We start from the raw sequence: 55,842 nt of genomic DNA on the forward strand, positions 1-55,842 counted from the left end.
GTGTCTTCTACGCGCAGGCCGGCAACCAGGTTAAGCTTACCCATAGTATTGGTGTAGTTAACATAGCCCGAATTAATATTCTCGGTATAAATAAATGAGCTGCTCAGCTTAGGATCGACGGTGTAATTATTCCCTACTTTGGGGCCAAAAACCAGTGTGTTATCACTTTTAGCCCGGCTGTATTTTAGCCCTGCTTCTAACTGCGCTGTTTTTGATAACGGCTTTACGTAATCTACCTTGGCAGCCCATATACGGATATCCGAAGGCGATAGGTTTTGCTGGTATAAATTAGGGCGATAGGCTGCCCAGTTTGAGGTATAAAAGTGGTTGCTGATGTATTCGTCAGATCGCCTGTCGTAGTTATTAAAACTCACATCGGCCGATAGCATTTGCCCAAGCGTATCCAGCTTGCCGGCGTAATTGACATCGTAATTAAAATTTCTCAGATCGCGCTCAAGTTTTGATTTAGTTGCGATGGTAGAATCAAGAACGCCCTGATTGGCTATGCGCAGGGAGTTATCCTTCATAAAATCATTATTATTTACGGTACCGCTCACTAAAAAGCCAATGGTGTGCCTGGGGTTCAGAAAAAAATCGGTGCCTAAGCGGAACGAATGATTCAGGTTTTCGCGCGTGGTATAGTATTCCACGTTATAGTCGCTGCTCAGGCCCTTGTAAAATATGTGCCTATCTGTAGTAAACGTATGGAAGGTTTTGTTGGCCGAGTAATTATAGTTACCAAAAATATTCATCATCCCGGTACGGTTATTAAAGGTAATACCCGCATTAGCTTTATAATATTTGCCGTAACCGACACCCGCAGTTAAAGTACCGTTAGTACCCACGTTGGTTCCTTTTTTTGAGATGATATTAATAACCCCTGCACCGCCGGCCTCATACTTAGCCGAAGGATTGGTAAGCAGCTCAACCCGTTGAACGCCCGATGCCTGCATACCCTGTAAAAACATGGCCAGGTTATCGCCCGCTACATTTACGGGTTTGCCATCAACCATTACCATGGCGTTTTGCCGGCCTATTAGGCTTACGTTGCCTTGGTTGCTAACGTGTACACCCGGCGCCTGCCGCAAAATTTCGTAAACCGAATTACCTTCGGCAACAATGCTGTTTTGTACGTTTAAAACTACTTTGCCGGGCTGCACCTCGATGTACGATTTACGGCCTTTAATGGATACTTCCTTTAACTCGGGTAGTATTTTGATCAGGCTGATATTGCGGGTTTCAACATCGGTAGTACCATCAACTTCGTAGGGGTTTGAAAAATGTTGCTCGTAGCCAATGCGCGTAGCCAGCACCACATAGTTGCCCGGCATAACATTAAAAGAGTAAAAGCCTTCGGTATTAGCTATGGTTGATTTTAGGATGGCCGAATCGGCAGCGGCCACCAGTATTACGGTAGCGGCTTCGGCAGGAACGCCCTCTTCCAGTAAAATTTTACCATAAATAGTTACCTGGCGCGATTGCGCCAAAGCACAGGTGCCTATTCCTGCCAGAAATATAAAAAGCAGACACCTTACCAGTACCTTCATTAAGCTATACAGTAGTTTTATTAATCAGTTAATAACAATGTGTAACAATACTAAATTTCCAGTTAACATAAAGCTCAATACGGAATTTTAAATACAAAAGTTATTAAATACACCTGTTACGCAAACAAATATGACAATTATAGTACAGAATAAACGCATCCGGCAGGATGATTTAATTTGAAACTCTTTTACATTTTTTTGCTAATTTTCGACGGTCGAATTCAATCAATAGTGAACACGGATGATGAAGGTTAAATTTATAATACTTGCCATTTTTACAACTACCCTGTTGTTTGTACAGATAGCATCTGCTAATAATGATATTACGGAATCATCTGTAGTATTGAAAACATTAAGTGGCAATATATATGGCACTTTAGCTATGCCTGCTGGCACTAACGGTAAAATACCTGTAGTACTGATAGTGCCCGATTCTGGACCAATTGACCGCGACGGAAATAGCGCAAAAACCAATATCAGCGCCGCTACCTACAAAAAGCTTGCTCAAGATCTGGCCGCAAATGGCATTGCCAGTTTACGTTATGACAAGCGCCTGGTGGGCCAAAGCATTGGTACCACCAAAGAAAACGACATGCAATTGGATGATATGACCGATGATGCCTTAGGTTTTATCAATATTTTAAAGGCCGATGAGCGTTTTGCTAAAGTGATCATTTTTGGCCATGGCGAGGGCGCGTTGGTAGGTACGCTGGCCACAACTGCAAGCGAAGGCGGCGTAAACGCGCTGATATCTGCCGAAGGCGCAGGGCTGCAAGGCGACCAAATCATAAAAGAACAAATGAAATTACAACCGGGCTATATTGCCGACGGGGTTCAAAGAGTGATGGACTCACTGAAGTTTGCTAAGTTTACCCCAAAGGTTGATTTGGCACTATATCCGTTTGTGCGGCCAAGCATACAGGTATACGTGATGACCTGGTGCCGCTTTTTACCGGATAAGGAGTTTAAAAAGCTGAAGATCCCTACCTTAATAGTACACGGGACTACCGATCTGCAAATAAAGGTTGATAATGCTAACCTATTAAAAAAAGCCAAGTCAAACTCAACCCTGACCATAATACCGGGGATGAACCATATATTCAGGGAGGGGCTCACGGACAGGGCGCAAAACGCTGATACCTTTACCAAACCCGACCTTCCGCTAAAACCAGAATTTATAACCGCGGTAACCGATTTTATAAAAGGGCTGAAGTAGGCTTACTTTTTCCAGTTACCCTGCAAGCGCCTTATAACTACTATTTCGCTGATGTGATAGGCCGTATGGTCGGCTATTTGCAGTGCTTCGCGCAACAGGCTTTGGCCCTCGCCATGCGGAAGTTTGGTGTAAATATCTTTCTCGCGCAATAATTTAATAAACGTTTCGCGGTCGGTTTCAATTTGCTTAATGGCACTTTCCCAGGCGGCATCATCATGCGGCGCAGCTTCTTTGGGCCAGTAATCATCGGGCCAATTAGGTGATTGGTGATCCTGATCGATACTAAACTGCAGCATATCCAGTTGCGCTATACGTATATGTTCTACCAGTTGCCAAATACTGTAGGGCAAACCTTCGGGTGTTTCGCCGCGCGCATTGGCGGGTAAGTTTTCAAGCGCATCTGTAAGGCTGATGTGGGCACTCCCGCCACGCATCAGTTTGATCAGTTCGTCGATCAGCATAGTATGGTTATCGCTCATAAATCAAATACTTTCGCTAAATGTTAGTCGGTTACCAAAAGGGTCTATCACCGTCACCATGACAGATTTGGTGTCCCATTCGGGCGTCTCCAATCCGGGACGGTTATACTTGTAATTTTTATCCAGTAATACCTGGTGATACTGGCGCAGATCTGTAAACTCATCAATACCCGCATGGCTACCCGGACAGGCATCGCCATGATGCTCGGAAAGATTGATTCTGATATCCCGCAAGGACAACTGTAGATAAAAAGGCGCATTATCCGGGCGATGCTCCCAGTCTATTTTAAAGCCCAGCCATTCTACATAAAAAGCGATGGCCTTATCATAATCAAACACCCTGAATATTGGTTTTACCTGCGACATATGTTGTTATTTTAAAATCAAAGGCAATTTACAAGCCAAAAAATTAAATGCTTTATTTTTTTGATACTCAACAAGTCATAAAATAATACATTTACAGCCAGTATATATTATAAACCTATGATCATTGTAATACAATGCCCCGACCAGGTGGGCCTGGTGGGTACCATCGCTTCGGCAGTTGCCCGGCAGGGGCTTAACATCATATCGCTACGCGAACACGTGGATAAAACAGAGGAACTGTTTTTTATGCGTTTGGAGATAGATGAAACGCATGATGTACCCGCGCTGGAAGTAGAGTTAAAGAACGCGCTCCCGGCAGATGCGGCAATTACTATTAACCCCCAGCCCGATAAAAAGGTGGTGATAATGGTTACCAAAGAATACCATTGCCTGGCGGATATACTGGTGCGCAATTATTTTAATACCCTTGGCGCCACCGTGCAATGCGTTATAGGTAACTATGAGCAGTTAGGCGATATATGCCGGCGGTTTGATATTCCTTTCTATTTCGTATCGCACGAGGCAAAAAGCAAGGACCAGTTTGAACAGGAAATAAGCACCATTATTGAGCCCTACCAGCCCGATTACCTGGTGCTGGCCAAATTTATGCGTATCCTGTCGCCGCAGTTTGTGGCTCATTACCCTATGCGGGTTATCAATATACACCACTCGTTTTTACCGGCTTTTGTGGGTGCTAACCCCTACCGCCAGGCCTTTGAGCGGGGTGTGAAACTGATAGGCGCTACGGCACATTTTGTATCTAACGAACTGGACGAGGGCCCCATCATCGCGCAGCAAATTATACCCGCTAATCACTCGTTTACCGTGCCCGATATGGTGAAGGCCGGCAAAGAGATCGAGACAGCCGTACTAGCCAAAGCACTTAAACTGGTGTTTGAGGACAGGGTGTTTGTTTATAATAATAAGACGGTGGTGTTTGATTAAATTTTAGTATTGAGTAGCTAGTATCAAGTAGCTAGATTTTGGATGGTTAACCTATTGGGTGCGCCACTTTAAAAGTGGCGCACTTGGCGCACCTGATTTTTACAACTATTTGATTATTAGATTTTTATCAAAAAAAGCGGCGCAATGCGGCGCACTCTCTTTATTTTTTAAATGACTGATTATTAATTATTTATAATATTTTATAATTTACACTTTCAAAAAGTGGCGCACCTTTTTTCAAAATACCCCGTCATTAGTGATGTACAAGTGTATGATCCGATTACGTAAAGTCGTGCAGTATTTGTCACAATGGGATCGTCACGCTACACTCACGATGACATCCTTATTGATAGTTACAGCCCGATATTTTTCTTAACCTTAGCAGGCAGCTTTTCCGCTATCAACCGGTATGACTGTTTGATGTAATGCTCCCACTCCGTTTGCGATAAGGTGCTGATATCCTTAGCCAACACCCATTTATACCGCGCCACATATGGTTGTGGTTCCAAGCCGTCTTTAGCAATGATCTCTTCAAAATCTTCGGCAGGCACTTTAAACGAGGCCGATGGCGGAACTCCATCCGGGTAAGTAAATAAAAATGTTTTATCGCCCACATTAAAACACAGGTGATCACCCAGTTTAATATCCTGCGTTACGCCGGGTAATTGGTTGCAGATGTGTTGGAGGGTTTCGATGGTCATAGAGTAAAGATACGCATTAGACTTACGAAGTTTAATTCGGTGTTGTTTGTTTTTTAAAGGCCTCATTGAGGGCTTCGCCGTTTTAAAACTTCGTAAGTCTAAACTTGCCCGTAAGTCTGTCACCCACCAGTAATTTGCACATCTGCATATTCGCACATCCGCACATTATCACTACCTTTACCGTACATTACTGATTTTACTATGCTCAAAGGATTTTTCAATGTTCCTGCGCCGCAAAACGAGCCCGTGTTAAACTACGCTCCGGGCAGTGCAGAACGTGCAGCCCTTAAGGCTGCTTTACACGATGGCCGCTCAAAAGTTATTGATATACCTATGTATATTGGCGGTAAGGAAGTAACAACCGGCAAAAAGCTGGAGATACGTCCACCACATGATCATCAACACCTGCTGGCTACCTTTTCTGAGGGTGATAAAACGCATGTAGAAGCTGCAATTAACGCTGCCTTAGCTGCCAAAGCCAATTGGGAACAACTGCCCTGGGAACAACGCGCCGCCATATTTTTAAAAGCTGCCGACCTGTTGGCAGGTCCGTACCGTGCCCGTGTTAACGCGGCCACCATGCTGGGCCAATCTAAAAACGCTTACCAGGCCGAGATCGATTCGGCTTGCGAGTTGATAGATTTTCTGCGTTTCAATGTAAGCTACATGGCCGAGATCTACCAGCAGCAACCACCTATATCGCCAAAAGGTATCTGGAACCGCGTGGAGCAACGCCCGCTGGAAGGTTTCATCTTCGCGCTTACGCCGTTTAACTTTACGGCTATTGCGGGTAACCTGCCTGCATCTGCAGCCATGATGGGTAACGTAGTGGTTTGGAAACCTGCCTACACCCAAATATTTGCCGCCAATGTGTTAATGCAATTATTCCGCGAAGCGGGACTGCCAGACGGTGTGATCAACTTAATTTATGTTGACGGACCGGAAGCCGGCGAGGTTATTTTTAATCACCCTGATTTTGCAGGCATTCACTTTACAGGCTCTACCGCTGTTTTCCAAAACATATGGCAAACTATTGGTACCAACATACACAAATACAAAACCTACCCGCGCATTGTGGGCGAAACCGGTGGTAAAGACTTTGTGCTAGCCCACCCAAGCGCCGATGCCGATGTAGTAAGCACCGCCTTAGTGCGTGGCGCTTTTGAATACCAGGGACAAAAATGTTCGGCTGCATCTCGTGCTTATATCCCTGCCTCATTATGGCCTGCGGTTAAAGCCAACATGCAACGCGACCTGGCCACCATTAAAGTTGGCCCGACCGAAGATTTTGAAAACTTTGTGAACGCCGTTATCACCGAAGCATCGTTTGATAAACTGGCCAAATATATTGACGACGCCAAAGCTAACGACAAGGTAGAAGTTGTTGCCGGCGGAACGTACGATAAAAGCAAAGGCTGGTTCATCGATCCAACCGTGCTACGTGTTGACGACCCTTACTACGTTACCATGTGTACCGAGCTGTTCGGCCCGGTATTGACCATATACGTTTACGAGGATGCCAAATTTGACGAAGTGCTGAACATTGTTGATAAAACATCGATATACGCCCTAACCGGCAGCATCATATCTCAGGATCGTTATGCTATCGCGAAAGCGACTTACGAACTACGCAACGCCGCGGGTAACTTCTATATTAATGATAAGCCTACCGGCGCGGTAGTTGGTCAGCAGCCATTTGGCGGGGCGAGAGGATCGGGTACTAACGACAAAGCTGGATCAATGATCAATCTGCTGCGTTGGGTATCACCAAGAACTATTAAGGAAACTTTTGATCCGCCGAAGGATTATAGATACCCGTTCTTAGCAAAGGACTAATTTATTAGAGTCAAGAAACAAGAGCCAGGAATCAAGAATCCTGGCTTTTTTGTTTTATAGTTTGGTAGGTTGGGCTAAAGCCCTATCTGTTCGCTTTATTATTCCGTTGGCTAAAGCCAACGGCAATGAAGTAGTTATCGCAAACAAAAACGCCGCCTCGTAATGAGGCGGCGTTTATTATCAGCCAAACAAAGCAATCTTGATTCTTGGCTCTTGGTTCTCCCTACAAGAACTTAAACACATCCTGCATCGCGTCGTTGCTTTGCGTGCTTACCTGCATATCTTTAATAACACCGGTTTCAATACTGTAAACCCAGCCGTGTACAGATACGTCCTGGCCTTTTGCCCATGCATTTTGAATGATGGTGGTTTTGCAAAGGTTGTTTACGTTCTCAACCACGTTTAACTCAACTAAACGGCTGGCGCGATCTTTCTCGTCAGCAATAGCGTCTAATTCTGCCGCGTGTAAACGGTAAACGTCTTTAATGTGGCGTAACCAGTTATCAATTAAACCAAATTGCTTATTGGTCATTGATGCTATTACACCACCGCAACCGTAGTGACCGGTTACTATAACGTGTTTTACTTTCAATACGTTTACGGCGTAGTCAAGCACGCTCAGCATATTCATATCGGTATGCACCACCATGTTGGCAATATTACGATGAACGAAGATCTCGCCCGGCGCGGTATTGGTTATCTGGTTGGCTGGTACACGGCTATCGGCACAACCTATCCATAATATTGGTGGCGCTTGTCCTTGTGCCAGGTCGGCAAAAAAGTTAGGGTCGCTGGCTAAAGCTTTTTCAACAAAAGTTTTGTTGCCTTCTAATAATGATTCGTAAGTGATGTGACTAGTGTCGTGAATTTGTGCGCACATAGTATTTATAATTTGTTAGTTAGATTTAAATTTAATTGTTTCTTCAATTACGCATAAACAAACGGCCTATGCGATGTAAAATTAGTGATGCAACATCGTAATACAGTATGGTGAGCAATAAAAACGGTACAAAGTAAAATATTTTAAACTCGTACAAGTCAAATAAATACCCGCCTATTATCCCTCCTATCAAATAAAACCCTAACACGGTAAAACGGATATAGATCCGGTTCTTCACCGCCTCGGTAGCTTTACTTTTAGGATGCAGCCATTCTGAAATATCGCCCCCCAAATCGGTAAACAAACCTGTTAAATGCGAGGTTTTGATCAGTCCTCCCGATATGGTTGATACCAGGCTGTTTTGCAAACCCATGCAAAATAACAGGCAGGCTATTACCAATTCGCGCTCGCCCTGGGTTTCCTGGTAAAAATTATTACCGTATACGGCTATAAAAAACAGCACAGCTATTTCTATAATAATGGGTACCGAGTGTGCCCGATAAAAACTTCGCTCCTGTAATGACCGTACAATAAAACTCGACAAAAAAGCTCCCGCGAAAAACATGAACAACCATAATACAAATACGGTTATTTCGCCCAGGTTTTGTTCAACAATATGTTTGGATAGGTTGGCCACATGCCCTGTAACATTTGCTGTAAATGCCAGGAAGGCTACCATACCTACCACATTGGTGATACCTGATACCGCTGCTGTTGATGAAGCCAGCATCAGGTTCGCGCTCAGGGAGCGATCGGCTTTTGATTGTCGGAGCATATGTAGTTAAACGTAAGTCCGGCCAATTCAGTTTTACTGTTGTATCATCTCTACCCTTAAAAGCAGCCCCGGCCGCATCGCGCGACCGGATCTGGCTCCTTTTACACTTATTAAACTGTATTTTTATTTTTTGTAGATCAGCTCTTTCAGCTTCGGTATCTCGTAATGCTCTTTAATATTTTTTAAAGTAACGATGATGCCTTTAGTGAAAGCGTTATGCTTATAGTTGTGGATGATCTCCAGCACATCCTGATCAATAAAACGGGAGTTGGTACCATCAATGATCACCTCTGTTTCCTTAGGCAGCCCGGTAAGCGTAACCTGTATGGCGGCTTTATTCAGGAATGAAACCTCTTCGGCCAGCTTCAGGGTAATGATCTTTTTATTATCGCTGTCCTCGATCTGGTAGAAGTAGGGGTTGCGCATATTGGTACGTAATATATAAAATACGCCTACGGCCATACCTATACCTACGCCCATCAACAGATCGGTAAATACTACCGCTATAATGGTTACCACAAACGGAATGAACTGGGTAAGGCCATTATGCCACATGTGCTTAAACAAGCTAATGCGGGCCAGTTTATAACCCGTCATTAACAATATGGCGGCAAGGCATGATAGTGGTATTAAATTGATCAACCTTGGTATAAACAAAAACGATAACAGCAACAGGAAGCCATGTACAATGGCACTCACTTTGGTACGTGCACCCGCATTAACGTTGGCCGATGAACGTACAATTACCGCCGTCATAGGTAATCCACCAAGCAAACCGCTCACTATGTTTCCCGCACCCTGGGCTACCAGCTCGCGGTTTGTCGGGGATATTCTTTTTATAGGGTCAAGCTTGTCAACAGCTTCTATACTCAGTAAAGTTTCTAAACTGGCTACAATGGCAAAAGTTGCCGCGGTTATCCAAACCTGTTTGTTGCCAATTTCACCAAAATCAGCCATGCGGAACAAGCCAAAAAACTCTTTGGCATCATTTACCACCGGCAGGCTTACCAGTTGTTTTCCGCGCAGCGCGAAATCTGTACCGGTAAATACCAGGCTTAAAATAACGCCTGTTACTACAACCAGCAGCGGCGCAGGCACTACAGCTAATTTTTTAAACTTCGGCCAATAGATCAAAATGGCCAATGATACCACGCTGATAATAACCGCTCCATAATTTATTTTGCTTAAAGCACCTAAAATACCCGAAAAGGTATTGTGCTGATCTGCCTGGGCAAAGCCTTCGTCACCTTCAAAATCGGCATCGTAACCCACCGCGTGCGGGAATTGCTTCATGATGAGGATGATACCTATCGCGGCCAGCATCCCCTCAATAACTGCCGAAGGAAAGTAGTTGGCGATGGTACCTGCCTTAATAACGCCTAGTATTATTTGTAGTACCCCTGCCAGGAATATACTTAACAAAAATGTTTCGTAATTGCCAAGGCCGTTAATGGCGTTCAATACAATAACGGTAAGACCGGCAGCCGGACCCGCAACACTCAATTGCGAACCGCTTACCATACCTACAACCACACCACCTATAATACCGGTTAATAAACCGGCAAACAAAGGCGCGCCCGATGCCAGGGCTATACCTAAACACAGCGGCAATGCCACCAGGAATACAACAATACTTGAAGGAAGATCTTTTTTAAGGTTTTTTGCCAAAAAATATTTCTGGAGATTAAGACCGCCCATAGCAGCCCCATCTTGCTTAATTTGCATATAATAAATATGAAAGAATAAAAAATTTAACTGATTAGAATACCCGGCCTGACGACAGATCAGACCCCGAAATACAGTTAAACGTTGGGAGGCGGTGTGGGAACCACGCGGTGATACAACTGCACGGGCAGCGCATCCTCCTGGTTATGTAAGCAAGTGTTTTCCATTACCAGTACGTGGTAATGAAACGAGGTTAGCAGGTGTTCGTCAATAGATTTTTTCTCTTTGAACGAGTCCTTTTCAGGGCTTTCTTTCTCGCCCTTGGTTTCCTGCTCTAACTGCATAATTACAGAAATAGCAACCTTGCTATCCAAAAATGAAAATATAGGAATAACAGAAATAACCATCTTCGCGGCGAAGACGATCATAAACAGCAGCGCTGCAGATTTTCTGAGATTCTTGAAATTCATCGTAGCAAATATATAAATAATCGTTTCGGTTTAATCAAACTGCAATTGTATTTTTATCATTACTTTTATCATCCTTACATAAAATAAACAAACTAAAATTTTGGAGAATAAGATAAAAACCTTAAAAAATAAGCGTGAGCAGGCCCTGGCCGGGGGCGGACAATCGCGTATCGAAAGTCAGCATAGCAAGGGCAAATTAACCGCCCGCGAACGTTTACATTTTTTAATGGATGAAGGCTCCTTCCAGGAAATTGGCATGCTGGTGGCCCACCGCTCAACTGATTTTGGCATGGAAACAGAGAAATATCCCGGCGACGGCGTAGTTACCGGTTACGGTACTATCAACGGTCGGTTGGTTTATGTTTATTCGCAGGATTTTACCGTTTTTGGCGGCTCGCTGTCAGAAACCCATGCCGAGAAGATCTGTAAGATGATGGATATGGCCATTAAAAATGGCGCGCCTTTGATAGGTCTGAATGATTCCGGTGGCGCGCGGATCCAGGAAGGCGTGGTATCGCTGGCCGGTTATGCCGACATTTTTTACCGCAATACCATGGCATCGGGCGTGGTGCCGCAGCTATCGGCCATTATGGGCCCCTGCGCGGGCGGCGCGGTGTACTCCCCTGCCCTTACCGATTTTATTTTGATGGTGGAGCATACCTCTTATATGTTTGTAACCGGGCCTAACGTGGTAAAAACCGTAACGCACGAGATCGTCACTTCCGAAGAACTGGGCGGGGCCAATACCCATGCCAGTAAATCGGGCGTTACCCATTTTGCCTGCGCTAACGAGATTGCGGCCATCAACCATATTAAACAACTGCTAAGCTACATGCCGCAAAACTGTGAGGACAAGCCGCCCATGCTACCTTACACCTCGCAAAATGAATTGCGCCCGGAATTGAACAACATCCTCCCCGAGGCAGCGCTCCAACCGTATGACGTTCGCGAGATCATCACCCAGGTAATTGACGCCGAGTCGTTTTTGGAAGTGCATAAAGATTACGCGGAGAATATTGTGGTGGGCTTCGCCCGCCTGGCGGGACGCAGCATTGGCATTGTAGCCAATCAGCCGGCTTTTTTGGCGGGTGTGCTGGATAGAAACTCATCTGTAAAAGCGGCGCGTTTTGTTCGTTTTTGCGATAGCTTTAATATACCGCTGCTGGTAATAGAAGATGTGCCGGGTTTCCTGCCGGGAACGGATCAGGAGTGGAATGCCATTATCACCAACGGTGCCAAGCTGCTTTACGCTTTCTGCGAAGCTACGGTACCGCGCGTTACCGTCATCACCCGCAAAGCCTATGGCGGAGCCTACGATGTAATGAACTCAAAACATATCGGCGCCGATATGAACTATGCCTGGCCAAGTGCCGAAATTGCCGTAATGGGTGCCAAAGGCGCTGCCGAGATCATCTTCAAACGCGAGATCAGTTCCGCAGAAGACAAGGAAGCCAAATGGAAGGAAAAAGAACAGCTATACAGCGAAACCTTCGCCAACCCCTACCGCGCCGCCGAGCGTGGTTTTGTTGATGAAGTGATTGAACCGGCTGAGACCCGCCTGAAACTAATCCATGCTTTTAAGATGCTGGAGAATAAGGTGGCCAATAACCCGAGGAAGAAGCATGGGAATATACCGTTGTGATGCTTTTCTTTGTCATTCTGAGCATAGCGAAGAATCTTATACGCCGGACAGGCGATACGTAAACTTGTCAATTGTAGAAGATCCTTCGCTATGCTCAGGATGACAACGATATATTAAATATGCAAAACATCTCCATCGAACAGATCCGCCCCGAACTTACCTGGCGTTTGCGCCAACAGGTGTTATACCCTGCTTCCAAATTTTACGAGATGGAAATGGACGAAGACAACCACGGCTATCATTTCGGTGCATTTAAGGATAATGGGCTGGTAGCTGTAGTGTCTTTGTTTCATGAGGGCACAAATTGGCAGTTCCGTAAGTTTGCGGTGAGCGAAGAAGTGCAGGGCATGGGCATAGGAAAAGCCCTGTTACATTACATCACCGAATTTGCCATTGCCGAAGGCGCCACCCGTATATGGTGCAATGCCCGCGATACGGCTATTGGCTTTTATACTAAGTATGGCTTTGTAACTACGGGTGAGAAATTTGAACGCGGCGGCTTTAATTATGAGATCATGGAGAAGCTGACATAAGCTAAAACCCTGCTTTACAAAGCCCAAATACAAAACCTTTTACCTTTATCCTTTAACCTTTTACCTCAAAAAACTATATTTGTGCCCGATCATTAAAACGATCAGGAGTAATACCTATGGCTAAAAAGAAAGAAGAAAAGCAACCACATGTACCGGTTGTTACAGAAACCTCCCTCGCATTTTTCGAAAAATATATAAATAACGCTTCGCCAACCGGCTTTGAATGGAAAGGCCAGCAATTGTGGCTCGACTATATAAAACCATACATCGACGATTACTTTGTTGACAACTACGGCACCGCGGTAGGCGTTATCAACCCCGAAGCCGAGTACAAAGTTGTTATTGAAGCGCATGCCGATGAGATATCATGGTTTGTTAACTACATTACCAATGATGGTTTGATCTATGTTATCCGTAACGGTGGATCAGATCATCAGATAGCGCCTTCAAAACGTGTAAATATCCATACCGATAACGGCCCTGTTAAAGCAGTTTTTGGCTGGCCGGCTATCCACACCCGTTTAGGTGGCGAAAAGGAAGAATCCCCGTCATTAAAAAACATCTGTTTGGATTGCGGCTGTACTTCAAAAGATGAAGTAGAGAAGTTGGGCATCCATGTTGGTTGCGTAATTACTTACGAGGATGAGTTTATGATTTTGAATGACCGCTATTATGTTGGTCGTGCTTTAGATAACCGTGCCGGTGGCTTTATGATTGCCGAAGTTGCCCGTTTATTAAAAGAGAACAAAGTTAAATTGCCTTTCGGCTTATACATTGTTAATGCCGTGCAGGAAGAAATTGGGTTACGCGGTGCGGAGATGATAGCCAACCGGATTAAACCGAATGTTGCTATTGTTACTGACGTTACTCATGATACCCAAACGCCGATGATCAGCAAAATTGCTCAGGGCGATCTGGCTTGCGGTCGCGGCCCGGTGGTGTCATACGCTCCTGCTGTTCAAAACAACCTGAACAAGGTACTAATAGAAACGGCGCAAAAAAACAACATCCCTTTCCAGCGCCAGGCTTCGTCACGCTCAACCGGTACCGATACCGATGCCTTTGCTTACTCAAACGACGGTGTGCCATCAGCGTTAATATCATTGTGCTTGCGTTACATGCACACTACGGTTGAGATGGTGCATAAAGAAGATCTGGATAACGTGATTAGCCTTATCTATCATTCGTTACTGAATATTGAGGCGGGACAAGATTTCCGTTACATAAAATAAACAATATTAAAACTATACGGTTATGTATGCTTGGTATATTTAGCCGTTTTTTAATTGAAATACCACTATAGAAATTCACCCAATAAAACTATGAAACCTACTCTTTTAATTTTGGCCGCAGGTATGGCCAGCCGCTACGGCAGCATGAAGCAAATTGATGGCTTTGGCCCTAATGGCGAAACTATTATTGATTACTCGATACATGACGCTATTCGCGCGGGTTTCGGTAAGATCAGCTTCATCATCCGCGAGGAGTTTGCCGAGCCGTTTAAAGCTATTTTCGAGCCTAAATTAAAAGGCAGAGTTGAAACAGATTACGTTTACCAGGATTTTGATCTGACAAAATTTGGTATTGACAGAGTGGTTGAGCGCGCTAAACCATGGGGTACTGCCCACGCCGTACTTTGCGCCCGCGACCAGATACATGAGCCATTTTGCGTAATTAACGCCGATGACTACTACGGTTATGATTCTTTCGAGAAAATGGCCAAATTTTTAACTACCGAAGTTGCTGACGACCGTTACGCTTTAATAGGTTACCAGATAGACCGTACTTTGTCTGATCACGGTTCAGTATCGCGCGGTGTGTGCGAGGTTGATGCTGATGGCAACATGACCGAAGTTAACGAGCGTACCGAGGTTTTCTTTAAAGAAGATGGCAGCGTAGCTTACAAAGATGCCACCGGCGAATATCCGCTAAGCAACGATACCCGCGTATCGATGAATTTTTGGGGCTTTACTCCGGCTGTTTTCAAACAAAGCGAGCAAATGTTCCGCGATTTTGTTGAAGCTAACCATGAGAACCCTAAATCAGAGTTCTTTATTCCGTTGGTTGCCGATAAATTAATCAAGAGCGGCCAGGCTTCATTTAAAGTTATCCCAACCGGTTCGAAATGGTTTGGTGTTACTTACAAAGAAGATAAGCCTATTGTACAAAAATCAATTTCTGAATTAGTGGAGAACGGTACTTACCCTTCAAACCTTTGGGATTAATTTAGCAGACTTACGAAGTTGAATTGTTAGACTTACGAAGTTTTAAAAACTTCGTAAGTCTTAAGCATATAAAAATCCTGCCTTATGGGCGGGATTTTTTGTTTAATAACGTTCGCAGATAAACAAAGCCCAACACCCCGGCTGTAACCGAAGCCGCGAGCACGGCAAATTTAGCCTGTGTATTAAACCCGCCATTACCAAACGATAAGAAGGATATAAATATGGACATCGTAAAGCCTATGCCCGCCAAAAGCCCCATGCTGGCTACATGCTGCCAGCTTACGGAGTCGGGCAGTTCCCCAATCTTTAATTTTACGGTTAGCCAGCTAAATAGCATCACACCTATCGGTTTGCCTAATACCAGTCCGATGAGGATACCCATGCCCAATGCACCGGTTAAACCGCTAAGCATATTGCCCTCAAAATGTATGTTGGTATTCGCCAGCGCGAAAAGAGGCATAATGATATAGTTTACCGGCGTAACCAGGCTATGTGCCAATTTATCCAATACCGGGCCTTTTTTTGATGATACCGGGATGGTTAAAGCTGTAAGCACACCTGCAATGGTAGCGTGTATGCCCGAGTGGTGCACAAAATACCATAATACTATCCCCGGCAGGATATAAAACGCGAGGTGCTTTACGCCTAGCTTGTTCAGCAACAGTAATACTAAAAATATGCCGGCCGCCAACAGCAGGTAACTGGTATGTAAGGCTGTAGAATAAAACAGGGCGATGATAATGATGGCCAACAGGTCATCAACTACCGCCAATGTTGATAGCAGTACTTTTAACGCAGGTGGCACCAGTTTACCTAATAAAGCCAACACCCCCAAAGCAAAAGCGATATCGGTAGCCATAGGGATGGCCCAGCCGTTAGCTGTTTCGGTGCTATGGTTTAGGGAGAAGAATATCATTGCCGGCACTACCGCGCCACCTACGGCAGCCAAAATAGGCACGGCTGCAATTTTAAAGTTGGATAAGTGCCCGTCGATGATCTCTTTTTTGATCTCCAGTCCTATAAGGAAAAAAAAGATCGCCATCAGGCCATCGTCGATCCAGTTCAATACCGAATACCTTAACTCAATGGTATTGGAATGGTAGCCAAACTCAAATGCGAGTAATGATTTAAAGCCATCGTTCAAGGACGTATTAGCGATAACAAGGGAAACGATAACACAGACTATCAGTAAAACGCCGCTGCCTTGTTCAGATCGTATAAATTCCAAAAAACTGTTGCCTGCTGGTTTTGTCATCCTGGCTGTAAAAATACAAAACATACAATAGCGACGGGTTTAAAACCCATCGCTATTTGTATTATATTTACGCCGTGAAACTTTTGTGCATCATAACGGCTTTTATTGTTGTACTGCTTTCGGTACGCCCATGCTGTACTGATGATTGCGCATCGCAAAAACAGGAAACCACTAAAACAACCCCAACACCTGCAAATAAGGAATGCGCGGGTTGTTCGCCGTTTTTTTCGTGCGGCATTTGTGTGGGTTTTGTGGTAAATAAACCATGCGCACAAATGGTTAAACCCCAAGCCGAACCTGTAGAGCACAATAGCTTTTACTTCCCGCCCTATCTTGAAGAAATCGCCTCCGCTATCTGGCAGCCGCCACAGTTAAGTTAATACTCACTGCCCTATGGGCTTATCCAATTGTATTAACTATTTAACTTTTAATAATGAAAAAACTACTGGTGCTAAGTATAGCACTACTTTATACTTCTATAGCCTATTCGCAAAATACGTTTACGGCTATTGTAAAAGATAGCAAAACTAACGAACCTTTAATTGGCGCTACCGCGTTGCTAACTGGTACAATCAAAGGTGCCGCTACCGATACCGCTGGTAAAGTTATCCTAACGGACATTGCTAACGGAAAACAGGTTATTGAAACCCGGTTTATAGGATATGTAACCCGCTTAGATACTTTGAGTTTTCCGCTTGTGCGAAATGAGCCGCTTGTAATTCTGCTAAATGTGGAAGACGACGGAGAAGAACTGGACGAGATCAGGGTAACCGCTACACGTACCAGTCGCACCATCAACAATATTCCTACCCGTGTAGAAGTGATATCGGGTGAAGAATTGGACGAAAAAGGCAACATGAAGCCCGGCGATATCCGAATGCTACTGGCCGAAAGCACCGGCATACAAACCCAGCAAACATCTGCCACCAGCGGCAACTCAAGCATCCGCATACAGGGGCTTGATGGTAAGTATACGCAGATAATCCGGGATGGTTTCCCCTTATACTCCGGCTTTTCGGGTGGCTTAGGATTGCTGCAAATAGCCCCGTTGGATCTGAAACAGGTGGAGGTGATCAAGGGTTCATCCTCTACATTATACGGCGGTGGCGCTATTGCCGGGCTTGTTAACCTGGTATCAAAAACACCCACAGCTAAACGTCAGCTAAATTTTATGCTGAACGGTACCTCGGCATTGGGTTTGGATGCGAGTGGGTTTTACGCTGAAAAATTTAAAAAGATAGGCGCTACGGTTTATGCGGCTTATAATCACGGTTCAGCTTATGATCCGGCAGATATTGATCTGACGGCTATACCTAAGTTTAACCGCTATACCCTTAACCCGCGACTATTTTTTTACCTGAGCGATAAAACCACGCTAACCACCGGTATTAACGCCACGGTTGAGGACCGCATAGGCGGCGATCTGCATCATATTGAAGGTGACGGCGATGCACAGCACAGTTACTTTGAGCAAAACAAAACCGGGCGTTACAGTACACAGTTCACTTTAGAGCACCGTTTTGATAGCAACCAAAGCCTGGTGGTAAAAAACAGCGTGAGTTATTATGATCGCACTATCAACCTGCCTGCCTACACCTTTGCCGGTAAGCAGGTATCAACCTACAGCGAAGCTACCTACGCCCGTAACGGCGCAAGTGCCGACTGGGCGGCCGGCATTAACCTACTAACAGATAATTTCGCCGAGAATATAAACAAAGCAGCACAACTGCGCAACTACAATTACACCACCATCGGCGGCTTTATACAAAACACCTGGAACGCCACCCAAAAACTAACCCTCGAAACCGGCATACGTGGCGACTACCATAACGAATACGGCTTTTTTGTGCTGCCGCGATTATCAGCCTTGCTAAAACTGAATGACCATTTTAGCACCCGCCTTGGCGGTGGCATGGGCTACAAAGCACCAACCGTATTTACCGAAGATGCCGAGCGCATACAGTTCCGTAACGTATTACCAATTGACGTAGCCAACACCAAAGCCGAACGCAGCTACGGCGTTAATTATGATATTAACTATAAAACCGGTTTGTTTGATGATGCGGTTACCTTCAGCCTTAATCAGTTGTTTTTCTATACCAAAATTGAAAGCCCTATAATATTGACAGCTTTAACTAATGGCAACTTACAGTATCAACAACCCGCCGGGCATTTAGACACGCGCGGTACCGAAACCAATGTAAAACTTACTTACGCTGATTTTAAGCTATTTGTAGGTTATACGTTGGCCGATGTAAGTAACCATGCCGGTGGCAGCAAAATCGCCTATCCGTTGGTATCAAAGCACCGTTTGAATAACGTGTTGATGTACGAGATTGAGGATAAGCTGAAACTGGGTTTGGAGGCTTATTATTTTAGTCCGCAACGTTTGAATGACGGCACCACAGGCCGCGGTTACTGGACTACGGGCTTCATGGCCGAGAGGATATGGGAGCGCTTTTCGCTGTTTATCAACTTTGAAAATTTTACCGATACAAGGCAAACTAAGTTTGAAGCGATTTATACCGGGAGTGTGACTAATCCAACCTTCCGGGATATTTATGCGCCTTTAGATGGTTTTGTGGTTAACGGGGGGATTAAGTTGAGATTGTAGATGAAGGAAGAAGACTTACGAGGTTTTAAAAACTTCGTAAGTCTGGTTTAAGTCTGAGAAACTTCAAACCAAACCCACCTATCAGCGTTGCTTAAATATGCAAGCTGAAATACTAGGAAACACCATAACCGCCGAAGTTGAAGACGGCGTTTTACTCATACAAACTGCCAATGCATTAGCGCGGATAATGGTTTATAGCGAAACCGTTATGCGCGTTTGCATTACCCGGGGCGAGCAGGAAGCTGATGAATCTTTCGCGGTTATTGAAAAACCTTTGGAGGATTTCACCTACCAAAAACTGCATGATAGCATTGAAGTCACTACATCGGCTTTAAAACTGGTGATCAACCTGGCGCCACTACGCTTTAGCTTTTTTACGGCAGATGGCCGGCCACTCGGCGAGGATGACAGCCGTTTTGGCACGGTTTGGCAGGGCGAGCGGGTAACCAATTATCGCAAGCTATATGCCGATGAAAAATTTATTGGCTTAGGCGAAAAGCGCGGCAATCTGAATCGACGCGGCGACAACTATGTGAATTGGAATACCGACGCGGCTTTGCATACCATTACTTCCGATCCGCTTTATAAAACTTTTCCATTTTATATTGGCTTGCACAGCGGGGTGATGTATGGTTTATTTTTCGACAACACCCACAAAAGTTATTTCGATTTTGGGGCGAGTACCGATGAGCAGATGATGTGGTACGGTGCCGAGGGTGGTGATATGGATTATTACTTTTTCGGCGCGCAAAGTATCAGGGAAATTCTGCGTGACTATACCTGGCTTACAGGAAGGATGGAAATGCCGCCGCTATGGAGCCTCGGCTACCAGCAATGCCGCTGGAGCTACATGAGCGCTAATGAGGTGTTGGAAGTGGCCCGCAAATTCCGTGAACGTAATATACCGGCCGATGTGATGTATTGTGATATTGATTACATGGACGGCTACAAAATTTTCACCTGGAATAAGGAAACCTTTGCCGACCCTAAAGCCATGCTTGACGAACTAAAAAGCATGAACTTTAAACTGGTAACCATTGTTGACCCGGGTATAAAAATCGAGGAAGGCTATAAAGAATATGAAGAAGGTGTTGCTAAAAACTATTTTGCAACCTACCCCAACGGCGAAAAATACATCGGCAGCGTTTGGCCGGGCCGTTGCCATTTCCCCGACTTTTTTAACGAAGAGGTGCGCGACTGGTGGGGTGCCGCATTTAAGGCCCTAACCGAACCCGGTGTAGAAGGTTTTTGGAACGATATGAACGAACCTGCTGCCTGGGGCCAAAACATCCCCTACATTGTAAAATTTGGCGAACGTTATATGCCCGAGGTGCGCAACGTGTACGGCATGCAGATGTCGTGCGCTACATATAAGGGCACAAGGCGCATCTTAGGCAACAAGCGACCGTTCATACTAACTCGTGCGGCTTATGCCGGTACGCAGCGTTATTCGGCGGTTTGGACGGGTGATAACGCGGGGACGGATGAACATATGTTATTCGGTCAGCGTTTGGTGAATAGTTTGGGCCTGGTGGGCATGAGTATGATAGGTGTGGACATTGGCGGCTTTATGGGCGACCCAACGCCGGAGTTGATGGTGCGCTGGAACTCGCTGGGCGTGTACACACCAATGTTTCGCAACCACGCCGCGCTGGGTATGCGCAGCCGCGAGCCATGGACCTGGGGTGATGAGTATGAAGGTATCATCTGTAAAGATATTGAGCAACGTTATAAGCTGCTGCCATACATCTACTCGGGCTTTTATCAATCAGTACAAACCGGCTTGCCTTTGAGTCGTACGCTGGCAATTGATAACCCGTTTGATGAAAACGTTTATCATACCAATTATCATAACCAGTTTCTGTTTGGCGATAGCTTACTGGTAGCACCGGTCGAAAGTACCTGGGAACGGCTTGACGTTTACCTGCCCGCCGGCGATTGGTATCGCCTGAATACTGATGAACGCTTTGGCGGTAACCAGGTTGTGAATACTCATGCTCCGCTGACAGATCTGCCGGTATTTGTGAAGGCAGGTGCAATTATACCCATGCAAAACCTTATACAAAGCACTAGCGAAGCGGGCGATGGCGTTTTGATACTACATGTTTGGAATGGCAACGACATTACCGATTTCGTTTACTATGAAGACGATGGTAACACTTATGATAATGAGCAGGGCGTTTATTATAAGCGAGTGATCAGGTTTGATCCGGCGGCGCGAAGGATCACACTTGGCGAGGTTGAAGGTAGCTTTGTGTCAAAGTACACTAAAATAGAGTTTGTAATGCATGGCTTTGATGACGTTGGTGAGTTAAGGTTAATGGCGAATACGGATTCGGTGATTAATGTGCCTTATTAACCTAACCCCAGGGGTGTCATGCTGAGCCCCGTCGAAGCATGCGGGCAAAGGCCTCTGCGCTCACCCTTCGACGGAGCTCAGGGTGACACCCACTTTTGTGACTGATTTCGTGTTAGCGATGGCAGCGGATACCGGCCGCGTCGGGGCCTCAGCGCAGGCCGTGACTAAGGCCTTGTGCAGTATGAGCGTACAGCGCGGGCCGTAGGCAACACCCAAAATTGGATAAAGACTTACGAAGTTTTTGAAACTTCGTAAGTCTACTTCGAATTTCCTATCTTAATGCCATTGAAATACTATGGCCCACAAAGAACATTTTTTAGAACAGCATGATCCCGAGCGCAGGGATTTCCAGATTGACCGCCTTATTTTGTTTACAGATGCGGTTTTTGCCATTGCCATAACCTTATTGGTTATTGAACTGAAACCACCCGAAACACATTCGCATGTAGTTAAAGACCAAGTGATAGAATTATTGCACCTGTTCCCTAAGTTTACGGGTTTTATAATCAGCTTTTTTGTGATAGCTATTTATTGGCGCAGTCACCATAGGATATTTGGCTTTGTAACTAATTACACCGAAAAATTGATCTGGCTTAATATTACGTTTCTATTTACGATAGTATTGATGCCTTTTTCATCGGCATATTTTAGCGAAAATTACGGTAAGGTATTTCCGTTCCTATTCTACAATATGAACGTGGTAGTACTGGCCCTGTTAAACTATAGGCTGATCAATTATGTGTTTGATCCGGCAAATAAACTGATCAAACATCCGCCTACGGCTTTATTTTTACACCTATTTAAATCGCGGGCCATAGCTATACCTGCATTTTTCTTCAGTTGCATTTTAATGGTTGTAGCCGGTGTGCCCCCGTTCCCCATGATCTATATTTTAATATGGCCCATGTTGAGCATATTAAAATGGTATAACATGCGCCGGTTTAACAAAAAGGCTACAGCTGCCGAAAAAGCAGAAATGTAAAAGCTAAATAAACCTCATAAAAAAAGCCCCGATGTACTATCGGGGCTTTTCTATTATTCATCAGCGTGCTTATTTGTCGTCTTTTACTTCTTCAAAGTCAACATCAGTCACTGTGTCTGAATGATCTTGCGGACCTGCACCTTGAGCGCCTTCGGCACCCGGTTGGCCACCGGCTTCGGCAGATGCTTTGTACATCTCTTCTGAAGCGGCTGTCCAGGCAGTGTTCAGCTCGTTTTGAGCAACCTCAATGTCGGCAAGGTTTTTAGCAGCGTAAGCAGCTTTTAATTTAGTTAAACCTTCTTCAATCGGGCCTTTTTTATCAGCAGGCAATTTATCACCAAACTCTTTCAGTTGTTTTTCTGTCGAGAAGATCAGGGCATCAGCACCGTTCAGTTTTTCAACTTCTTCTTTTGCTGCTTTATCGGCATCAGCGTTAGCTTCTGCTTCGTCCTTCATCTTTTTGATCTCGGCATCAGTTAAGCCCGAAGAAGCTTCGATACGGATCTTTTGCTCTTTGCCGGTAGCTTTATCTTTTGCAGATACGTGTAATATACCGTTAGCATCGATATCAAAAGTTACCTCAACTTGTGGTACGCCACGAGGTGCAGGTGGGATACCATCCAGGTGGAAACGGCCGATTGTACGGTTACCTTGTGCCATTGGGCGCTCACCTTGTAAGATGTGGATCTCAACAGATGGCTGGTTATCAGACGCGGTAGAGAACACTTCCGATTTTTTGGTTGGGATAGTTGTGTTTGACTCAATTAATTTGGTCATTACACCACCCATGGTTTCAATACCTAATGATAGTGGAGTAACGTCTAACAGCAACACGTCTTTTACTTCGCCGGTTAATACACCACCCTGGATAGCAGCACCGATGGCTACCACCTCATCAGGGTTTACACCTTTTGAAGGTGCTTTACCGAAGAATTTTTGAACCGCGTCCTGAATAGCAGGGATACGGGTTGAACCACCTACCAGGATAACTTCGTCGATATCTGAAGTTGAGTAACCTGCATTTTTCAATGCTTTTTGGCAAGGCTCAATAGTGCGTTTTATCAGGCTATCTGCCAGTTGCTCAAATTTAGCTCGGGTTAAAGTTTTAACCAAGTGCTTAGGCATACCGTCAACAGCGGTTACGTATGGTAAGTTGATCTCGGTTTGAGTAGAGCTTGATAGTTCGATTTTAGCTTTTTCGGCAGATTCTTTTAAGCGTTGCAGAGCCATTGGGTCTTTACGCAGGTCGATGCCTTCGTCGCTTTTAAACTCGTCTGCCATCCAGTCAATAATAACCTGGTCAAAGTCATCACCACCTAAATGTGTATCACCGTCGGTTGATTTTACTTCGAAAACACCGTCACCTAACTCCAGAATAGATACGTCATGCGTACCACCACCGCAGTCAAATACAGCAATTTTCATGTCTTTATGCGCTTTGTCAAGGCCATAGGCCAGGGCAGCAGCAGTAGGTTCGTTAATGATACGACGAACTTTTAAGCCCGCGATCTCGCCGGCTTCTTTAGTAGCCTGGCGTTGCGCATCGTTAAAGTAAGCCGGAACGGTAATAACCGCTTCGGTAACTTCGGTACCTAAAAAGTCTTCAGCAGTTTTCTTCATTTTTTGAAGTACCATTGCTGATAGCTCTTGAGGCGTGTATTTACGATCGCCAATTTCAACACGCGGAGTGTTGTTGTCGCCTTTTACCACTTTATATGGTACGCGCTCAGCTTCTTTAGTAACCTCGTTAAACTGGTTACCCACGAAGCGTTTGATAGATGAAATAGTTTTAGTAGGATTTGTAATAGCCTGACGTTTTGCAGGATCACCTACTTTACGCTCGCCGTTGTCGATAAAAGCCACTACAGACGGCGTAGTACGTTTTCCCTCACTGTTAGCAATAACTACAGGCTCGTTACCTTCCATTACAGCTACGCAGGAGTTGGTTGTTCCTAAGTCGATTCCGATTATTTTAGACATATGTTTTGTTATTTCTTTATTGATTGATTGTTTTACCTAACAACGTGTATTAATCAATGTGTGTGCCAATTTGGTTTTGGCAGAGTTTTGGGCTGTGAATGGTGAATAGTGAGTGGTGAGTGGTATTATTTAGGCAGAAATGCGGGTGAAAGTGGTGACAGGTTGGCAGGGATGTAGTATAACTCGGTTATTTGTATATTAGTCCATTATAACCTGAATTTATCATGAATACAAATTTACTATCCAATAAGGAACTTGATAATTATGAAGTTGACGACAGCTTTGACTTTAAAGTAAAGGCCGATGCAATTAAACACTTTCTAGAATTCAACTCCACAGCTTTAGAAAAGAATAAGATGGTCGTCCTTTATGGAGATTGGGGAAGCGGGAAGACATCATTAATGCGCTATATCGAAAAAGAAATAGATAAAAACATATATTTTCCGATTTTCTTTCAGGCCTGGGAACACGAAAAAGATGAAAATTTACCGCTCTCACTTTGTGACGCGCTATTGAGTCATGTAGATAGTGATCTTAATATTGCGAGAAAATTCATTAAAGGCGCCTTCGCAACTCTGCGAAGCTTTACAAATGGCGTGACCTTAAAAACGTCAGGAGTTCTTTCAGGCCTAGGACTGGACGTTGAAATATCCGGCGAAAAGATTAACGAAGCACTTGACAACGCATTGAAAGATGATGCCCCGAAATCTTTCTATAAATCTAATAAGGAATTTAAGGAGAGTTTTACAGCAATAGAAGATTTAATTCTCAAAAAACATAATGCTCATAAGCTCCTAATTTTTGTTGATGACCTTGATAGATGTGAACCTGAAAATGTTCTTAATCTCATAACAGCTTTAAAATTATTTTTTACCTACGGCGAAAAATGTGTCTTTTTTTGTGGGATTGACAAAGATGCAGTCACTAAAGCTGTAAAGACGCGATACAAAGATGTTATTAAGTCGGAGGAGTATATGGAAAAAGTTTTCGATATCTCTTTCAATATGCCAAAAACATTCTCTCTCAAACACTTCCTTAAACCTCATTTTTCCGCCATCGAGAAAACATACTCAAACGGAGAGACTTTAACCTTCACGGACATTATTGAAGATTTTTTTAAATCAATAAAATTTACCAATCCAAGGCATCTTAAAAAAGTACTAAACAAGTTTGAAATACTTAGATCATTTAAATCATCAGACACGATCCCCCTAAATTTTAAAAATCTAATCCCTGAAATAATTCAAACTGTAAACTCCGTTAAATTATTCGAAACAATATATACCTTGTTTATTGTGGTATTATATGAATTTAGCTTGGATGAATTCAAAGACATCGAAGACTACGATCAAAAAAAATCAAATTATACGGAAATATGCTTTAACAATTCTAAGGAGTCAGAACCTAATTATTCAAAAAGTCGAGCAGTTAACATGATTGAGAACTATATAATGATTAACAATATAGATACTGCGACGATAGAATCGATATCTAATTTATCTATTGGAAATGGCATTAAAATAGGTTTCGCCAAGTTTCTGATTGTGTTTTCAAACAGCAATCCATCAACAATCGGTTATTTTGTGGATGAGGATATTTATGGTTATTATAATGAATATTTTATTGATGATAGTTTAAGTAGCAATTTTTGCAAATTTTTAATTAGATATAAAGAAGAAGTAATCGAAGAAAATAGAGAGTCCGATTATATCATTAGAAATTTATTTAATATGGTTAAATACCTCCTGTAAACAAAAAACGCCCCACTCAAACTGAGCGGGGCGTTTTTATTTTTTAACTCTCGTAACGAATTATTCGCCTTTTTCAGCGTTTTCTTCGTTAGCAGCTGGTGCTTCAGGAGCTTGTTCAGCAGCCGGTGCTTCAGCAACAGGAGTTTCAGCAACTTCTGCTTCTGCAGCCGGTTCTTCAACTACTTCGGCAGCAGCAACAGGTGCAGCAGCGGCAGCAGGAGCTTCAGCTTTTGCTTTACCAGCACCACCACGACGGCGGGTTGATTTTTTAGCAGCAGTTTCGGCAGTTGCACCGTAAACAGTATTGTAATCTACTAACTCAATGATCGCCATTTCAGCGTTATCGCCTAAACGATTCTCTAATTTCACGATACGAGTGTAACCACCTGGGCGGTTAGCAATTTTCTCAGCAATCTCGCGGAAAACGATAGTAGTAGCGTCTTTGTCCTGCAGGTAGCTAAATACAGTACGACGAGAGTGTGTAGTGTCTTCTTTACCTTTTGTTAAAATTGGCTCAACAAATACACGTAGTGCTTTTGCTTTTGCTAATGTAGTAGTAATACGCTTGTGTAAGATAAGCGATGTAGCCATGTTGCTAAGCATTGCTTTGCGGTGGCTGGTGGTACGACCTAAGTGGTTGTGTTTTTTACCGTGTCTCATTGTTTTTTGTTTGTGGCACGTGCATACCGTTGGGCGGCTTTTCAGTCAAGCCCGCGGAATTACGCGGTTTTAGTGATTAGTTAATTAGAGTTTGGAGATTAGTCACTATTCTTTCTCCAAGCTATTTTTTAATAAATGAAAAGAGGTTAGAAACTAATCACTAGTCTCTAACCTCTAATCACAATATTATTCTTCGTCTAATTTAAATTTCGACAAGTTCATGCCGAAAGATAAACCTTTTGATTTTACTAAGTCTTGAATCTCAGTCAATGATTTTTTACCAAAGTTTCTGAATTTCAACATATCAGCTACGTCGTATGATACTAAGTCAGCCAGGCTGCGGATATCAGCTGCTTTTAAGCAGTTTAACGCACGTACAGAAAGGTCAAGATCAACTAATTCAGTTTTCAGGATCTTGCGCATGTGCAGGATCTCTTCGTCAACTTCTTTAGTTTCTTCTTTAGCCTGAGCTTCTAACATCATGTTCTCGTCGCTAAATAACATGAAGTGCTGGATCAGGATCTTAGCAGCTTCTTTCAGCGCATCTTCAGGATGGATAGAACCGTCGGTAGCAATATCTAAAACCAGTTTCTCGTAGTCGGTTTTTTGCTCAACACGATAGTTTTCGATAGTGTACTTTACGTTTTTGATCGGGGTGTAGATCGAGTCGATAGCAATAACACCAACGTTAGCGTCAGGGTTTTTGTTCTCTTCGCTGGCTACGTAACCGCGACCTTTGTTGATAGTAAATTCAATTTCAAGCGTTACAGACGAATCCATGTTACAGATAACAAGATCTGGATTCAATACAGTAAAGTTGTTTGAGAACTTAGTTATATCACCGGCATTAAAAGTATCCTGACCATTGATGATCACGAACACTTTTTCGCTATCGCCAGACTCACCTGTCTTTTTAAACCTTACTTGTTTCAGGTTCAAAATGATCTCGGTTACGTCTTCAACAACTCCTTTTATCGTAGAAAACTCATGAGTAACTCCTGAGAAACGTACCGAAGTGATAGCGTAACCTTCAAGAGAAGAAAGTAATATACGACGCAGGGCATTACCAATGGTTACACCGAAGCCTGGCTCTAACGGACGAAATTCAAACGTGCCGTCAAAATCAGTTGACTTCTGCATGATAACCTTATCTGGTTTTTGAAATGCTAAAATTGCCATTTATATCCTTTTATTTATTGTTGATTAATTGGATTTATTTAAACCACAAAAATGACCGGCAGTAATTGCCGATCATTCTGTGTATAAGTATCGTTATTATTTAGAGTATAACTCGACGATCAGGTTCTCCTTGATGTTCTCAGGGATCTCATCGCGGTTAGGGTAGTTAAGGAATGTACCTGTTAAGGTGTTGGCATCCCATGATACCCAGCTATACTTGCTAATTCTGTGGCCGGCAACCGAAGTGGTGATGGCTTCCAGTGATTTTGATTTCTCTCTAACAGAGATAACGTCACCAGCTTTAACCTGGTAAGAAGCGATGTTCACTACGTTACCGTTAACATTGATGTGTTTGTGACCTACTAACTGACGGGCAGCTGAGCGGGTTGGAGCGATACCTAAACGGTATACTACGTTATCTAAACGAGCTTCTAAGAATTTCAACAAGTTCTCACCTGTGATACCTTCTTTAGCTGAAGCGCGGTGAAACAAGTTTTCGAACTGACGCTCTAATACACCGTAAGTGTATTTAACTTTCTGTTTCTCCATTAACTGTACAGCGTACTCAGATTGCTTGCCTCTTCTTTTTGAAGCGCCGTGCATACCTGGGCCATAGTTTTTTCTTTCTAACGCTTTATCCGGACCGAAGATCGGTTCGCGGAAACGGCGTGCAATTTTTGATTTTGGGCCTGTATATCTTGCCATTGTTTGTGTGTTTTAAAGTATCAAGCAGCCTGTAGCTGATGAATCTTAGCTTTAAAAATAAAATTAATTAAACTCTTCTTCTTTTTGAAGGACGGCAACCGTTATGCGGTAGCGGAGTGATGTCCTTAATGGTAGTTACCTCGATACCGGTAGTTTGCAAAGTACGGATAGCCGACTCACGACCAGAACCCGGGCCTTTTACAAACACCTCTACTTTACGTAAGCCTAAATCGTAAGCTACTTTACCGCAATCGGCAGCAGCCTGACCGGCAGCGTAAGGAGTGTTCTTTTTTGAACCTTTAAAACCCATTTTACCTGCAGACGACCATGAAATAGCCTGGCCTGTTTTGTTGGTAAGGGTGATAATGATATTGTTAAAAGTTGCATTGATGTGTGCTTCGCCTACTGCTTCAACAACAACAATGCGCTTTTTGGTAACTTTTTTGCTCTTAGCCATTTTATGTTTTAATTATTGATCGGATGAATTACTTGGATCTCATGTCCCGGACCCATCGATCGTTTTAATTTTGTTTATTCCTAATGACCGGAGAACAGAACTAAGCCTATTCTCCAATCACTAATCAATTACTATTTAGTAGCTTTTTTCTTGTTAGCAACTGTTTTACGTTTTCCTTTACGGGTACGTGAGTTGTTTTTGGTGCGCTGACCGCGTAATGGTAAACCTTTACGGTGACGTGTACCACGGTAGCAACCAATATCCATTAAACGTTTGATGTTTAGTTGCACTTCTGAACGAAGAGCACCTTCAACTTTAACTTCGTCGTTGATAATTGTACGGATAGCCGCTAGTTGATCGTCATTCCAGTCTTGTACTTTAATGTTCTCGTCAATGCCAGCTTTGCTCAAAATTTCTTCTGATTTTGAGCGGCCAATACCGTAGATGTAAGTTAAACCAATTACACCTCTTTTGTTTTTTGGTAAATCAATACCTGAAATCCTTGCCATATTTGTTTTTGCTCTGTTACGTAATACCGAACGGCGGGCCACCGTTGTACGAGTACTACCAATCTTTTTCTAATTATCCCTGACGTTGTTTAAATTTCGGGTTCTTTTTGTTGATCACATAAAGTTTCCCGTTGCGGCGGATGATCTTGCAATCAGCGCTACGTTTTTTAATGGATGCTCTAACTTTCATCGCTATTGTTTATATATTATTTGTATCTATACGTAATTCTACCCTTTGTTAAATCATAAGGGCTCATTTCCAATTTCACACGGTCACCAGGTAATATCTTGATATAGTGCATACGCATTTTACCAGATATGTGTGCAATTATCTCATGACCGTTTTCCAGTTCAACCCTAAACATTGCGTTTGATAATGCCTCACGAATTGTACCATCTTGCTCGATCGATGATTGTTTTGCCATATTTTGCTGAGTATTACTTGATTATCCGCCCGGAAAACCGGGACGCAAAATTAATAAATTATTTTGAATTAATTATTTTTTTCTTTTAAAACATTATCAACGTATTCAAACGATGATAATATATCGGCTTTGCCTTTTCTAACCGCCACCGTATGCTCAAAATGGGCAGATGGCTTTTTATCTACAGTTGATACTGTCCAGCCGTCATCCCAAAACTTAACACCGGCACGGCCGGCATTGATCATTGGTTCAATGGCTATCACCATCCCCTCTTCCAGCTTCACACCAGATCCACGACGACCATAGTTTGGCACCTCAGGCTTCTCGTGCAGTTTTAATCCCACACCGTGGCCTACCAGCTCCTTCACTACGCCAAAGCCATGTTTCTCCGCATGCTCCTGTACGGCGTAACCTAAGTCACCTATGCGCATACCGGTAATGGCCTTTTCAATTCCTTTATCTAAACACTCGCGGGTAACACGCAGTAAAGTTTTTGCTTCTTCACTTATCTCGCCAATGCCAAAGGTAAAGGCCGAGTCGCCGTAATATTTATTAAGTATTGCTCCGCAATCGACAGATACGATATCGCCGTCTTTTAACTCGTAGTTGCTCGGGAAACCGTGTACTACCTGGTCGTTAATAGAAATGCAGAGTGAGTAGGGGAAACCGCCGTAGTTTAAAAAAGCAGGGACCCCTCCGTTGTCACGGATAAAGGTCTCTGCTAATTTATCTAATTCGATTGTTTTTATTCCGGCTCTGATAACCTTAGCTATCTCGCCATGTGTTTTGGCAACCAACAAAGAACTTTCTCTTATGAGTTCTATCTCCTCGACAGACTTATAATGAATTTTCGACATGCTGATTATATTGCGGTCGGCGTAGTTCCGGCTGCAGCAGGTATAGCTGTACGGCCTTTAATACGGCCCGTTTTCATTAAACCATCGTAATGACGCATCAACAGGTGGCTTTCAATTTGCTGTAATGTATCCAGTACAACACCTACCAGGATGATCAATGACGTACCACCAAAGAAACGAGCGAACAGGTTGTTTACACCAACCATATTAGCCAATGCAGGTATGATAGCAATAATTGCCAGGAAAATAGATCCCGGGAAAGTAATTCTTGATATTACGTTATCGATAAAATCAGAAGTTGCTTTACCTGGTTTAACACCCGGTACAAAACCACCATTCTTTTTCATATCATCAGACATTTGAACAGGGTTAACTGTAATGGCTGTGTAGAAATAAGTGAATACGATGATCAAAAATGCAAACACAACATTATGTAACCATGAGGTGTAATCTGATAACGAGATCAGGATACTGTTTGATGCCGCTGACGGGAAGAATGATCCCAACGTAGCAGGTATAAACATCAAGGCCTGCGCAAAAATGATAGGCATAACACCGGCAGCATTTACCTTTAAAGGTATATACTGACGTACACCACCATATTGTTTGTTACCTACAATACGTTTAGCGTATTGTACAGCAATTTTACGTGTACCCTGAACGATCAGGATAGTGAACATTACCACACCTAATAAAGCCACAAGCTCAACAATGAAGGTAATTAAACCACCATTACCGCTAACACGCGAATCAAACTCGGCAACAAATGCACCTGGCAACTGGGCAATGATACCCACCATGATGATCAATGATATACCGTTACCGATACCTTTATCAGTAATTTTCTCGCCTAGCCACATTACAAATAATGTACCCGCGGTTAATACGAAGGTATTCATCAACACAAACATTGGGCCTGCTGCACCCGGATAGATCTCCTGAGCGGTTACTTGCGATTGCAGGTAAGCAATAGCTTGTAAAGCTGTAATGAAGATGGTTAGATAGCGGGTCCACTGGTTAATTTTGTTACGGCCGCTCTCTCCCTCTTTCTGCATTTTAGCAAAATAAGGAACCGCTATGCCTAATAACTGCATAACGATAGAAGCCGAAATGTAAGGCATTACACCTAATGCAAAAATAGAGACACGTGAAAACGAGCCTCCTGCAAACATGTTTAACAACCCTACTATACCTTCTGCTTTATTATTAGCAGCCGCAGATGCGTCAACGCCCGGTAAACGAACGAACGAACCTACACGGTATATCAAAAGAAATAAGAGTGTGTTTGTTATACGCACTCTTAAGTCTTCAATTTTCCAAATATTGGATAATGTGGTGAAAAATTTTTTCATTTAAATTATAGCTTAACTATGCTACCACCAGCAGCTTCAATAGCTTTTTGTGCAGTAGCTGTAAACGCATGTGCTGTAACTTCTAATTTGGCTTTTAGCTCGCCACGACCTAAAATTTTAACAAGGTCATTTCTTGATGCTAAACCATGCTCTTTCAAAACATCAAAGTTGATAGTTGAAAGTGAAAATTTTTCGGTTAGGTTTTGCAACACGTCAAGGTTAACGCCTACATACTCCACACGGTTAGGGTTTTTAAAGCCCACTTTAGGAACACGACGTTGTAAAGGCATTTGACCACCTTCAAAGCCTATTTTAGTGCTTGTACCAGAACGTGAACCGGCACCTTTATGACCGCGGGTTGATGTACCACCACGGCCTGAACCTGTACCACGACCTATTCTTTTTCTATTTTTAGTAGAACCTTCTGCAGGTTTTAGATTACTTAAATTCATGATATTAAATATTTTCTACCGCTACAAGGTGGTTTACTTTACGTACCATACCTATAATAGCTGCAGTAGCTTCAACTTCCACACTGTGGTTAATTTTCTTTAAGCCCAGTGCTTGCACTGTCTTTTTTTGGCGCTCGGTTCTATCGATCACGCTTTTGATCTGGGTAATTTTGATCTTTGCCATGTCTCTGCTTATCCGTTAAATACTTTACCTAAACTGATACCGCGGTGCTGAGCTACAGTGTTAGCATCACGCAATTGCGCTAATGCAGATACAGTTGCTTTTACCACGTTGTGCGGGTTTGATGAACCTTTTGATTTTGCCAATACGTTATGTACACCGGCACTCTCTAATACAGCACGCATCGCACCACCGGCAATTACACCGGTACCGTTTGCAGCTGGTTTCAAGAATACAAAACCGCCAGAAAATTTACCTATTTGCTCGTGAGGGATAGTACCGTTAATGATAGGAACTTTTACCAAGTTCTTTTTAGCATCATCAATACCTTTAGCGATAGCTTCAGTAACCTCTTTCGCTTTACCTAAACCAAAGCCTACTACACCTTGCTCATCACCTACCACTACGATAGCTGAGAAGCTGAAGGTACGACCACCTTTGGTTACTTTGGCAACACGTTGTATGCTAACCAGGCGGTCTTTTAATTCGATCTCGCTGGTTTTTACTCTTTTTATGTTGATTGTTGACATTTCTCTTTTTCCAATTAAAAGTTTAAACCACCTTCACGTGCACCTTCGGCCAGTGATTTAACACGACCATGGTACAGGTAACCGTTACGGTCAAATACTACATCTACTATACCAGCGGCAACTGCCTTTTGAGCAACCAGCTTGCCTACAGCTACTGATTGATCTGACTTAGTACCATTTGCACTGAAATCTTTTGATAAAGATGATGCTGATACTAATGTTTTACCGGTAACGTCGTCAATGATCTGTGCATAAATGCCTTTATTGCTTCTGTACACTGACAGGCGCGGACGGGTTGAAGAGCCTGAAAGGCGCTTTCTGATACCCATCTTAATTCTTTCTCTTCTTGATAATTTCGCTCTAGCTGCCATGACGATTATTTTTTAGATGCTGATTTACCTGCTTTTCTTCTCAATACCTCGCCGGCGAATTTAACACCTTTACCTTTGTAAGGCTCCGGAGCACGCAGTGAACGTATTTTTGCCGCTACCTGGCCGATCAATTGCTTGTCGATAGATTCCAGGATGATGGTTGGGTTTTTACCCTTTTCAGCAGTGGTTGTAACTTTAATTTCTTTTGGTAACTCAAATACATAGTGGTGAGAGAAACCCAACACTAAATCTAAAGTATTACCTTGGTTAGTAGCACGGTAACCCACACCTACTAACTCCTGAGTTGTAGTGTAACCGGTGGTTACGCCAACAACCATGTTATTTAACAATGCACGGTATAAACCATGTAATGCTTTGTGACGCTTTTGGTCTGAAGGACGTTGAACTAATAAGTTACCGTCTTCCTGTACCACTTTAATATCTGCATCAACCGCTTGTTGCAACTCGCCTTTAGGGCCTTTTACAGTAACTAAGTTATTCTCAGCTACAGTAATTGTTACGCCTGCAGGGATTGCTATTGGTGATTTTCCTACTCTTGACATTACTTAATTCCTCCTATTAATAAACGTAGCATAAAACTTCGCCACCTACATTGTTTGTACGAGCTTCTTTATCGGTCATTACACCTTTAGAAGTTGACAGGATAGCGATACCTAAACCATTTAATACGCGTGGCATAGTGTCTGTGCCGGCATATTTTCTAAAACCTGGTCTGCTCACACGAGTGATTGAACGGATAGCAGGAATTTTAGTTATCGGGTGGTATTTTAAAGCCACTTTAATGGTTCCTTGCGGGCCATTTTCCTCAAACTTGAAGTTAGTGATGTAACCTTTCTCAAAAAGAACTTTAGTGATCTCTTTTTTCAGGTTCGATGCAGGAATCTCAACAACCCTATGATTGGCTTTGATTGCATTCCTTACTCGTGTAAGATAATCTGCGATTGGATCTGTATTCATTATTTATTGTTTGTGACGGTGGTTTCCTTCCCGACCCTTCGGGCGACCTTCCATCGGTTAATTCGTATTTTTTTTAAAAAAGCGAGCCGCAAAGGTACAAAAAAATTCAAAACACACTATAGTATGTTTTGAATTATCTTTTTAACTCTCTTTTTAATATAAAAGGTGAAAGTTTAAAGGTGAAACGAATTTTCCATTCGCTTTTTCCTTTAGGCTTTCACCTTAATTAAGCCGTTATTACCAGCTTGCTTTTTTCACTCCCGGGATCTTACCGGCCAAAGCCATTTCACGGAAAGTAACACGTGAAATACCAAATTGACGCATGTAACCACGAGGACGGCCGGTTAACTTGCAACGGTTGTGCAATTTTACTGGCGATGACGCTTTTGGTAAAGCATCTAAAGCAACATAATCACCGGCTTCTTTTAAAGCGGCTCTTTTTTCAGCATATTTTGCTACTAACTTAGCACGTTTAACTTCACGCGCTTTTACACCTTCTTTAGCCATTGTTAACTGGAGTTTGATTTTTAAATGGTAAACCAAATTGTTTTAAAAGCTCTAAAGCTTCAACGTCATTAGTTGCCGAGGTTACGAAGGTAATATCCATACCTTGTATTTTGTTAATTTTATCGATGTTGATCTCCGGGAAGATAATTTGCTCAGTGATACCCAGCGTGTAGTTACCTTTACCGTCAAAACCTTTATCATTGATACCTTTGAAATCACGGATACGTGGCAGAGCAACAGAGATCAAACGATCTAAAAACTCGTACATATTGTTATCACGTAAAGTTACACGTACACCTACCGGCATACCTTTACGCAATTTGAAGTTCGAGATATCTTTTTTAGATTTTGAAGCTACAGCTTGCTGACCAGTAATAGTAGTTAACTCAGTAATGGTGTTCTCGATAAGTTTTTTATCGGTAGTAGCACCACCAACACCCTGGTTAATTGCAATTTTTTGCAATTTAGGAACTTGCATTACGGTTTTATACTGAAATTTATCTTTCAGCGTAGTACGTATTTCCTCTTTGTATTTCGATTTTAATCGCGGTGTATATTCCATTACTTGATTTCCTCCCCTGATTTTTTAGCAACTCTAACTAATTTACCGGCATCGTTCAACTTACGGCCTACACGGGTAGTCGCGCCTGTTTTGGCATCAACCAAAGCAAGGTTTGAAATGTGTATAGCGGCTTCTTGTTTAACAATACCACCGTTAGGGTTAGCTGCGTTAGGTTTGGTATGTTTTGATACCATATTAGCGCCTTCAACAATAGCTCTGTTTTTGGCAACTATTACTTCAACTACTTTACCTTGCGTTCCTTTTGAATCGCCGGCTATAACTTTAACCAGATCACCTTTTTTGATCTTTAGTTTAGCTGTTTGTGTTTTCTTTTCCATGTTACAATACCTCCGGTGCTAATGATACAATTTTCATAAATTGTTTCTCACGCAATTCTCTTGCAACAGGGCCAAAGATACGTGTGCCTCTCGGCTCGTCCTGGTTGTTTAACAAAACAGCCGCGTTATCGTCGAAACGGATGTATGAACCATCTTTTCTGCGGATCTCTTTTTTAGTTCTAACCACTACGGCTTTTGATACCGTACCTTTTTTGATGTTACCTGAAGGTAGCGCGCTTTTAACAGTTACTACGATCTTGTCACCAATAGAGGCATATCTTTTACCCGTACCGCCTAACACACGGATCACTAAAACTTCTTTAGCACCGCTATTGTCAGCTACGTTTAATCTTGATTCCTGTTGTACCATCTTATTTAGCTCTTTCTATAATTTGGACTAATCTCCAATTTTTGCTCTTACTCAGCGGACGAGTTTCCATGATCAATACAGTGTCACCTATACCGCATGTGTTTGTCTCGTCATGAGCCATAAACTTGGTAGTTTTTTTAATAAACTTACCATAGATCGGGTGTTTCACTTTCCTTTCCACAGCTACAACAATAGATTTCTCCATTTTATTGCTAACTACCAGGCCGGTACGTGTTTTTCTTAAATTTCTTTCCATTTTTCCTCGACGCGTTAAATTAATTTTGTTCAGAAGCTTGCGCTGCCTTACGCTTAGTTAATTCAGTATTTAAACGAGCAATATCCTTGCGTACTTTAGTTATACGGCTTGGATTCTCGATCGCTGAAACCGCGTGGGCAAATTTCAATTTGGTAAGATTTGCTCTTTCCTCGCCGATCTTTGCAACCAACTCTTCAGTTGCGAGCCCTGTAATTTCTGAGTTCTTCATTTTCTTTATTCTATTAGTGTTTGAGTTTTTAGTTCTAAGCTCACTTTATAGCTACACCTGGTAACTGCAAACTCAAAACTGCTAACTTAATTTTTATGCTTCTACGTAATCTTTACGTACTACAAATCTTGTTTGTACAGGTAATTTCTGAGCTGCAAGGCGTAGTGCTTCTTTAGCAATTGCCAATGGCACACCTTCTGCTTCAAAAATAATTCTTCCGGGGCGTACTACCGCTACCCAGTATTCAGGGGCACCTTTACCTTTACCCATACGTACCTCAGCAGGCTTTTTGGTTACCGGCTTATCAGGGAATACTCTGATCCATACCTGGCCTTCACGTTTCATAAAACGTGTAACAGCGATACGGGCAGCTTCTATCTGACGGCTGGTGATCCAGGCTGCTTCCAGTGATTTAACACCGAAAGATCCGAATGATAGTTCAGCACCACGGGTGGCTAAACCTTTCATTCTGCCTTTTTGCATCTTTCTGAACTTCGTTCTTTTTGGCTGTAGCATTTTCTTAAACTTTTATATCGTCAATTTCGATATCTTTTTCCAAATCTGTTATTATCTTCTTGGTGCACCACCTGGGCGGTTACCACCGCCTCTGTTTTGGCCACCCGGGCGGTTGTTACCGCCTGCACCTGGTTTACGATCGCCTCTGCGTTCGCCACCGCGCTCTCCGCCTCTTTCGTTACCTCTACGGTCGCCGAAACCAGCGCCACCTTCGGGCCTGCCACCTTTGCCGCTTGCGCTGCTAGTGCTGCCAATGTTTGGTGATAAATCGCGTTTTCCGTAAACTTCGCCTTTGCAAATCCAAACTTTAACACCTATTTTACCATAGGTAGTTAAGGCTTCGCCTAATGCATAATCAATGTCTGCACGGAAAGTGTGCAATGGTATTCTACCTTCTTTATATTGTTCGCTACGCGCCATCTCGGCGCCACCTAAACGGCCTGATGTCATTACTTTGATACCTTCAGCACCCATTCTCATGGTTGAAGCTATCGTAGTTTTCATGGCACGGCGGAAAGATATACGAGCCTCAAGTTGTTTTGCTATGCCTTCTGCAACCAGTTGCGCGTCAAGCTCAGGGCGTTTGATCTCGAAAATGTTGATCTGAACTTCCTTTTTAGTAAGTTTTTTCAACTCTTCTTTGATCTTATCAACTTCGGTACCACCTTTACCAATCACAATACCCGGACGGGCAGTGTGGATAGTTACAGTGATGCGTTTTAAAGTACGTTCAATAACCACTTTAGATACGCCACCTTTGTTGATACGCGCTGATAAGTATTTGCGGATTTTTTCGTCCTCAACTAATTTATCGGAGTAGTTGTTGCCACCGAACCAGTTAGAATCCCAACCTCTGATGATTCCTAATCTGTTACCTATTGGATGTGCTTTCTGTCCCATTTTAGTTGTTTTCGTTTTTAGTACCCACAATCAGCGTAACGTGGTTTGAACGTTTGCGTATACGGTATCCTCTTCCTTGCGGAGCAGGACGTAATCTTTTTTGTTGACGGCCACCGCCTACTGAAACTTCTTTAACAATCAGATTGCTTTCTTCTACGCGTTGACCTTCGTTTTTAGCTTCCCAGTTTTTGATGGCTGAAACCAAAAGTTTCTCTACACGTATAGCTGCTTCTTTGTTTAAGAATTTAAGCGTGTTTAACGCTTTTTCAACTTCAACACCGCGGATAAGGTCAACTACCAAACGCATTTTGCGTGGTGAGGTAGGACAGTTCTGCAGTTTCGCAACAGAAGCGCCCCCTTGCTGAGCTTTCTCTTGCTCTTTGCGTTGTCTGATCAATACAGACTTTTTGATTTTAGTTGTTGCTTCCATTGCTTATTTTTTCTTCTCTGCGTGACCGCGGAATGTACGGGTTGGGGCAAACTCTCCCAGCTTATGACCAACCATATTTTCTGTTACATACACAGGTATAAATTTGTTACCGTTGTGTACTGCGAATGTATGACCAACGAAATCAGGAGAAATCATGCTACGACGAGACCATGTTTTTACAACCGATTTTTTATTTGACTCATTTAACACCAGGACTTTTTTGTCAAGGTTATGGTCAATATAAGGTCCTTTTTTAATTGAACGTGCCATTATTATTTCTTCCTTCTTTCAATGATATAACGATCAGACCCTTTTTTCTTATCACGGGTTTTATAGCCTTTAGCTAATAAACCTTTACGTGAACGTGGATGACCACCTGAGGCTCTACCCTCACCACCACCCATAGGGTGATCTACCGGGTTCATGGCTACACCACGAACTCTTGGGCGACGGCCTAACCAGCGTTTGCGGCCAGCTTTACCTAATACTTCGTTTTGCTTCTCTCCGTTTGAAACCGTACCGATAGTAGCTAAACAAGTAGCTAAGATCATACGGGTTTCGCCTGAAGGCAATTTGATAACGGCATATTTACCGTCACGTGCTGCAAGCTGTGCGTAAGTACCTGCCGAGCGGGCTATAACGCCACCCTGGCCCGGGTTCAATTCAATGTTATGAATGATAGAACCCAAAGGTATTGACTTTAATTGCATGGTGTTACCAACCTCAGGAGCAACTGCTTCGCCAGACACTACTGTCATGCCTACAGTTAAACCCTCAGGGGCAATCATATATCTCTTCTCACCATCTACAAAGTGTAGCAATGCTATACGTGCAGAACGGTTAGGATCATACTCAATTGTAGCAACTTTTGCAGGGATGTCAAACTTATTGCGTTTAAAGTCAATTAGCCTGTATGCTTGTTTATGGCCACCACCCAGGTAGCGCATAGTCATTTTACCGCTGTTATTACGTCCGCCTGATCTGGTGTTCACCGACACTACTAACGACTTTTCAGGTACGTTTGTAGTAATGTCAGAGTTATCAGCACCTACCCTGAAACGGGTACCCGGCGTAATCGGTCTAAATCTTTTTACTGCCATCTCTCTACTTATATATTGCTATAAAAATCTATTACTTCACCGTCTTTTAACGTGATGATCGCTTTTTTCACTGTAGCTGCACGGCCTGATACCAAACCTGCTTTAGTGTTACGACTTTTCAGTTTACCAACGATTCTCATTGTATTAACAGCTGTAATGTTAACGCCATACATGGCTTCGATAGCTGTTTTTATCTGAATTTTGTTAGCTCTCGGGTCAACAATAAAAGCGTAACGATTAAGCTTTTCTGTCAACTGAGTTACTTTTTCAGTAAGTAAGGGTTTTCTTAAAATTTCCATATTACTTAGCTAATGCTTCCTCCAAAATTTTAACAGCACCGGTTGTTAACAATAATTTACCAGCGTTTAACACATCGTAAGTGTTGATCTGGTCAACTGTAATAACCTTTGCTTTTTTCAAGTTTCTGCTTGATAAATACACATTGTTATTTGCTGCAGGCAATACCAATAATGTTCTTACATCAGTTGCTTGTAAATCGGCAACCATTTGTACGTATGATTTAGTTTTAACAGCATCAAAGCTGAAATCTTCTAAAACTACAACATTGCTTTCCTGAGCTTTGTATGATAGGGCAGAACGACGCGCTAATGTTTTAAGTTTTTTATTCAACTTAAAGCTGTAATCGCGAGGTTGCGGACCGAATACGCGACCACCACCATTAAACAATGGAGATTTTACGCTACCGGCACGTGCACCGCCTGTACCTTTTTGTTTGTATAACTTGCGGGTTGAACCTGCAATTTCGTTACGTTGTTTTGCTTTGTGTGTACCTTGACGTTGGTTAGCTAAAAACTGCTTAACATCTAAGTAAATAGCATGGTCATTCGGTTCGATACCAAAAATGGCTTCAGGAAGTTGCACCTTGGCACCTGTTTCTTTGCCTGAAATATTTAATACTTTAACTTCCATCTTATTTATCCACTATAACGAATGAACCTTTAGCTCCTGGGATAGAACCTTTAACTACTAACAGGTTTTGCTCGGTATAAACTTTCAATACTTCTAAGTTTTGAACTTTTACACGCTCGTTACCCATTTGGCCTGCCATACGCATGCCTTTAAATACACGTGAAGGCCATGATGAAGCACCCAATGAACCCGGAGCACGCAACCTGTTGTGCTGGCCGTGAGTTTGCATACCCACACCACCAAAACCGTGACGTTTTACAACACCTTGAAAACCTTTACCTTTTGACGTACCAACCACATCAACAAAATCTCCTTCAGCAAAAATCTCTACAGTAACAGTGTCACCAAGAGCTTTTTCGTCTTCAAAAGATTTAAATTCAACAAGTTTACGTTTTGGAGTAGTGTTGGCTTTCTGGAAATGGCCTTTTAACGGGCCTGAAGTGTTTTTTTCCTTTTGCTCACCGTATGCTAGCTGTATAGCTGCATAACCGTCTGTTTCAACAGACCTTACTTGTGTTACTACGCAAGGGCCAGCTTCGATAACTGTGCACGGGATGTTTTTCCCTGAGTCGTCGAATATGCTGGTCATTCCTACTTTTTTACCAATTATTCCTGACATTTTTTTATGTTATTTGTGCCCATCGAAGCAGTAGGGCTTCGTTCAAGGCATATTAAATCCCCCCGAAAGGGACGGCAAAGATAGCAACTTTACATTAAATGTCAAATAGTTACCAAGTTATTTTTTAATAAATATTAAGGTATTTTTTGGGTGGGTGCCAAAACAGCCCCATTTGGCACTTTTTAAAACGCAACAGCTTGTGTTTTAAATGCTAATGGCGTTGCCCGATGAAGGATCGGGCCCGTGCTATCCGCTCATACTGCACAGGCATTAGCCTCGTCCCAAACTGCATCCGCCGCGCGGCCGGTATCCGCTGCTATCACTAACGCAAAATCAACTTATGAAAACTTAATTGCTGCCGATAATTTTATTTAAACGCGCATATAATTTAGGGTTGCCTTCTGCAAAAGTAATGGTGTCTGTTACCAGGCCGCTCCTGTTAACTATCATATGACGGGGCAAAAACAAACTCTTTTTAACTACCCCATCCTTGCCCCTGCGCTGTACCTCGCCATAGGTGGTGCGCAAATCTTCCAATACATATTTGTTAGCTAAAATATGGTAACCTGCCAGTTTATTGGCGTTGATGAATGATTTCCATGTTTTGCCATTTTTATCGCCACATAAATACAACACCACCATATCATTCTTAGCCGCGTAAGCCTCAAAGGGCCTTACCAACTTAGCCGATTGCAGATCAACCCTACAAGGATGGCACCATGTTGCCCATACATTAATATATATGATCTTCCCTTTAAACTTATCTATCAAACCCTGAAAGTTACAGGTAGTATCGGTAATATAATGTATACCTGCATTTACGACAGGCTTTTGTGCAAGGGCCGTATCCAGCCATACAAAGCAACAAAATAAGATGAGGATGGTAAGTTTAGGTTTTTTCATGATCAAACTAATCTATTAATAATTAGTGAACTAATGAATCAATATCTTGAATCACACAAAACCAATAGTGTACCACCTACACACTAAATAGTTTCGTACCTTTGTACAAAACAGAGCACCGCATGAATTTTTACACACGAAAATGGGTAAAACCCGAAGACCTTAACGCCCACGGCACCTTGTTTGGTGGCAGGCTGCTAAGCTGGATAGATGAGGAAGCGGCTATTTATTCCATCATACAACTGGGTACCAACGGCTGCGTAACCAAATACATGTCCGAGATCAATTTTATCAATTCAGCCCGACAGGGGGATATTATTGAATTGGGAATTAAGGCTGTTAGTTTTGGCAATACCTCAGTAACCCTAAAATGCGAAGTGCGCAACAAGATCACCCATAAAACCATTCTTACTATTGATAAAATAGTTTTTGTAGCGGTTGATGAGAATGGCAAACCGGTTAAACATGGTCGTAGCCATATTATATATACTGACGAAAGGCTGAGGGAACATTAATTAAATGTCGGTTTAGTTTTCCGCGGCGTTTTGGGTTTATCAGGAAAGTATTCTGTTTTCTTTCTCATAAATGGATATAAAATAAATCCAATTATCAATCCTAAAAAAGTTCCGGCAATGATTGAAGCCATATCTGTTACATTGGTGATGGCAAACAATAAACTAATGATCGCAAAAACCGATGCCGGCATCAAAAATGCCCTACCGTAATTAGCAGGAAAACGCCCCAGCAACAACAAAACAAGCAATACACCGTACATGCCAAAAACGGCCCCTATGGTAGCTACCCCGACTCTGTCAGGGTACCACCATACGCAGGCTGCACCGGCAACAATCCCTAAAATTACATATACAATCATGTAGGTTTTAATACCTATTACAGGCTCAATAAATACCCCTGCTATAATTAAACCATAAAGGTTAAACAGCAAATGCACCAAACCCGTATGCAAAAACAAGCTGGTTACCAACCGCCAATACTCGCCGTTATCTAATTTTGCAGAATAATTGGCTCCCCAGTGTATTAAATCCCATCTGTCAATCCATACCGAGCCGCCTGTTTGCCAAACCATTATGGCAAATATTAGTGTATTAAATAGCACTAAAAACTGTGTACATTTGTTTGCTGGTTTTAAAACAAATACTTTACTGTAGATAGCCGAAACCAATACCCGGGTTTCCCGTCTTCGTTCTAAAAAGTTCTTGTCATTCTTCTTTTTAGTTAATGGTTTAATAGTAAGGGAAAGAAGAAACAACAAACTGCCGCCAAAAAACGACCATATTGTTATGGCTAGGGAGCTACCGTTATGGTTTTCAAAAGGTTCGTTAACTCCTTCTAAAATAATAATTGGCGGGCGGGGCCTTGTGTAGGCTAAAATAGCTTTTGTATTATTGCGTTCGACATAATCGCGCTCTATTTTTTTAAAATAAACAAATCGTTGGCCAATGTTAGTATCAAGCTCCGCTTTTGCTTTACTGATAAGGTTAACACGTAACTGCTCTTTCTCCAACTCAGACACATTATTGCTTATGGTTTCAGAATATCTGATAGAAAGCCATGCCTCAGGCAAAAAAGAAGAGTTTGCGTTAATATTTTTTGTAATTAAAGAAAAGTCAAACCCGGGCTTGGTTTTCACCAAAATAGCGCCGTACCTCGCAGCATCACCATATATCTCCTGAGCTGCCTGTGGCCTTAAAACATCTACAGAAGCAATATTTGCGCTGCCAATTCTGACAAGCATTTTTTGCGTACCAACCATCCCGTTAATTAACAGCAACACTCTTTTATCAGGTAGTTTGAAACCTGGTATTAGTGTATCTGACGAATGGTCTTTCGCAAACATCGGCGCAGGCGCATATAATTCTATATCGTAATTACGGCCTTTGTCTGATGTACCTGTAAAAGTAAAAAACTGTGCCAGGCGGGTATCAATAAAATATTGATTTACCTTGTAATACCTGCTGGGCGGAAACTTATTAATATCTTCTATTCTTTCAAGCAGCGTTAGTTTGCCGGTGGCAGTGGTGATAAAATTTTGCAAAGCGCAAATCGGCACAGCCATAACCGCCCAGCCAAAAAGCAAGTACATCGCTAAGGGATCTTTGCGCCCCTCGCTCTTTACATCCAGGAGTTTTAAACGCGGGCGTAACCAAAATAATAAAGGCACCCATAAAAGCACACCCGGAATAATTAGGTTAACCACATCTTCATCAGCAGGAAAAAGATCGGTTTTAATACAGCAAACCCAGTTAAATAAGGAATATAGTATTGCAAAACTTAAGCCTATGATGACAAAAGGAATGAATATGTATTTAACCTTATAAAGCATAAATAAACTATCTAACAGATTATTCTGTCATCAACCTCCGTATCAACTCAGCGCTTTGCTTATTCCCCTCTTCAAGCCTGCCTTTAAAAAAGTTCTGTACCTGGTTAAAGTGCTTTTTGTAACCTTCCATATCGCCGTAGCCTATAATAGATGCCCATTCGCGCACAGCCGAGTGAAATTCCAGATCGTCGCCACGGATGGTTTTATCGTACAGGGCCGCCTGGATTGATTCTTCCAGCAGTTCATCGTTTTTAAACAGGTATTCGGCAATCCCCAAACGCAGGCGAAACGGCGGGGTTTGGCAGATGAGGTTATCATAAGGGTTTACACCCAGGTGGTACCAGGCATCAACCATACTTAATATACTTAAATGTGAGTTTGGTTTTTGCAGATCATGATTTTGCGACAGTGAGAACTCCTTCATCACTTTATCACTTAACATTATCGGTTTGCGGCTTTCATGAAACACAAAATCGCGCGCGCGGTAAAGGCGTTTCCTGAACACCATTTCCTCTTCCTGTATCATCAGCTTAAACAATTCAGATTCGGATACGGCATATTGCCTTACCTGTTGTTTAGCGTAAGGGTTTAATATAGCCAGCCCGGCGTATACGTGAGCTTTGTAGCTAAAAATGCGCAGCGTGGTTAATATCTTCACATTATCAATACCGCCTATGTAGGATGCATTTTCCCATGGGAAGAAGCCGGCGCTCATCCACGCTGTGCCCATGCTTTCAAAACCTACGTGGGTTACGGCCTGGGTATCGGCTACAATACGGTCGTGCTCGTGGTAATCATTCAGTTCAACAATGCTTGAGCCTATGGCCTTAAACAGATCCAACATGCGTTGGTAAGCAGCCTCATCTGTACGGTGAGGTATTAATATCAGGGTTTGGCCTTTAGGATCAAAACCCGGGCCATGCATACCATGAAAAGTGATGATGTGGGTATCGGCAGGCAGGTATTGTTCAAAGGCTTCTATTTCGGGCGTTTTAACCGATGTTTGGCCGGCAACAATAGCGCCCGGCTTAGTAAACCCGGCAAACTCGGCCACTACCCTACTTATCTTTTCGGCCTCTACAGAATATATAAGCAGGTCGCTTATGGTGGCCACTTCTTTACCATTATCAAACACATTGATGTTGAATGGCTGCAGCTCCTCCTGTATACGTTGCTTGTTGGCAGGCATATCGCACCCGCAAACCGCATAGCCTGCTTTAGCGAATGCCTTTGCATACAAGCGCCCCATATCTCCCAAACCTATAATTCCGATATTCATGCCGCTAATATAACCATGACTGGCAATAAATGTATAGTTAAGCCAATATTACCACCACAGGTTTACCTTTTTGCAAACAATAAAAGGTAGTTTTCATTGTTTTTTTAATATATCATTGTATAATTTTACCGTTATGAATAATTATAACATGTTAAAGGTTAATTTTTTGCTGATACTGCTGTTAACTACAGTTGCCCCGGGTTTTGCCCAGGATACCTTGAAAAAGAGTTCAACCGTTAAAAAATCAGTAAGCAGCCCTGCGGCCACCAAACCTGGCGGCATACCTATTAACCCCAAAACCGGTAAACCTTATTCACGCTATGGTTATGGCGCTTACGCTAAAACCTATAAAGCAAAACAAGCTGTCGACACCCTTAAAAAAGCAGTTACTCCGCCAGCCGGCACTGCGCTAGTCCCGGCACCGGTTGCACCTGTACAGGTTGATAAAAGCCTGAGGAGCCAATATCAATACCTGTTAACCAAAGTTTATAACTACCAACAGCCGTTTGTAGCCGCGCTTTGGAAAAACACCATGGACACGCTTAGCGCCACCCGCCGCCAGCTAAAAGAAGCGAATAGCAAATTAACAGATCAACAAAAAAACATTACCGGTCTGCAGGCTGATGTGGCCGAGAAAAGCGAAAGCCTGAACACTTCAAACTCCCTGGCCGACTCTATAAGCTTTTTAGGCATAAACCTGACCAAAGCCACTTATAACCTTATAATGTGGGGCCTTGTATTAATATTTGGCGCGGCTGCCGCTATTGTGATATACCGTTCGGGTAGTAATAAAAATGAGGCTGAATACCGAACCAAATTATACAATGAGTTGGAAGAAGAATATAAAACCTACAAAGCTAAAGCCAACGAAAAAGAAAAGAAACTCGCCCGCGAACTTCAAACCGAACGTAATAAGGTTGACGAATTGATGGGAAGAGGATAAGCCCCCCAAATGAAAGCATACCTGTTTGGCTGGAACCCGCAAAAATTTGCATGGGCCGATATTGACGACAACATCAAACAACTGGCCGATACCGGCAAATACGAAGACAACTGGAGCTGCATTAGCTATAAAACCATACAACCCGGCGATCGTGCTTATGTGATACGTGTAGGCGTTGAACCCAAAGGTATATTTGCATCAGGCATTGTAGTGTCTGAACCTTACCTGGCTTTTCGTAAAGGCAGGCATTATTACCGGGTGACGTTGGCATTAGATATATTGCTCAATCCTGATAAAGAACCTATACTTGGTTTGGATATCCTGAAAACAGGCAACCTTGCCGCCCAAACCTGGACACCCCAGGCATCGGGAATATCCATCCGACCCGAACTGGTTGACGAACTGGAAGGCGTTTGGCAGGACTTTTTACACCCGGAAGATTAACACCTATGCCCATTACCGACCTTATCGTTTACGCCGTACTATCAATAGGCGCTACCTGGAGCTATATCAGGCAAAAACTTACCATTACCGGCTCGTTCACCGGCGCAGCGGTAGGTTTGCTGGTTTACGAAGGCCTGGGCCTTAGCGGCATTGCTATGATGACCTTGTTTTTGATTTTAGGGTCTGCTGCTACCGGTTGGAAGCATTCGCAAAAAGCCGGCCTAACCAACGCGGCAGAGCAAGATTATGGCCCACGCACAGCCTGGCAGGTTTTAGCTAATAGTGGTGTTGCAGGCATTTTGAGCATGCTTGCCTGGCATTTCCCGGGCGAGGCTGATCTTATAAAGGTATTGCTGGCCGGAAGCTTTGCAGCAGCAACGGCGGATACCTTGTCATCAGAACTGGGGGTGGTTTACGGCAAACGCTTTTACAACATCATCACCTTAAAAAAAGATATCCGCGGATTAGATGGTGTAGTTAGTTTAGAAGGCACCTTGACAGGCATCTTCGGTGCAATGCTTATTGCATGTGTTTATGCGGTTGGCTCGGGGTGGAATATCTTTTTTTTACACATCATTATAGCCGGCGCAATAGGCAACCTGGCCGACTCTATACTTGGCGCGCTGTTGGAGCGAAAGGGCCTTATTAGCAACAATACTGTTAATTTTTTAAATACCGCAGTAGGTGCCGGGGTTTGTTACCTGCTTATGCTTTGGTTTTAGCTACTACGCTTGTTTAGGTATTTATCAATAGCCGGCTGCATTTTCATTTCTAACAAATACGCAGTGCTAAATATCAATATCAGCTTGACGAGCACTATCACAAAAGGGTTAGGGATAAACGATAGATCCAACCACAAAAACGGAAAGTGAACCAGGTATAAGGCAAATGATATTGGTGCCAGTTTTTTGAATGGGCCCAGAATATAACCGAAACCCAACAATTTAAACTTCCACCACACAAAACCCACCACCAAAAACATAAAGCAAGCTGCATAATAATGCAGATACGAGGTTATGGGATAGTCGGCATTGATCTGGGTGTAAGTTTCATGGTTTATAAAACGCGCTATGCATACAGGCATCCCAATAGCCACGCACATAACTGCCACGCCTATTAGCGCCGGTAACAGTTGTTTAAACTCAAATTGCTTTGTTTGTAAATACACCTTACCGCATTCCACGCCAATCCACCACAACAAAAAGTAAGCTATTATCAAAAACACATGGCATGGATAAACCAGGAAAAGCCCCCATCCCGCCAACGAAATAAACGATACATAATATACCGGGTACTTGAAACGACTAGCTGAAAAATACAAAAACAACGGGAAGAACGCCATATAATACCACCACTCGTAGGATAGTGACCATAACGGGAAGTTTTTGAGATAAGGCAAAACAATGGTACCGGGCTGCACATCATTATCCTGCAACATCAATACATTACCTACAAGCGTTTTTACATCTCCACATGAAAACTGATACCCAAACAGGGTTGAGCCCTGCCGGTTATTAGCAACAAACACCAACGTTGACAACGCAAACACACATAACATAATAGGATAGATACGAACAAAGCGTCTTTTAAAATACTGCCCAAAACTTATACCGGCATGTCTGTTAACCGAAAGATAGATCACAAAGCCCGACAACATAAAAAAAGCCAGCACGGCTTCGGCGGGAAACATAAAGACTCTTGCCACAAAAGCCGGAACCTGGTAGCTTTTATACATTTGGTTAAAAAATATAAAATGGTGCAATACAATATATAGGGCCACAAAGCCACGTATTGCTTCCAGTTTTTGCAGTTTCATGCATTAAATGTACGTAAACAAAAAAGCCATCCGAAAATAAGGATGGCTTTCATATGGTTATTTTATAATTTACCAGCTTTACATGCTTGCCGTTTTTAATTTGTTGGCGTTATAAATTTTTATCACTTCGTGCATTTTGCCCATCGTGTACGTAAAGTTCTGGATCTTCCTGACAACGGAAGGGTCATCCTCCAGGATTTTACTCATAACATTTACAAAGTCCTTCTTCTTCATCTCTACCGCTGTATCAGCGGTATCACCATAATAATAGTAATTATCGTAATAGGTTACCGTAGCCGTAACCATTATAGACATGCCAAACCCGGCGCCTACCTTACGTTTTAGCTTGTAGTTATATAGTTTTACCGGGCCGCCGTCATGCAGTACCTGTATGATATCATAATCATACTTAATGCGCGAAAGTTTAGGGTTATGGATAACAACGAAGCTATCGGTACGCGCTGTGTCTTTATTTGACACGATAAAGCTTTTTATAGTACTAACCTTTATCTTCTCTCTGTCCGAATTATTATCAGCTTTAAAAAAAATGGTATTATCCGGCGAGCCAAACAAACCGGGCGGGTCAAAATTCATTGCTAACAAACCAACATGCTTTTCGCCATCGGTAGTGTAATAAGCTCCCGGGTTATAGGTTTTGCCAAATATTTGGGCCGAAGCAGCTGACGTGAATAACACGAACAGTGCTAAAAACAGATAAGGTTTCATGGCTTAAATATACATTTTATAGTGTTGAATGAAATGGCAGATCAACAAAAAAAGCCACCCAATTTCTCGGATGGCTTTTAATATGTTTCGGATCTTCCGGTCCTATCACACTTTGATCTCTACTTCAACACCGCTAGGCAATTCAAGTTTCATCAACGCGTCTACAGTTTTTGAATTTGAGCTGTAGATATCCAATAAACGTTTGTAAGAACACAATTGGAATTGCTCGCGTGCTTTTTTGTTCACGTGTGGTGAACGCAAAACTGTGAAAATTTTCTTTTCGGTTGGTAACGGAAGCGGTCCGCTAACTACAGCGCCTGTTGGCTTTACTGTTTTTACGATCTTCTCGGCTGATTTGTCAACCAGATTGTAGTCGTAAGATTTCAGTTTGATTCTGATTCTTTGGCTCATTTTGTTTTTGTTTAATGGCGTTTCCTAAGAGCTATTTATTAGGTTAGCCGGATTTATTATTTAAAAGTTGATTGATGAAAATTTCTAATCACCAATCAACTAATCTCTAGCTTAGTCTATCTCAGCTTGTTTACGGCCTTTTGATTTAGCTACAACCTCGTCCTGTACGTTACGTGGAGCTGGTTCGTAGTGATCAAATTCCATGGTTGAAGTAGCACGACCTGAAGTGATAGTACGTAATTGAGTTACGTAACCAAACATCTCAGAAAGTGGTACCATAGCTTTGATAACCTGTGCACCGTTACGGGTGTCCATACCTTGCAGCTGGCCACGACGACGGTTCATGTCACCGATAACGTCACCCATGTTTTCTTCAGGGGTTAAGATCTCGATCTTCATGATCGGCTCTAACAATACCGGTTTACATTTTGGCAATGCCTCGCGGTAAGCCGAACGACCTGCGATCTCGAAAGATAACGCATCCGAATCGACAGCGTGGAATGAACCATCAATCAACCTAACTTTTAAGCTGGTAAGCGGGAAGCCTGCTAACACACCATTATCCATTGCAGATTTGAAACCTTTTTCAACAGATGGGATGAACTCGCGAGGGATTGAACCACCAACGATCTCGTTAACAAACTCTAAACCTTCTTTACCTTCTTCTCCCGGAGAAATAACAACCTGGATGTCGGCAAATTTACCACGACCACCAGTTTGTTTTTTGTAGGTTTCGCGGTGCTGGGTAGTACCGGTGATAGCCTCTTTGTAAGCAACCTGTGGCGCACCCTGGTTAACCTCTACTTTAAACTCACGTTTCAAGCGGTCCATCAAAATGTCTAAGTGTAACTCACCCATACCTGAGATAACGGTTTGACCGGTATCCTGATCTGTTTGTACACGGAAGGTTGGATCCTCTTCGGCTAATTTACCTAAAGCGATACCTAATTTATCAACGTCGGCCTGAGTTTTAGGCTCAATAGCTAAACCGATAACCGGGTCAGGGAAGTTCATCGACTCCAATACCAATTTGCTTTTCTCATCGCAAAGGGTATCACCTGTTTTAATATCTTTAAAGCCTACTACCGCAGCAATATCACCTGCACCTACGTTAGGGATAGGGTTTTGCTTGTTAGCGTGCATTTGGAATATACGGCTGATACGTTCTTTGTTTTCAGAACGCATGTTGTATATGTACGAACCCGCGTCAAGGTTACCCGAGTAAACACGGATAAAGCATAAACGGCCCACAAATGGATCGGTAGCAATTTTAAATGCTAAAGCTGCAAATGGTTCTTTTACATCCGGTTTAACCAAAACCTCTTCGCCGGTGTCAGGGTTAGTACCAACAACACCTTTAGAATCTAAAGGTGAAGGCATTAACTCCATCACGTAGTCAAGCATGGTTTGTACACCTTTGTTTTTGAAAGATGAACCGCAAGTCATCGGAACGATCTTACCGGCCAAAGTAGCGGCACGTAAAGCGTCTAATACTTCGCGCTCAGTGATAGTAGTTGGATCTTCGAAGAATTTCTCCATCAAAGAATCATCAAACTCAGCTACTGCTTCCAATAATTTCTCTCTCCACTCGGTAGCTTCTTCCAACATATCGTCAGGAATTGGCACTTCGGTAAAGGTCATACCTTTATCATGCTCGTTCCAAACAATACCACGGAAGTTGATCAGGTCAACCACACCTTTAAACTGGTCTTCAGCACCGATAGGTAACTGCAATGGGATAGCAACGCTACCCAACATTTCTTTAACCTGTTTTACCACGTTCAAGAAATCGGCACCGCTACGGTCCATTTTGTTTACGAAACCAATACGAGGTACGTTGTAGTTGTTAGCCAAACGCCAGTTAGTTTCTGACTGTGGCTCAACACCATCAACCGCGCTGAACAAGAACACCAAACCATCAAGTACACGCAATGAACGGTTTACCTCTACGGTAAAGTCCACGTGACCCGGGGTATCAATAATGTTCATGTGGTAGTTATCGCCACGGTATTTCCAGTTAACTGTAGTAGCAGCCGAAGTAATGGTAATACCACGCTCCTGCTCTTGTGCCATCCAGTCCATGGTAGCAGCACCTTCGTGTACCTCACCTATTTTGTGGCTCACACCAGCATAGTAAAGTATACGCTCGGTAGTAGTGGTTTTACCGGCATCAATGTGCGCGGCAATACCTATATTTCTAGTATATTTTAGATCTCTTGACATTTTCTGTTTGTTTTGATTAGCAGTGTTTATTTAATGATTACACCGATCTGCAATCATAACAAAATCGGTGTAATCCTATATTAAATCTGTGTAATCGTTTTATTTAGAAACGGAAGTGTGAGAACGCTTTGTTAGCCTCAGCCATTTTGTGCGTATCTTCTTTCTTCTTAACTGCTGCACCTTCACCTTTAGCGGCCGCGATGATCTCACCAGCTAATTTCTCCATCATGGTTTTCTCACCACGACGACGGGCATAGCTAATTAACCATTTCATACCCAAAGCAACTTTACGCTCCGGACGAACCTCAGTAGGTACCTGGAAGTTAGCACCACCAACACGGCGGCTTTTAACTTCAACAGCTGGCATAACATTGTTTAAAGCCTTTTTCCAGGTCTCTAAACCGCTTTCGCTTGTTTTTTTCTCAACAATGTCAACAGCGTTATAAAATATAGTGTAAGCGGTAGATTTTTTACCGTCAAACATCATGTTATTAACAAACCTGGTTACCAAAACATCATTAAATTTTGGATCAGGAAGAAGGATTCTTTTTTTAGGTTTTGACTTTCTCATTATTACTATCCTCCTTTAATTATTTCTTTTTACCTTTTGCCGGTGCAGCTGCTGCCTGACCTGGTTTAGGGCGTTTAGTACCATATTTTGAACGACGTTGGTTACGACCTGCAACACCAGAAGTATCTAACGCGCCACGAATGATGTGGTAACGTACACCTGGTAAGTCTTTAACACGACCGCCACGGATCAACACGATTGAGTGCTCTTGTAAGTTGTGACCTTCACCAGGGATGTAAGCATTTACTTCTTTACCGTTGGTTAAGCGCACACGGGCAACTTTACGCATTGCTGAGTTTGGTTTCTTAGGGGTAGTGGTGTACACACGTGTGCACACGCCTCTTCGCTGTGGACAGCTGTCCAACGCTGGCGACTTACTCTTGTCAACCAGAGCTACTCTACCTTTTCTAACTAATTGATTGATAGTAGGCATTCTTGCTTTCTGTTTTTGTTTTTTTGTTATCCCGCCGCCAACCTACATTGGTGGGCAGTTTTTCGGGACTGCAAAAGTACGGACTTGATTTGTGATTTTCAAGAGGTTAGAAGAATTTATTTCGCATTCACTAAAAACAGTTGTCATTTCGACGAGGAACGAGGAGAAAACTTATACAAATGACTGGTAAACAGTGGTAAAGTATTTCGTTTATGGTTAGGTTTATTCTTGTTTGGTGAACAGGTTTTTTTAACTAGCAGTTGGTGAGATGAAGAGTAGATAAGTTGGCAAATTGTGATGCTGATGGTACTTAGGTTAAGTAAGTGTTTTAACAAAAAGAGCCTTGATAAGATTTAGAAAGATTAAATGCTTTGTGGCCTGAGTTACAAAACTGCTAACTCAAACTGCCAACTGTAAACTGAACCAATGGCGTTACCCTCCTTCGTCGGGTCAGGCTATCCAGGGCTCCGCTATCGCTGCGGCCACTCCTTTGTCGTGGCTAAACCCTTCCTATCCTTAACGCAAGAACGTGTGGGTGTCATGCTGAGCGCCGTCGAAGCATGAGGGCAAAGGCCTTTGCGTGTACTCTTGGAGCGAAAATCAGACTTACGAAGTTTTAAAAACTTTGTAAGTCTGACCGGGCTATAAACAAAAACATCCGCCTCAAACAAATGAAGCGGATGTTTTACCTTTTTACTACCTGCCCGGTGCACCCGGCGGTTTCGGCGGTGCTTTACGTTCAGGCAACGAGCCGCAACTTGTACCAATCATGCTGATGGTAGCAGCTAATAGTATTATACTCAATATCTTTTTCATGGTGTAAGTGTTTATAGTATAATACGCTTTAAAGTATTTTTGTTTTACCCGATCAGGGCAAACCTTTTTAAACTATGCCATGTTGTTTAATTAACCAATTGAGCTTATTATGACCACCGAACAAATTACCATTCGCCAGCTCTATCACGACTACCTGACAGCCTGGAACCATCGCGACGCTCATGCCATGGCCGCCCTAACCGATGATGATTGTACCCTGATAGGCTTTGACGGCAGCCACATGCACGGACATTTTGAAATTGAAACCACCTTAACGCAAATATTTAAGGACCACCCAACAGCGGCTTATGTAGCTGTAGTGAAAGAAGTGCGTTTTCTATCCGCCGATGTTGCCGTATTACGCGCCATAGCAGGCATGGTGCCGCCGGGCCAAAACACGATAAAGCCTGATGTTAACGCCATACAAATATTGACTGCTACACGTAAGCACGATAAATGGCTGATAACTGTATTTCAAAATACACCCGCTGCCTACCACGGCCGGCCCGAGCTGGTTAAAGAGCATACGGAAGAATTACAACACGAATTAGAGAGAAACGGGACTGCCGGATAAGCATAAACATATCCCGCTCAGGGTGCGCCACTTTTAAAAAGCGTCAATATTAATAAAAATTAAAAACCTGATTATCAATTACTTAAAATAAAAATCGGGTGCGCCGCATTGCGCCGCTTTTTTCGATAAAATACTGACTAACAATATTTTATAAAAAACAGCTGCGCCACATGCGCCACTTTAAAAGTGGCGCACCCTACCGTTAAAATTCCAGGTACTTATTGATCTTGATATGTACTTTATCGCCTGCCACGTACTTGTCGGGCTGGTCGTTCAGCAGGCGCAGGGTTACGCCGCCTTTCTCCACAAGCAGGTCCTCGTAGCTACCTTTAAACAGCACTTGCTTTACCGTCCAGTCCTTGCGCGTCCAACTGCTGGTGGGTACCGCCCATTCGGTATAGATCACCAAATTATCGGCATGCGTGCTGATACCGCATTGCGCGGCTTCGGCACCGCTTAGCACATTGCAACTGGTTAACAACTTGGCGGTATATAGATTTTGCGGCTGCTGGTATAAGGTCTTAGGATGACCTATCTCTACAATCTCCCCTTCTCGCAAAACCACCAACACATCAGCCATCGAAAGCACCTCAGCCGGGTCATGCGATACCATGATCACCGTGAGGCCGGTTTCCTGCACTACCTGCCGTATATCCTGCTGCAAACCCTCGCGAAACGAGGTATCAACCTGGTTAAAGGGTTCATCTAACAATAAAACTTCGGGC

General features: G+C 43.0%; 66 protein-coding genes (2 of these 66 running past the window's edge). 17 read left to right on the forward strand and 49 right to left on the reverse strand.

All coding sequences use genetic code 11. The features are described from left to right. On the reverse strand, positions 1 to 1,547 hold the 5' portion of the coding sequence (locus AC59JT_RS18380; protein WP_497401791.1) for an outer membrane beta-barrel protein. The gene continues 904 nt to the left of window position 1, outside the view; only the first 1,547 of its 2,451 coding nucleotides appear in the window; it begins with the start codon at positions 1,545 to 1,547; the stop codon falls past the left edge of the window. Between the two features lie 241 nt (positions 1,548 to 1,788). Between AC59JT_RS18380 and AC59JT_RS18385 the strand changes: the two genes are divergently transcribed. Continuing rightward, complete coding sequence (locus AC59JT_RS18385; RefSeq protein WP_497401793.1) at positions 1,789 to 2,763, forward strand: alpha/beta hydrolase; 975 nt, start codon at positions 1,789 to 1,791, stop codon at positions 2,761 to 2,763. 2 nt (positions 2,764 to 2,765) lie between these two features. Here the strand turns inward: AC59JT_RS18385 and AC59JT_RS18390 are convergent, their stop codons facing one another. Continuing rightward, on the reverse strand, positions 2,766 to 3,242 hold the full coding sequence (locus tag AC59JT_RS18390; RefSeq protein ID WP_497401795.1) for a DinB family protein: 477 nt from the start codon (positions 3,240 to 3,242) through the stop codon (positions 2,766 to 2,768). 3 nt (positions 3,243 to 3,245) lie between these two features. Beyond that, positions 3,246 to 3,608 carry a glyoxalase superfamily protein gene (locus AC59JT_RS18395; protein WP_497401797.1) on the reverse strand — a complete coding sequence of 121 codons (363 nt, stop codon included), beginning with the start codon at positions 3,606 to 3,608 and terminating at the stop codon, positions 3,246 to 3,248. A 117-nt stretch (positions 3,609 to 3,725) separates the two neighbouring features. Here AC59JT_RS18395 and purU point away from each other — a divergent pair, with 117 nt between their 5' ends. Further along, positions 3,726 to 4,553, forward strand: coding sequence for a formyltetrahydrofolate deformylase (purU, locus tag AC59JT_RS18400; protein WP_497401799.1), 828 nt, complete (start codon positions 3,726 to 3,728; stop codon positions 4,551 to 4,553). A gap of 353 nt (positions 4,554 to 4,906) precedes the next feature. Here the strand turns inward: purU and AC59JT_RS18405 are convergent, their stop codons facing one another. Beyond that, positions 4,907 to 5,254, reverse strand: a complete 348-nt coding sequence (locus AC59JT_RS18405) for an MmcQ/YjbR family DNA-binding protein (RefSeq protein WP_497401801.1) — start codon at positions 5,252 to 5,254, stop codon at positions 4,907 to 4,909. A gap of 201 nt (positions 5,255 to 5,455) precedes the next feature. Here AC59JT_RS18405 and pruA point away from each other — a divergent pair, with 201 nt between their 5' ends. After that, the gene (gene pruA, locus AC59JT_RS18410) at positions 5,456 to 7,090 is read left to right on the forward strand and encodes an L-glutamate gamma-semialdehyde dehydrogenase (RefSeq protein WP_497401803.1); all 1,635 of its coding nucleotides are present in this window, start codon (positions 5,456 to 5,458) and stop codon (positions 7,088 to 7,090) included. Between the two features lie 223 nt (positions 7,091 to 7,313). Here pruA and can read toward each other — a convergent pair whose 3' ends face one another. The 4 genes from can to AC59JT_RS18430 form a co-directional block, all read right to left on the reverse strand. Further along, on the reverse strand, positions 7,314 to 7,970 hold the full coding sequence (gene can, locus AC59JT_RS18415; RefSeq protein WP_497401805.1) for a carbonate dehydratase: 657 nt from the start codon (positions 7,968 to 7,970) through the stop codon (positions 7,314 to 7,316). A gap of 43 nt (positions 7,971 to 8,013) precedes the next feature. Continuing rightward, entirely contained in the window at positions 8,014 to 8,745 is a 732-nt protein-coding gene (locus AC59JT_RS18420) for a YoaK family protein (protein WP_497401807.1), read from the reverse strand. A 123-nt stretch (positions 8,746 to 8,868) separates the two neighbouring features. Beyond that, complete coding sequence (locus AC59JT_RS18425) at positions 8,869 to 10,470, reverse strand: SulP family inorganic anion transporter (RefSeq protein ID WP_497401809.1); 1,602 nt, start codon at positions 10,468 to 10,470, stop codon at positions 8,869 to 8,871. A gap of 77 nt (positions 10,471 to 10,547) precedes the next feature. Next, on the reverse strand, positions 10,548 to 10,880 hold the full coding sequence (locus tag AC59JT_RS18430; protein ID WP_497401811.1) for a hypothetical protein: 333 nt from the start codon (positions 10,878 to 10,880) through the stop codon (positions 10,548 to 10,550). A gap of 100 nt (positions 10,881 to 10,980) precedes the next feature. Between AC59JT_RS18430 and AC59JT_RS18435 the strand changes: the two genes are divergently transcribed. The 4 genes from AC59JT_RS18435 (at position 10,981) to AC59JT_RS18450 (ending at position 15,280) form a co-directional block, all read left to right on the forward strand. Further along, complete coding sequence (locus AC59JT_RS18435; RefSeq protein WP_497401813.1) at positions 10,981 to 12,522, forward strand: acyl-CoA carboxylase subunit beta; 1,542 nt, start codon at positions 10,981 to 10,983, stop codon at positions 12,520 to 12,522. A 119-nt stretch (positions 12,523 to 12,641) separates the two neighbouring features. Next, entirely contained in the window at positions 12,642 to 13,055 is a 414-nt protein-coding gene (locus AC59JT_RS18440; RefSeq protein WP_497401815.1) for a GNAT family N-acetyltransferase, read from the forward strand. A 116-nt stretch (positions 13,056 to 13,171) separates the two neighbouring features. Then, a complete protein-coding gene (locus tag AC59JT_RS18445) occupies positions 13,172 to 14,287 on the forward strand; it encodes a M42 family metallopeptidase (RefSeq protein ID WP_497401817.1) in 1,116 nt (371 codons plus the stop codon). A 90-nt stretch (positions 14,288 to 14,377) separates the two neighbouring features. Further along, complete coding sequence (locus tag AC59JT_RS18450) at positions 14,378 to 15,280, forward strand: nucleotidyltransferase family protein (RefSeq protein ID WP_497401818.1); 903 nt, start codon at positions 14,378 to 14,380, stop codon at positions 15,278 to 15,280. Between the two features lie 82 nt (positions 15,281 to 15,362). On the opposite strand, the gene nhaA is transcribed toward AC59JT_RS18450, so the two are convergent. Beyond that, positions 15,363 to 16,535: a Na+/H+ antiporter NhaA gene (nhaA, locus tag AC59JT_RS18455; protein ID WP_497401820.1), complete on the reverse strand. Its 1,173-nt coding sequence runs from the start codon at positions 16,533 to 16,535 to the stop codon at positions 15,363 to 15,365. Between the two features lie 74 nt (positions 16,536 to 16,609). Here nhaA and AC59JT_RS18460 point away from each other — a divergent pair, with 74 nt between their 5' ends. The 4 genes from AC59JT_RS18460 to AC59JT_RS18475 all read left to right on the forward strand — a co-directional run bounded on the left by AC59JT_RS18460 (position 16,610) and on the right by AC59JT_RS18475 (position 22,490). Then, positions 16,610 to 16,915, forward strand: coding sequence for a hypothetical protein (locus AC59JT_RS18460; RefSeq protein ID WP_497401822.1), 306 nt, complete (start codon positions 16,610 to 16,612; stop codon positions 16,913 to 16,915). Positions 16,916 to 16,968: 53 nt separating this feature from the next. Next, positions 16,969 to 19,149, forward strand: a complete 2,181-nt coding sequence (locus tag AC59JT_RS18465; RefSeq protein ID WP_497401824.1) for a TonB-dependent receptor — start codon at positions 16,969 to 16,971, stop codon at positions 19,147 to 19,149. A gap of 97 nt (positions 19,150 to 19,246) precedes the next feature. Next, positions 19,247 to 21,508, forward strand: coding sequence for a glycoside hydrolase family 31 protein (locus AC59JT_RS18470; RefSeq protein ID WP_497401826.1), 2,262 nt, complete (start codon positions 19,247 to 19,249; stop codon positions 21,506 to 21,508). A gap of 295 nt (positions 21,509 to 21,803) precedes the next feature. After that, entirely contained in the window at positions 21,804 to 22,490 is a 687-nt protein-coding gene (locus AC59JT_RS18475) for a TMEM175 family protein (protein WP_497401828.1), read from the forward strand. A gap of 69 nt (positions 22,491 to 22,559) precedes the next feature. Here the strand turns inward: AC59JT_RS18475 and dnaK are convergent, their stop codons facing one another. Beyond that, positions 22,560 to 24,470: a molecular chaperone DnaK gene (gene dnaK, locus AC59JT_RS18480; protein WP_497401830.1), complete on the reverse strand. Its 1,911-nt coding sequence runs from the start codon at positions 24,468 to 24,470 to the stop codon at positions 22,560 to 22,562. Between the two features lie 224 nt (positions 24,471 to 24,694). Here dnaK and AC59JT_RS18485 point away from each other — a divergent pair, with 224 nt between their 5' ends. Then, on the forward strand, positions 24,695 to 26,221 hold the full coding sequence (locus tag AC59JT_RS18485) for a KAP family P-loop NTPase fold protein (RefSeq protein WP_497401832.1): 1,527 nt from the start codon (positions 24,695 to 24,697) through the stop codon (positions 26,219 to 26,221). A 60-nt stretch (positions 26,222 to 26,281) separates the two neighbouring features. Here AC59JT_RS18485 and rplQ read toward each other — a convergent pair whose 3' ends face one another. The 30 genes from rplQ to AC59JT_RS18635 form a co-directional block, all read right to left on the reverse strand. Continuing rightward, complete coding sequence (rplQ, locus tag AC59JT_RS18490; RefSeq protein ID WP_497401834.1) at positions 26,282 to 26,881, reverse strand: 50S ribosomal protein L17; 600 nt, start codon at positions 26,879 to 26,881, stop codon at positions 26,282 to 26,284. A gap of 186 nt (positions 26,882 to 27,067) precedes the next feature. After that, entirely contained in the window at positions 27,068 to 28,060 is a 993-nt protein-coding gene (locus tag AC59JT_RS18495) for a DNA-directed RNA polymerase subunit alpha (protein WP_497401836.1), read from the reverse strand. Positions 28,061 to 28,156: 96 nt separating this feature from the next. Then, positions 28,157 to 28,765 (reverse strand): 30S ribosomal protein S4, encoded by a 609-nt coding sequence (gene rpsD, locus AC59JT_RS18500; protein WP_497401838.1) that lies wholly within the window; start codon positions 28,763 to 28,765, stop codon positions 28,157 to 28,159. Between the two features lie 67 nt (positions 28,766 to 28,832). After that, on the reverse strand, positions 28,833 to 29,222 hold the full coding sequence (gene rpsK / locus AC59JT_RS18505; RefSeq protein ID WP_497401840.1) for a 30S ribosomal protein S11: 390 nt from the start codon (positions 29,220 to 29,222) through the stop codon (positions 28,833 to 28,835). 131 nt (positions 29,223 to 29,353) lie between these two features. Beyond that, positions 29,354 to 29,731, reverse strand: coding sequence for a 30S ribosomal protein S13 (gene rpsM, locus AC59JT_RS18510; RefSeq protein WP_497401842.1), 378 nt, complete (start codon positions 29,729 to 29,731; stop codon positions 29,354 to 29,356). Between the two features lie 73 nt (positions 29,732 to 29,804). Next, complete coding sequence (gene ykgO / locus AC59JT_RS18515; RefSeq protein ID WP_022833269.1) at positions 29,805 to 29,921, reverse strand: type B 50S ribosomal protein L36; 117 nt, start codon at positions 29,919 to 29,921, stop codon at positions 29,805 to 29,807. A 16-nt stretch (positions 29,922 to 29,937) separates the two neighbouring features. Further along, positions 29,938 to 30,156, reverse strand: coding sequence for a translation initiation factor IF-1 (infA, locus tag AC59JT_RS18520; protein WP_022833270.1), 219 nt, complete (start codon positions 30,154 to 30,156; stop codon positions 29,938 to 29,940). A 68-nt stretch (positions 30,157 to 30,224) separates the two neighbouring features. Beyond that, positions 30,225 to 31,013: a type I methionyl aminopeptidase gene (gene map, locus AC59JT_RS18525; protein WP_497401844.1), complete on the reverse strand. Its 789-nt coding sequence runs from the start codon at positions 31,011 to 31,013 to the stop codon at positions 30,225 to 30,227. 5 nt (positions 31,014 to 31,018) lie between these two features. Further along, a complete protein-coding gene (secY, locus tag AC59JT_RS18530) occupies positions 31,019 to 32,365 on the reverse strand; it encodes a preprotein translocase subunit SecY (RefSeq protein ID WP_497401846.1) in 1,347 nt (448 codons plus the stop codon). Between the two features lie 5 nt (positions 32,366 to 32,370). Next, positions 32,371 to 32,817 carry a 50S ribosomal protein L15 gene (rplO, locus tag AC59JT_RS18535; RefSeq protein ID WP_497401847.1) on the reverse strand — a complete coding sequence of 149 codons (447 nt, stop codon included), beginning with the start codon at positions 32,815 to 32,817 and terminating at the stop codon, positions 32,371 to 32,373. A gap of 4 nt (positions 32,818 to 32,821) precedes the next feature. After that, a complete protein-coding gene (rpmD, locus tag AC59JT_RS18540) occupies positions 32,822 to 33,001 on the reverse strand; it encodes a 50S ribosomal protein L30 (RefSeq protein ID WP_345103237.1) in 180 nt (59 codons plus the stop codon). A gap of 8 nt (positions 33,002 to 33,009) precedes the next feature. Continuing rightward, complete coding sequence (gene rpsE / locus AC59JT_RS18545; protein WP_497401849.1) at positions 33,010 to 33,528, reverse strand: 30S ribosomal protein S5; 519 nt, start codon at positions 33,526 to 33,528, stop codon at positions 33,010 to 33,012. A 14-nt stretch (positions 33,529 to 33,542) separates the two neighbouring features. Beyond that, positions 33,543 to 33,899, reverse strand: a complete 357-nt coding sequence (rplR, locus tag AC59JT_RS18550) for a 50S ribosomal protein L18 (RefSeq protein ID WP_497401851.1) — start codon at positions 33,897 to 33,899, stop codon at positions 33,543 to 33,545. A gap of 5 nt (positions 33,900 to 33,904) precedes the next feature. Further along, on the reverse strand, positions 33,905 to 34,462 hold the full coding sequence (gene rplF, locus AC59JT_RS18555) for a 50S ribosomal protein L6 (RefSeq protein WP_497401853.1): 558 nt from the start codon (positions 34,460 to 34,462) through the stop codon (positions 33,905 to 33,907). 16 nt (positions 34,463 to 34,478) lie between these two features. Next, complete coding sequence (gene rpsH / locus AC59JT_RS18560) at positions 34,479 to 34,877, reverse strand: 30S ribosomal protein S8 (RefSeq protein WP_497401855.1); 399 nt, start codon at positions 34,875 to 34,877, stop codon at positions 34,479 to 34,481. Positions 34,878 to 35,114: 237 nt separating this feature from the next. Then, the gene (gene rpsN / locus AC59JT_RS18565; RefSeq protein WP_497401857.1) at positions 35,115 to 35,384 is read right to left on the reverse strand and encodes a 30S ribosomal protein S14; all 270 of its coding nucleotides are present in this window, start codon (positions 35,382 to 35,384) and stop codon (positions 35,115 to 35,117) included. Then, complete coding sequence (rplE, locus tag AC59JT_RS18570; protein WP_497401859.1) at positions 35,377 to 35,946, reverse strand: 50S ribosomal protein L5; 570 nt, start codon at positions 35,944 to 35,946, stop codon at positions 35,377 to 35,379. The genes rpsN and rplE overlap by 8 nt, the downstream gene beginning before the upstream one ends. Then, entirely contained in the window at positions 35,946 to 36,284 is a 339-nt protein-coding gene (gene rplX, locus AC59JT_RS18575; protein WP_497401861.1) for a 50S ribosomal protein L24, read from the reverse strand. Before rplX ends, rplE begins: the two co-directional genes overlap by 1 nt. Position 36,285: 1 nt before the next feature. Next, positions 36,286 to 36,654: a 50S ribosomal protein L14 gene (gene rplN / locus AC59JT_RS18580; RefSeq protein WP_066006038.1), complete on the reverse strand. Its 369-nt coding sequence runs from the start codon at positions 36,652 to 36,654 to the stop codon at positions 36,286 to 36,288. Position 36,655: 1 nt separating this feature from the next. Next, complete coding sequence (rpsQ, locus tag AC59JT_RS18585) at positions 36,656 to 36,910, reverse strand: 30S ribosomal protein S17 (RefSeq protein WP_497401868.1); 255 nt, start codon at positions 36,908 to 36,910, stop codon at positions 36,656 to 36,658. Between the two features lie 19 nt (positions 36,911 to 36,929). After that, positions 36,930 to 37,139, reverse strand: a complete 210-nt coding sequence (rpmC, locus tag AC59JT_RS18590; protein ID WP_377186744.1) for a 50S ribosomal protein L29 — start codon at positions 37,137 to 37,139, stop codon at positions 36,930 to 36,932. Between the two features lie 93 nt (positions 37,140 to 37,232). Next, positions 37,233 to 37,655, reverse strand: coding sequence for a 50S ribosomal protein L16 (gene rplP, locus AC59JT_RS18595; protein ID WP_497401870.1), 423 nt, complete (start codon positions 37,653 to 37,655; stop codon positions 37,233 to 37,235). A 51-nt stretch (positions 37,656 to 37,706) separates the two neighbouring features. After that, positions 37,707 to 38,555, reverse strand: a complete 849-nt coding sequence (rpsC, locus tag AC59JT_RS18600) for a 30S ribosomal protein S3 (RefSeq protein ID WP_497401872.1) — start codon at positions 38,553 to 38,555, stop codon at positions 37,707 to 37,709. 1 nt (position 38,556) lies between these two features. Then, positions 38,557 to 38,985: a 50S ribosomal protein L22 gene (gene rplV, locus AC59JT_RS18605; RefSeq protein WP_497401874.1), complete on the reverse strand. Its 429-nt coding sequence runs from the start codon at positions 38,983 to 38,985 to the stop codon at positions 38,557 to 38,559. 3 nt (positions 38,986 to 38,988) lie between these two features. Then, entirely contained in the window at positions 38,989 to 39,255 is a 267-nt protein-coding gene (rpsS, locus tag AC59JT_RS18610; RefSeq protein ID WP_095703461.1) for a 30S ribosomal protein S19, read from the reverse strand. Between the two features lie 2 nt (positions 39,256 to 39,257). Continuing rightward, positions 39,258 to 40,085, reverse strand: a complete 828-nt coding sequence (gene rplB, locus AC59JT_RS18615; RefSeq protein ID WP_497401877.1) for a 50S ribosomal protein L2 — start codon at positions 40,083 to 40,085, stop codon at positions 39,258 to 39,260. A gap of 8 nt (positions 40,086 to 40,093) precedes the next feature. After that, complete coding sequence (rplW, locus tag AC59JT_RS18620) at positions 40,094 to 40,384, reverse strand: 50S ribosomal protein L23 (protein WP_497401879.1); 291 nt, start codon at positions 40,382 to 40,384, stop codon at positions 40,094 to 40,096. 1 nt (position 40,385) lies between these two features. After that, the gene (rplD, locus tag AC59JT_RS18625) at positions 40,386 to 41,015 is read right to left on the reverse strand and encodes a 50S ribosomal protein L4 (protein WP_497401882.1); all 630 of its coding nucleotides are present in this window, start codon (positions 41,013 to 41,015) and stop codon (positions 40,386 to 40,388) included. Position 41,016: 1 nt separating this feature from the next. Continuing rightward, complete coding sequence (gene rplC / locus AC59JT_RS18630) at positions 41,017 to 41,634, reverse strand: 50S ribosomal protein L3 (protein ID WP_497401884.1); 618 nt, start codon at positions 41,632 to 41,634, stop codon at positions 41,017 to 41,019. Between the two features lie 348 nt (positions 41,635 to 41,982). Continuing rightward, positions 41,983 to 42,537 carry a TlpA family protein disulfide reductase gene (locus AC59JT_RS18635; protein ID WP_497401886.1) on the reverse strand — a complete coding sequence of 185 codons (555 nt, stop codon included), beginning with the start codon at positions 42,535 to 42,537 and terminating at the stop codon, positions 41,983 to 41,985. Positions 42,538 to 42,659: 122 nt separating this feature from the next. Here AC59JT_RS18635 and AC59JT_RS18640 point away from each other — a divergent pair, with 122 nt between their 5' ends. Continuing rightward, the gene (locus tag AC59JT_RS18640; protein ID WP_497401888.1) at positions 42,660 to 43,052 is read left to right on the forward strand and encodes an acyl-CoA thioesterase; all 393 of its coding nucleotides are present in this window, start codon (positions 42,660 to 42,662) and stop codon (positions 43,050 to 43,052) included. On the opposite strand, the gene AC59JT_RS18645 is transcribed toward AC59JT_RS18640, so the two are convergent. Both AC59JT_RS18645 and AC59JT_RS18650 read right to left on the reverse strand, forming a co-directional pair. Beyond that, positions 43,049 to 44,881: a rhomboid family intramembrane serine protease gene (locus AC59JT_RS18645; RefSeq protein ID WP_497401890.1), complete on the reverse strand. Its 1,833-nt coding sequence runs from the start codon at positions 44,879 to 44,881 to the stop codon at positions 43,049 to 43,051. The two genes, AC59JT_RS18640 and AC59JT_RS18645, sit on opposite strands and share 4 nt — an antisense overlap. A gap of 19 nt (positions 44,882 to 44,900) precedes the next feature. Next, a complete protein-coding gene (locus tag AC59JT_RS18650) occupies positions 44,901 to 46,160 on the reverse strand; it encodes a prephenate dehydrogenase/arogenate dehydrogenase family protein (RefSeq protein ID WP_497401892.1) in 1,260 nt (419 codons plus the stop codon). 133 nt (positions 46,161 to 46,293) lie between these two features. On the opposite strand from AC59JT_RS18650, the gene AC59JT_RS18655 reads away from it, so the two are divergent. The 3 genes from AC59JT_RS18655 to AC59JT_RS18665 are packed head-to-tail and all read left to right on the forward strand — an operon-like array spanning position 46,294 to position 48,269. Next, on the forward strand, positions 46,294 to 47,103 hold the full coding sequence (locus tag AC59JT_RS18655; protein WP_497401897.1) for a hypothetical protein: 810 nt from the start codon (positions 46,294 to 46,296) through the stop codon (positions 47,101 to 47,103). A gap of 9 nt (positions 47,104 to 47,112) precedes the next feature. Further along, a complete protein-coding gene (locus AC59JT_RS18660) occupies positions 47,113 to 47,547 on the forward strand; it encodes a hypothetical protein (protein WP_497401902.1) in 435 nt (144 codons plus the stop codon). A 5-nt stretch (positions 47,548 to 47,552) separates the two neighbouring features. After that, positions 47,553 to 48,269, forward strand: coding sequence for a DUF92 domain-containing protein (locus AC59JT_RS18665; RefSeq protein WP_497401904.1), 717 nt, complete (start codon positions 47,553 to 47,555; stop codon positions 48,267 to 48,269). Here the strand turns inward: AC59JT_RS18665 and AC59JT_RS18670 are convergent. The 6 genes from AC59JT_RS18670 to rpsL form a co-directional block, all read right to left on the reverse strand. Beyond that, positions 48,266 to 49,363: an acyltransferase family protein gene (locus tag AC59JT_RS18670; RefSeq protein WP_497401906.1), complete on the reverse strand. Its 1,098-nt coding sequence runs from the start codon at positions 49,361 to 49,363 to the stop codon at positions 48,266 to 48,268. The two genes, AC59JT_RS18665 and AC59JT_RS18670, sit on opposite strands and share 4 nt — an antisense overlap. Before the next feature lie 78 nt (positions 49,364 to 49,441). Beyond that, on the reverse strand, positions 49,442 to 50,089 hold the full coding sequence (locus AC59JT_RS18675; RefSeq protein WP_497401908.1) for a hypothetical protein: 648 nt from the start codon (positions 50,087 to 50,089) through the stop codon (positions 49,442 to 49,444). Positions 50,090 to 50,194: 105 nt separating this feature from the next. Beyond that, entirely contained in the window at positions 50,195 to 50,500 is a 306-nt protein-coding gene (rpsJ, locus tag AC59JT_RS18680) for a 30S ribosomal protein S10 (protein ID WP_022830652.1), read from the reverse strand. A 111-nt stretch (positions 50,501 to 50,611) separates the two neighbouring features. Continuing rightward, on the reverse strand, positions 50,612 to 52,723 hold the full coding sequence (gene fusA / locus AC59JT_RS18685) for an elongation factor G (protein WP_497401910.1): 2,112 nt from the start codon (positions 52,721 to 52,723) through the stop codon (positions 50,612 to 50,614). 103 nt (positions 52,724 to 52,826) lie between these two features. Then, positions 52,827 to 53,294 (reverse strand): 30S ribosomal protein S7, encoded by a 468-nt coding sequence (gene rpsG / locus AC59JT_RS18690; protein ID WP_497401912.1) that lies wholly within the window; start codon positions 53,292 to 53,294, stop codon positions 52,827 to 52,829. A gap of 19 nt (positions 53,295 to 53,313) precedes the next feature. Next, the gene (gene rpsL / locus AC59JT_RS18695) at positions 53,314 to 53,727 is read right to left on the reverse strand and encodes a 30S ribosomal protein S12 (RefSeq protein ID WP_230545452.1); all 414 of its coding nucleotides are present in this window, start codon (positions 53,725 to 53,727) and stop codon (positions 53,314 to 53,316) included. A gap of 925 nt (positions 53,728 to 54,652) precedes the next feature. On the opposite strand from rpsL, the gene AC59JT_RS18700 reads away from it, so the two are divergent. Then, positions 54,653 to 55,117: an SgcJ/EcaC family oxidoreductase gene (locus tag AC59JT_RS18700; protein ID WP_497401914.1), complete on the forward strand. Its 465-nt coding sequence runs from the start codon at positions 54,653 to 54,655 to the stop codon at positions 55,115 to 55,117. Between the two features lie 202 nt (positions 55,118 to 55,319). Here AC59JT_RS18700 and AC59JT_RS18705 read toward each other — a convergent pair whose 3' ends face one another. Beyond that, positions 55,320 to 55,842: the 3' portion of an ABC transporter ATP-binding protein gene (locus AC59JT_RS18705; protein ID WP_497401916.1), read on the reverse strand. The gene runs 476 nt beyond the window's last position; 523 of the gene's 999 nt are visible here — the last part of the coding sequence; its start codon lies off the right edge, out of view; the stop codon is at positions 55,320 to 55,322.

Source organism: Mucilaginibacter sp. A3364, from assembly GCF_059690715.1.

Excerpts from the sequence above, each read along its gene's own strand:
- AC59JT_RS18385 (WP_497401793.1), top strand. The coding sequence starts at position 1,789 with ATGATGAAGGTTAAATTTATAATACTTGCCATTTTTACAACTACCCTG.
- AC59JT_RS18390 (WP_497401795.1), bottom strand. The coding sequence starts at position 3,242 with ATGAGCGATAACCATACTATGCTGATCGACGAACTGATCAAACTGATG.
- AC59JT_RS18395 (WP_497401797.1), bottom strand. The coding sequence starts at position 3,608 with ATGTCGCAGGTAAAACCAATATTCAGGGTGTTTGATTATGATAAGGCC.
- purU (WP_497401799.1), top strand. The coding sequence starts at position 3,726 with ATGATCATTGTAATACAATGCCCCGACCAGGTGGGCCTGGTGGGTACC.
- AC59JT_RS18405 (WP_497401801.1), bottom strand. The coding sequence starts at position 5,254 with ATGACCATCGAAACCCTCCAACACATCTGCAACCAATTACCCGGCGTA.
- pruA (WP_497401803.1), top strand. The coding sequence starts at position 5,456 with ATGCTCAAAGGATTTTTCAATGTTCCTGCGCCGCAAAACGAGCCCGTG.
- can (WP_497401805.1), bottom strand. The coding sequence starts at position 7,970 with ATGTGCGCACAAATTCACGACACTAGTCACATCACTTACGAATCATTA.
- AC59JT_RS18420 (WP_497401807.1), bottom strand. The coding sequence starts at position 8,745 with ATGCTCCGACAATCAAAAGCCGATCGCTCCCTGAGCGCGAACCTGATG.
- AC59JT_RS18425 (WP_497401809.1), bottom strand. The coding sequence starts at position 10,470 with ATGCAAATTAAGCAAGATGGGGCTGCTATGGGCGGTCTTAATCTCCAG.
- AC59JT_RS18430 (WP_497401811.1), bottom strand. The coding sequence starts at position 10,880 with ATGAATTTCAAGAATCTCAGAAAATCTGCAGCGCTGCTGTTTATGATC.
- AC59JT_RS18440 (WP_497401815.1), top strand. The coding sequence starts at position 12,642 with ATGCAAAACATCTCCATCGAACAGATCCGCCCCGAACTTACCTGGCGT.
- AC59JT_RS18445 (WP_497401817.1), top strand. The coding sequence starts at position 13,172 with ATGGCTAAAAAGAAAGAAGAAAAGCAACCACATGTACCGGTTGTTACA.
- AC59JT_RS18450 (WP_497401818.1), top strand. The coding sequence starts at position 14,378 with ATGAAACCTACTCTTTTAATTTTGGCCGCAGGTATGGCCAGCCGCTAC.
- nhaA (WP_497401820.1), bottom strand. The coding sequence starts at position 16,535 with ATGACAAAACCAGCAGGCAACAGTTTTTTGGAATTTATACGATCTGAA.
- AC59JT_RS18465 (WP_497401824.1), top strand. The coding sequence starts at position 16,969 with ATGAAAAAACTACTGGTGCTAAGTATAGCACTACTTTATACTTCTATA.
- AC59JT_RS18470 (WP_497401826.1), top strand. The coding sequence starts at position 19,247 with ATGCAAGCTGAAATACTAGGAAACACCATAACCGCCGAAGTTGAAGAC.
- AC59JT_RS18475 (WP_497401828.1), top strand. The coding sequence starts at position 21,804 with ATGGCCCACAAAGAACATTTTTTAGAACAGCATGATCCCGAGCGCAGG.
- dnaK (WP_497401830.1), bottom strand. The coding sequence starts at position 24,470 with ATGTCTAAAATAATCGGAATCGACTTAGGAACAACCAACTCCTGCGTA.
- AC59JT_RS18485 (WP_497401832.1), top strand. The coding sequence starts at position 24,695 with ATGAATACAAATTTACTATCCAATAAGGAACTTGATAATTATGAAGTT.
- rplQ (WP_497401834.1), bottom strand. The coding sequence starts at position 26,881 with ATGAGACACGGTAAAAAACACAACCACTTAGGTCGTACCACCAGCCAC.
- AC59JT_RS18495 (WP_497401836.1), bottom strand. The coding sequence starts at position 28,060 with ATGGCAATTTTAGCATTTCAAAAACCAGATAAGGTTATCATGCAGAAG.
- rpsD (WP_497401838.1), bottom strand. The coding sequence starts at position 28,765 with ATGGCAAGATATACAGGCCCAAAATCAAAAATTGCACGCCGTTTCCGC.
- rpsK (WP_497401840.1), bottom strand. The coding sequence starts at position 29,222 with ATGGCTAAGAGCAAAAAAGTTACCAAAAAGCGCATTGTTGTTGTTGAA.
- rpsM (WP_497401842.1), bottom strand. The coding sequence starts at position 29,731 with ATGGCAAGGATTTCAGGTATTGATTTACCAAAAAACAAAAGAGGTGTA.
- ykgO (WP_022833269.1), bottom strand. The coding sequence starts at position 29,921 with ATGAAAGTTAGAGCATCCATTAAAAAACGTAGCGCTGATTGCAAGATC.
- infA (WP_022833270.1), bottom strand. The coding sequence starts at position 30,156 with ATGGCAAAACAATCATCGATCGAGCAAGATGGTACAATTCGTGAGGCA.
- map (WP_497401844.1), bottom strand. The coding sequence starts at position 31,013 with ATGTCGAAAATTCATTATAAGTCTGTCGAGGAGATAGAACTCATAAGA.
- secY (WP_497401846.1), bottom strand. The coding sequence starts at position 32,365 with ATGAAAAAATTTTTCACCACATTATCCAATATTTGGAAAATTGAAGAC.
- rplO (WP_497401847.1), bottom strand. The coding sequence starts at position 32,817 with ATGAATTTAAGTAATCTAAAACCTGCAGAAGGTTCTACTAAAAATAGA.
- rpmD (WP_345103237.1), bottom strand. The coding sequence starts at position 33,001 with ATGGCAAAGATCAAAATTACCCAGATCAAAAGCGTGATCGATAGAACC.
- rpsE (WP_497401849.1), bottom strand. The coding sequence starts at position 33,528 with ATGTCAACAATCAACATAAAAAGAGTAAAAACCAGCGAGATCGAATTA.
- rplR (WP_497401851.1), bottom strand. The coding sequence starts at position 33,899 with ATGGCAGCTAGAGCGAAATTATCAAGAAGAGAAAGAATTAAGATGGGT.
- rplF (WP_497401853.1), bottom strand. The coding sequence starts at position 34,462 with ATGTCAAGAGTAGGAAAATCACCAATAGCAATCCCTGCAGGCGTAACA.
- rpsH (WP_497401855.1), bottom strand. The coding sequence starts at position 34,877 with ATGAATACAGATCCAATCGCAGATTATCTTACACGAGTAAGGAATGCA.
- rpsN (WP_497401857.1), bottom strand. The coding sequence starts at position 35,384 with ATGGCTAAAGAAGGTGTAAAAGCGCGTGAAGTTAAACGTGCTAAGTTA.
- rplE (WP_497401859.1), bottom strand. The coding sequence starts at position 35,946 with ATGGAATATACACCGCGATTAAAATCGAAATACAAAGAGGAAATACGT.
- rplX (WP_497401861.1), bottom strand. The coding sequence starts at position 36,284 with ATGGAAAAGAAAACACAAACAGCTAAACTAAAGATCAAAAAAGGTGAT.
- rplN (WP_066006038.1), bottom strand. The coding sequence starts at position 36,654 with ATGGTACAACAGGAATCAAGATTAAACGTAGCTGACAATAGCGGTGCT.
- rpsQ (WP_497401868.1), bottom strand. The coding sequence starts at position 36,910 with ATGGAAAGAAATTTAAGAAAAACACGTACCGGCCTGGTAGTTAGCAAT.
- rpmC (WP_377186744.1), bottom strand. The coding sequence starts at position 37,139 with ATGAAGAACTCAGAAATTACAGGGCTCGCAACTGAAGAGTTGGTTGCA.
- rplP (WP_497401870.1), bottom strand. The coding sequence starts at position 37,655 with ATGCTACAGCCAAAAAGAACGAAGTTCAGAAAGATGCAAAAAGGCAGA.
- rpsC (WP_497401872.1), bottom strand. The coding sequence starts at position 38,555 with ATGGGACAGAAAGCACATCCAATAGGTAACAGATTAGGAATCATCAGA.
- rplV (WP_497401874.1), bottom strand. The coding sequence starts at position 38,985 with ATGGAAGCAACAACTAAAATCAAAAAGTCTGTATTGATCAGACAACGC.
- rpsS (WP_095703461.1), bottom strand. The coding sequence starts at position 39,255 with ATGGCACGTTCAATTAAAAAAGGACCTTATATTGACCATAACCTTGAC.
- rplB (WP_497401877.1), bottom strand. The coding sequence starts at position 40,085 with ATGGCAGTAAAAAGATTTAGACCGATTACGCCGGGTACCCGTTTCAGG.
- rplW (WP_497401879.1), bottom strand. The coding sequence starts at position 40,384 with ATGGAAATTTTAAGAAAACCCTTACTTACTGAAAAAGTAACTCAGTTG.
- rplD (WP_497401882.1), bottom strand. The coding sequence starts at position 41,015 with ATGGAAGTTAAAGTATTAAATATTTCAGGCAAAGAAACAGGTGCCAAG.
- rplC (WP_497401884.1), bottom strand. The coding sequence starts at position 41,634 with ATGTCAGGAATAATTGGTAAAAAAGTAGGAATGACCAGCATATTCGAC.
- AC59JT_RS18635 (WP_497401886.1), bottom strand. The coding sequence starts at position 42,537 with ATGAAAAAACCTAAACTTACCATCCTCATCTTATTTTGTTGCTTTGTA.
- AC59JT_RS18640 (WP_497401888.1), top strand. The coding sequence starts at position 42,660 with ATGAATTTTTACACACGAAAATGGGTAAAACCCGAAGACCTTAACGCC.
- AC59JT_RS18645 (WP_497401890.1), bottom strand. The coding sequence starts at position 44,881 with ATGCTTTATAAGGTTAAATACATATTCATTCCTTTTGTCATCATAGGC.
- AC59JT_RS18650 (WP_497401892.1), bottom strand. The coding sequence starts at position 46,160 with ATGAATATCGGAATTATAGGTTTGGGAGATATGGGGCGCTTGTATGCA.
- AC59JT_RS18655 (WP_497401897.1), top strand. The coding sequence starts at position 46,294 with ATGAATAATTATAACATGTTAAAGGTTAATTTTTTGCTGATACTGCTG.
- AC59JT_RS18660 (WP_497401902.1), top strand. The coding sequence starts at position 47,113 with ATGAAAGCATACCTGTTTGGCTGGAACCCGCAAAAATTTGCATGGGCC.
- AC59JT_RS18665 (WP_497401904.1), top strand. The coding sequence starts at position 47,553 with ATGCCCATTACCGACCTTATCGTTTACGCCGTACTATCAATAGGCGCT.
- AC59JT_RS18670 (WP_497401906.1), bottom strand. The coding sequence starts at position 49,363 with ATGAAACTGCAAAAACTGGAAGCAATACGTGGCTTTGTGGCCCTATAT.
- AC59JT_RS18675 (WP_497401908.1), bottom strand. The coding sequence starts at position 50,089 with ATGAAACCTTATCTGTTTTTAGCACTGTTCGTGTTATTCACGTCAGCT.
- rpsJ (WP_022830652.1), bottom strand. The coding sequence starts at position 50,500 with ATGAGCCAAAGAATCAGAATCAAACTGAAATCTTACGACTACAATCTG.
- fusA (WP_497401910.1), bottom strand. The coding sequence starts at position 52,723 with ATGTCAAGAGATCTAAAATATACTAGAAATATAGGTATTGCCGCGCAC.
- rpsG (WP_497401912.1), bottom strand. The coding sequence starts at position 53,294 with ATGAGAAAGTCAAAACCTAAAAAAAGAATCCTTCTTCCTGATCCAAAA.
- rpsL (WP_230545452.1), bottom strand. The coding sequence starts at position 53,727 with ATGCCTACTATCAATCAATTAGTTAGAAAAGGTAGAGTAGCTCTGGTT.
- AC59JT_RS18700 (WP_497401914.1), top strand. The coding sequence starts at position 54,653 with ATGACCACCGAACAAATTACCATTCGCCAGCTCTATCACGACTACCTG.